50 protein-coding genes and 1 riboswitch (2 of these 51 cut by a window edge) are annotated in these 57,671 nt (G+C 38.4%); of the genes, 5 read left to right on the top strand and 45 right to left on the bottom strand.

Features of this window, described 5'->3' with window-relative positions:
• A protein-coding gene (locus FYJ25_RS03630) for a type II toxin-antitoxin system HicB family antitoxin (RefSeq protein ID WP_021907506.1) crosses the window boundary here: on the top strand, positions 1–345 show its 3' portion. Its footprint begins 75 nt before the window's first position; 345 of the gene's 420 nt are visible here — the last part of the coding sequence; its start codon lies off the left edge, out of view; it ends in the stop codon at positions 343–345.
• A gap of 237 nt (positions 346–582) precedes the next feature.
• Here the strand turns inward: FYJ25_RS03630 and FYJ25_RS03625 are convergent, their stop codons facing one another.
• From FYJ25_RS03625 to FYJ25_RS03605, 5 genes are all read right to left on the bottom strand, one after another.
• On the bottom strand, positions 583–1,995 hold the full coding sequence (locus FYJ25_RS03625; protein WP_154580555.1) for an oxaloacetate decarboxylase subunit alpha: 1,413 nt from the start codon (positions 1,993–1,995) through the stop codon (positions 583–585).
• Positions 1,996–2,067: 72 nt separating this feature from the next.
• Positions 2,068–3,192, bottom strand: coding sequence for a sodium ion-translocating decarboxylase subunit beta (locus tag FYJ25_RS03620; protein ID WP_154580554.1), 1,125 nt, complete (start codon positions 3,190–3,192; stop codon positions 2,068–2,070).
• Positions 3,193–3,278: 86 nt separating this feature from the next.
• Positions 3,279–3,647 (bottom strand): biotin/lipoyl-containing protein, encoded by a 369-nt coding sequence (locus FYJ25_RS03615; protein WP_154580553.1) that lies wholly within the window; start codon positions 3,645–3,647, stop codon positions 3,279–3,281.
• A gap of 104 nt (positions 3,648–3,751) precedes the next feature.
• Positions 3,752–4,096, bottom strand: coding sequence for an OadG family protein (locus tag FYJ25_RS03610; RefSeq protein WP_154580552.1), 345 nt, complete (start codon positions 4,094–4,096; stop codon positions 3,752–3,754).
• Positions 4,097–4,108: 12 nt separating this feature from the next.
• Positions 4,109–5,533, bottom strand: coding sequence for an acyl-CoA carboxylase subunit beta (locus FYJ25_RS03605; RefSeq protein WP_154580551.1), 1,425 nt, complete (start codon positions 5,531–5,533; stop codon positions 4,109–4,111).
• 717 nt (positions 5,534–6,250) lie between these two features.
• Here FYJ25_RS03605 and FYJ25_RS03600 point away from each other — a divergent pair.
• Positions 6,251–6,892 (top strand): orotate phosphoribosyltransferase, encoded by a 642-nt coding sequence (locus FYJ25_RS03600; RefSeq protein WP_154580550.1) that lies wholly within the window; start codon positions 6,251–6,253, stop codon positions 6,890–6,892.
• A gap of 883 nt (positions 6,893–7,775) precedes the next feature.
• Here the strand turns inward: FYJ25_RS03600 and FYJ25_RS03595 are convergent.
• The 10 genes from FYJ25_RS03595 to FYJ25_RS03550 all read right to left on the bottom strand — a co-directional run bounded on the left by FYJ25_RS03595 (position 7,776) and on the right by FYJ25_RS03550 (position 24,913).
• Positions 7,776–8,789, bottom strand: a complete 1,014-nt coding sequence (locus FYJ25_RS03595; protein WP_154580549.1) for a TIM barrel protein — start codon at positions 8,787–8,789, stop codon at positions 7,776–7,778.
• Positions 8,790–8,925: 136 nt separating this feature from the next.
• A complete protein-coding gene (locus FYJ25_RS03590; protein ID WP_154580548.1) occupies positions 8,926–9,900 on the bottom strand; it encodes an ECF transporter S component in 975 nt (324 codons plus the stop codon).
• Between the two features lie 3 nt (positions 9,901–9,903).
• Complete coding sequence (locus FYJ25_RS03585; protein ID WP_330578247.1) at positions 9,904–11,685, bottom strand: ABC transporter ATP-binding protein; 1,782 nt, start codon at positions 11,683–11,685, stop codon at positions 9,904–9,906.
• A 41-nt stretch (positions 11,686–11,726) separates the two neighbouring features.
• Positions 11,727–12,668, bottom strand: coding sequence for an energy-coupling factor transporter transmembrane component T (locus tag FYJ25_RS03580; RefSeq protein WP_154580547.1), 942 nt, complete (start codon positions 12,666–12,668; stop codon positions 11,727–11,729).
• A 76-nt stretch (positions 12,669–12,744) separates the two neighbouring features.
• Positions 12,745–14,085 (bottom strand): DUF4430 domain-containing protein, encoded by a 1,341-nt coding sequence (locus tag FYJ25_RS14580; protein ID WP_243145675.1) that lies wholly within the window; start codon positions 14,083–14,085, stop codon positions 12,745–12,747.
• 43 nt (positions 14,086–14,128) lie between these two features.
• A complete protein-coding gene (locus tag FYJ25_RS03570; protein WP_167513766.1) occupies positions 14,129–16,366 on the bottom strand; it encodes an Ig-like domain-containing protein in 2,238 nt (745 codons plus the stop codon).
• Positions 16,367–16,680: 314 nt separating this feature from the next.
• A complete protein-coding gene (locus tag FYJ25_RS03565) occupies positions 16,681–17,832 on the bottom strand; it encodes a DUF4430 domain-containing protein (RefSeq protein ID WP_154580545.1) in 1,152 nt (383 codons plus the stop codon).
• A gap of 12 nt (positions 17,833–17,844) precedes the next feature.
• Entirely contained in the window at positions 17,845–21,492 is a 3,648-nt protein-coding gene (locus FYJ25_RS03560) for a hypothetical protein (RefSeq protein ID WP_154580544.1), read from the bottom strand.
• A 112-nt stretch (positions 21,493–21,604) separates the two neighbouring features.
• The gene (locus FYJ25_RS03555; protein ID WP_154580543.1) at positions 21,605–22,186 is read right to left on the bottom strand and encodes a hypothetical protein; all 582 of its coding nucleotides are present in this window, start codon (positions 22,184–22,186) and stop codon (positions 21,605–21,607) included.
• A gap of 436 nt (positions 22,187–22,622) precedes the next feature.
• A riboswitch (cobalamin riboswitch) is annotated at positions 22,623–22,784 on the bottom strand.
• Positions 22,785–22,984: 200 nt separating this feature from the next.
• Positions 22,985–24,913 carry a helix-turn-helix domain-containing protein gene (locus tag FYJ25_RS03550; protein WP_154580542.1) on the bottom strand — a complete coding sequence of 643 codons (1,929 nt, stop codon included), beginning with the start codon at positions 24,911–24,913 and terminating at the stop codon, positions 22,985–22,987.
• 486 nt (positions 24,914–25,399) lie between these two features.
• Between FYJ25_RS03550 and FYJ25_RS03545 the strand changes: the two genes are divergently transcribed.
• The 3 genes from FYJ25_RS03545 (at position 25,400) to FYJ25_RS03535 (ending at position 30,267) form a co-directional block, all read left to right on the top strand.
• Positions 25,400–26,221 carry an AraC family transcriptional regulator gene (locus tag FYJ25_RS03545; RefSeq protein ID WP_096240730.1) on the top strand — a complete coding sequence of 274 codons (822 nt, stop codon included), beginning with the start codon at positions 25,400–25,402 and terminating at the stop codon, positions 26,219–26,221.
• 566 nt (positions 26,222–26,787) lie between these two features.
• A complete protein-coding gene (locus FYJ25_RS03540) occupies positions 26,788–28,347 on the top strand; it encodes an AAA family ATPase (protein ID WP_096240731.1) in 1,560 nt (519 codons plus the stop codon).
• Between the two features lie 360 nt (positions 28,348–28,707).
• Positions 28,708–30,267: an AAA family ATPase gene (locus FYJ25_RS03535; protein ID WP_096240732.1), complete on the top strand. Its 1,560-nt coding sequence runs from the start codon at positions 28,708–28,710 to the stop codon at positions 30,265–30,267.
• Between the two features lie 379 nt (positions 30,268–30,646).
• Here the strand turns inward: FYJ25_RS03535 and FYJ25_RS03530 are convergent, their stop codons facing one another.
• The 30 genes from FYJ25_RS03530 to FYJ25_RS03390 all read right to left on the bottom strand — a co-directional run.
• Positions 30,647–30,964, bottom strand: coding sequence for an AzlD domain-containing protein (locus tag FYJ25_RS03530; protein WP_021907096.1), 318 nt, complete (start codon positions 30,962–30,964; stop codon positions 30,647–30,649).
• Entirely contained in the window at positions 30,954–31,655 is a 702-nt protein-coding gene (locus FYJ25_RS03525; RefSeq protein WP_021907097.1) for an AzlC family ABC transporter permease, read from the bottom strand. Before FYJ25_RS03525 ends, FYJ25_RS03530 begins: the two co-directional genes overlap by 11 nt.
• 122 nt (positions 31,656–31,777) lie before the next feature.
• Positions 31,778–33,055: a phosphoribosylamine--glycine ligase gene (purD, locus tag FYJ25_RS03520; RefSeq protein WP_154580541.1), complete on the bottom strand. Its 1,278-nt coding sequence runs from the start codon at positions 33,053–33,055 to the stop codon at positions 31,778–31,780.
• Positions 33,056–33,144: 89 nt separating this feature from the next.
• Positions 33,145–33,771 carry a phosphoribosylglycinamide formyltransferase gene (gene purN, locus FYJ25_RS03515; protein ID WP_021907099.1) on the bottom strand — a complete coding sequence of 209 codons (627 nt, stop codon included), beginning with the start codon at positions 33,769–33,771 and terminating at the stop codon, positions 33,145–33,147.
• The gene (purM, locus tag FYJ25_RS03510; RefSeq protein WP_147607384.1) at positions 33,765–34,790 is read right to left on the bottom strand and encodes a phosphoribosylformylglycinamidine cyclo-ligase; all 1,026 of its coding nucleotides are present in this window, start codon (positions 34,788–34,790) and stop codon (positions 33,765–33,767) included. The genes purN and purM overlap by 7 nt, the downstream gene beginning before the upstream one ends.
• 166 nt (positions 34,791–34,956) lie before the next feature.
• Entirely contained in the window at positions 34,957–35,469 is a 513-nt protein-coding gene (gene purE, locus FYJ25_RS03505) for a 5-(carboxyamino)imidazole ribonucleotide mutase (protein WP_096240735.1), read from the bottom strand.
• Positions 35,470–35,569: 100 nt separating this feature from the next.
• A complete protein-coding gene (gene pyrF / locus FYJ25_RS03500) occupies positions 35,570–36,496 on the bottom strand; it encodes an orotidine-5'-phosphate decarboxylase (RefSeq protein ID WP_021907102.1) in 927 nt (308 codons plus the stop codon).
• A 95-nt stretch (positions 36,497–36,591) separates the two neighbouring features.
• Positions 36,592–37,860 carry a dihydroorotase gene (locus FYJ25_RS03495; protein ID WP_154580540.1) on the bottom strand — a complete coding sequence of 423 codons (1,269 nt, stop codon included), beginning with the start codon at positions 37,858–37,860 and terminating at the stop codon, positions 36,592–36,594.
• Between the two features lie 22 nt (positions 37,861–37,882).
• On the bottom strand, positions 37,883–40,000 hold the full coding sequence (locus FYJ25_RS03490; RefSeq protein WP_154580539.1) for an aminopeptidase: 2,118 nt from the start codon (positions 39,998–40,000) through the stop codon (positions 37,883–37,885).
• Between the two features lie 107 nt (positions 40,001–40,107).
• Positions 40,108–40,413, bottom strand: coding sequence for a hypothetical protein (locus FYJ25_RS03485; protein WP_021907105.1), 306 nt, complete (start codon positions 40,411–40,413; stop codon positions 40,108–40,110).
• Positions 40,410–40,907, bottom strand: coding sequence for a VanZ family protein (locus tag FYJ25_RS03480; RefSeq protein WP_147607381.1), 498 nt, complete (start codon positions 40,905–40,907; stop codon positions 40,410–40,412). The genes FYJ25_RS03485 and FYJ25_RS03480 overlap by 4 nt, the downstream gene beginning before the upstream one ends.
• Positions 40,908–40,989: 82 nt before the next feature.
• Positions 40,990–41,142 (bottom strand): hypothetical protein, encoded by a 153-nt coding sequence (locus FYJ25_RS14375; RefSeq protein ID WP_021907107.1) that lies wholly within the window; start codon positions 41,140–41,142, stop codon positions 40,990–40,992.
• A gap of 20 nt (positions 41,143–41,162) precedes the next feature.
• On the bottom strand, positions 41,163–41,837 hold the full coding sequence (gene pyrE, locus FYJ25_RS03475; RefSeq protein ID WP_021907108.1) for an orotate phosphoribosyltransferase: 675 nt from the start codon (positions 41,835–41,837) through the stop codon (positions 41,163–41,165).
• Positions 41,838–42,040: 203 nt separating this feature from the next.
• A complete protein-coding gene (locus tag FYJ25_RS03470) occupies positions 42,041–42,943 on the bottom strand; it encodes a dihydroorotate dehydrogenase (RefSeq protein ID WP_096240738.1) in 903 nt (300 codons plus the stop codon).
• Entirely contained in the window at positions 42,940–43,707 is a 768-nt protein-coding gene (locus tag FYJ25_RS03465; protein WP_205677377.1) for a dihydroorotate dehydrogenase electron transfer subunit, read from the bottom strand. Before FYJ25_RS03465 ends, FYJ25_RS03470 begins: the two co-directional genes overlap by 4 nt.
• A 91-nt stretch (positions 43,708–43,798) precedes the next feature.
• A complete protein-coding gene (locus FYJ25_RS03460; protein ID WP_154580538.1) occupies positions 43,799–44,374 on the bottom strand; it encodes a tRNA 5-(aminomethyl)-2-thiouridylate-methyltransferase MnmM in 576 nt (191 codons plus the stop codon).
• A 62-nt stretch (positions 44,375–44,436) separates the two neighbouring features.
• A complete protein-coding gene (locus FYJ25_RS03455) occupies positions 44,437–45,255 on the bottom strand; it encodes an undecaprenyl-diphosphate phosphatase (RefSeq protein ID WP_154580537.1) in 819 nt (272 codons plus the stop codon).
• A 117-nt stretch (positions 45,256–45,372) separates the two neighbouring features.
• Positions 45,373–47,376, bottom strand: a complete 2,004-nt coding sequence (locus FYJ25_RS03450) for an ATP-dependent helicase (RefSeq protein WP_330578244.1) — start codon at positions 47,374–47,376, stop codon at positions 45,373–45,375.
• Between the two features lie 139 nt (positions 47,377–47,515).
• Positions 47,516–49,225, bottom strand: a complete 1,710-nt coding sequence (gene ptsP, locus FYJ25_RS03445; protein WP_147607377.1) for a phosphoenolpyruvate--protein phosphotransferase — start codon at positions 49,223–49,225, stop codon at positions 47,516–47,518.
• Positions 49,226–49,253: 28 nt separating this feature from the next.
• Entirely contained in the window at positions 49,254–49,517 is a 264-nt protein-coding gene (locus FYJ25_RS03440; RefSeq protein ID WP_021907115.1) for an HPr family phosphocarrier protein, read from the bottom strand.
• Positions 49,518–49,744: 227 nt separating this feature from the next.
• Positions 49,745–50,401, bottom strand: a complete 657-nt coding sequence (locus FYJ25_RS03435) for a tetratricopeptide repeat protein (RefSeq protein WP_157908581.1) — start codon at positions 50,399–50,401, stop codon at positions 49,745–49,747.
• Positions 50,402–50,509: 108 nt separating this feature from the next.
• The gene (rpsO, locus tag FYJ25_RS03430) at positions 50,510–50,776 is read right to left on the bottom strand and encodes a 30S ribosomal protein S15 (RefSeq protein ID WP_021907117.1); all 267 of its coding nucleotides are present in this window, start codon (positions 50,774–50,776) and stop codon (positions 50,510–50,512) included.
• A 129-nt stretch (positions 50,777–50,905) separates the two neighbouring features.
• Positions 50,906–51,865: an RluA family pseudouridine synthase gene (locus FYJ25_RS03425; RefSeq protein WP_021907118.1), complete on the bottom strand. Its 960-nt coding sequence runs from the start codon at positions 51,863–51,865 to the stop codon at positions 50,906–50,908.
• Between the two features lie 2 nt (positions 51,866–51,867).
• Positions 51,868–52,383 carry a signal peptidase II gene (gene lspA / locus FYJ25_RS03420; RefSeq protein WP_021907119.1) on the bottom strand — a complete coding sequence of 172 codons (516 nt, stop codon included), beginning with the start codon at positions 52,381–52,383 and terminating at the stop codon, positions 51,868–51,870.
• Positions 52,383–53,474 carry a 3-dehydroquinate synthase gene (gene aroB / locus FYJ25_RS03415; protein ID WP_154580536.1) on the bottom strand — a complete coding sequence of 364 codons (1,092 nt, stop codon included), beginning with the start codon at positions 53,472–53,474 and terminating at the stop codon, positions 52,383–52,385. The genes lspA and aroB overlap by 1 nt, the downstream gene beginning before the upstream one ends.
• 145 nt (positions 53,475–53,619) lie before the next feature.
• A complete protein-coding gene (locus tag FYJ25_RS03410) occupies positions 53,620–54,165 on the bottom strand; it encodes a cell division protein SepF (RefSeq protein ID WP_242970718.1) in 546 nt (181 codons plus the stop codon).
• Positions 54,166–54,180: 15 nt separating this feature from the next.
• Complete coding sequence (locus FYJ25_RS03405; RefSeq protein ID WP_096240745.1) at positions 54,181–54,873, bottom strand: YggS family pyridoxal phosphate-dependent enzyme; 693 nt, start codon at positions 54,871–54,873, stop codon at positions 54,181–54,183.
• Positions 54,873–56,258 carry a biotin/lipoyl attachment domain-containing protein gene (locus FYJ25_RS03400; RefSeq protein ID WP_154580535.1) on the bottom strand — a complete coding sequence of 462 codons (1,386 nt, stop codon included), beginning with the start codon at positions 56,256–56,258 and terminating at the stop codon, positions 54,873–54,875. The genes FYJ25_RS03405 and FYJ25_RS03400 overlap by 1 nt, the downstream gene beginning before the upstream one ends.
• A gap of 1 nt (position 56,259) precedes the next feature.
• Positions 56,260–57,207: a tRNA modification radical SAM protein MnmL/YtqA gene (locus FYJ25_RS03395; RefSeq protein WP_096240747.1), complete on the bottom strand. Its 948-nt coding sequence runs from the start codon at positions 57,205–57,207 to the stop codon at positions 56,260–56,262.
• A 132-nt stretch (positions 57,208–57,339) separates the two neighbouring features.
• Positions 57,340–57,671, bottom strand: partial view of a hypothetical protein gene (locus tag FYJ25_RS03390; protein ID WP_021907125.1) — the 3' portion only. Its footprint extends 85 nt past the window's final position; the window shows 332 of its 417 coding nt (coding positions 86–417); the start codon falls outside the window, past its right edge; its stop codon occupies positions 57,340–57,342.

Here is a 57,671-nt window from a genome sequence, read left to right as displayed (position 1 = left end):
GCTACATGTGGGGATACGCTTGATGATGCTTTTTCTATGGCAGTTGACTGTCTGGCAGGTTTTTTATATTCTGCTAACCTTGATGGTGAACATATTTCTCCTGCATCCTCACTTAACGATATCAATATTGACAAAGTCATGCAGGAACTTGACGTAACTTCTGACGAAGCCTTTGTAAATATCGTTACTGTAGATGTCGCCGAATACGCCAAATCTCACTTTACAAAGTCTGTCCGTAAGAATCTCACAATTCCTTCCTGGCTCAATGACGCTGCCATAAAACAGAACATTAACTTCTCCCAGGTTCTCCAGGAAGCCCTTTTAAGTAAAATCCAATCTCACTGAACAATCCCTTTTCATTTTCTATACAACACATCATCTCTGAAACAAGCGATCATCCTCACATCTCCACCATCAATTTATCCAAAAACAGACCCCCGAAAGGGAAAGTAATAGCAGATGTGATGTCGGAGCAAGTAAAAGTTACATCTCCTTACGAGATGTAGCTTTCTACGCCGCGATTATCTTCACATCTGCTATTACTTTCCCTTTCGGGGGTTGTTTCTTTAATAAATGAAACCTTTATACCGGATATGCTCCATTCTTTACATCGGCTTTTGCAGGATCTATCTTATTCTCCTGTGCCGCTCTGTATTTAAAGAATTCGGTTGCTACCTGTGGGAACAATGCATAAGTAAGTATATCTTCGTCCTGTTTTTTCCACTGGCTCATCTCTGCCTCGATCTTAGATAATTCCGGTTCAAGAAGGTCGGCTGGACGGCAGGTAATTGGCTTTTCATCGCCGATTGCCTTTTTCTGTACTTCTTTATTCATTGGTTTTACGGTCTGGCCGTATTCTCCACGAAGAAGGGCTTTTGACTCGTTTGTAATCATTTTATAACGCTCTCCGGTAAGTACATTTAATACAGCCTGTGTTCCGACAATCTGACTGGATGGTGTAACTAATGGTGGTTCACCGAAGTCTTTACGTACTTTTGGCACTTCCTCCAATACCTCATAGAACTTATCGGATGCTCCCTGCTGCTCTAACTGAGATACAAGGTTAGAAAGCATTCCACCCGGTACCTGATACATTAACGTCTTGATATTTACGCCAAGTACCTTGGGACTCATTAAACCATTTGCCAGATATTTCTCACGTATTGGGCGGAAATAGTCTGCAATCTCGCCTAAAAGCTTCTGGTCAAATCCTGTATCAAATTCTGTACCGCGGAATGTTTCAGCCATAACTTCTGTTGCCGGCTGGCTTGTTCCCATTGCAAATGGAGACATGGCTGTATCAATGATATCGACTCCTGCTTCTACTGCTTTTAAGTAAGTCATTCCACCGACACCACTTGTGTAATGTGTATGAAGTTCGATAGGAATGTTTGTTGCCTGCTTTAATGCAGTTACAAGGTGAGTTGCTTCATTCGGCACTAAAAGTCCTGCCATATCTTTGATACAAAGGGAATCTGCACCCATTTCTTCGATATTTTTCGCTGTCTTTTTCCAATAATCTAATGTATAGGCATCACCAATTGTATAAGAAAGGGCAATCTGTGCGTGTCCTCCCTCTTTCTTTGTTGCATTTACCGCTGTCTGTAAGTTTCTAAGGTCATTTAAACAGTCAAAGATACGAATGACATCAATTCCGTTTGCGATAGACTTCTGTACGAAATATTCTACAACATCATCCGGATATGGCTTATATCCTAAAATGTTTTGTCCGCGGAATAACATCTGTAACTTTGTATTTTTGAAGCCGTCTCTTAATTTACGAAGTCTCTCCCATGGGTCTTCCTTTAAGAAACGCAGGCAGGCATCAAATGTTGCGCCTCCCCAGCATTCTACTGCATGATAACCAACCTGATCCATCTTATCTACGATTGGCAGCATCTCCTCTGTTGTCATTCTTGTAGCAATCAGAGACTGATGTGCGTCACGGAGAACAGTTTCAACGATTTTAACTGGTTTTTTCTTAATTTCAGCCATAATTTCTCCTCTTTTATTTCAAATCACGTAATGAATTACTCTTATAAACTCATCATCAAATCTAACGATTCTTTATACACCAAAAATTGCCATAAAAGTTCCGGCTGCTACAGCCGTACCGATAACTCCGGCAACATTTGGTCCCATCGCATGCATCAGCAGGAAGTTCGATGGATCGGCATCCGCTCCAACCTTCTGGGATACACGAGCTGCCATAGGAACGGCAGATACTCCGGCAGAACCGATCAGTGGATTTACCTTTCCTCCGGTAACCTTACACATAAGCTTTCCGAAAATAACACCGGCTGCTGTACCAACTGCAAAAGCTACAAGACCTAATACTACGATTTTGATCGTGTTGACATTTAAAAACGCTTCTGCACTTGTTGTCGCACCAACGGATGTACCAAGAATAATAACTACAATATACATAAGAGCGTTAGATGCTGTCTCTGAAAGCTGTTTTACTACACCGGATTCTCTGAAAAGATTACCAAGCATCAGCATACCAACTAATGGTGCTGTTGTAGGAAGGATTAGACATACAACAACTGTTACGACGATCGGGAACATAATCTTCTCTGTCTTTGTGACCGTTCTTAACTGTTCCATCTTGATCTGACGTTCTTTTTCTGTTGTAAGAAGCTTCATGATCGGTGGCTGAATAATCGGAACAAGTGACATATAAGAATATGCCGCTACTGCGATCGGACCCATTAAGTCTGTCTGTCCAAGCTTTCCGGCAAGGAAGATAGAGGTCGGACCATCCGCTCCACCGATAATGGAAATTGCTGCTGCTGCCTTTCCGTTAAATCCCATAAGCATTGCGAGGAAATACGCACTGTAAATACCAAACTGTGCCGCCGCACCAAGCAGAAAACTTGCCGGGTTGGCAATCAGCGGGCCAAAGTCTGTCAGGGCACCAACTCCTAAGAAAATCAATGAAGGGAGAATACTCCATTCATCTAATAAGTAAAAATAATGTAATAATCCGCCTTCTTCCATAATGGACGGATATAAGTTAACTAGCAGCATACCAAAAGAAATCGGCACTAACAAAAGTGGCTCATATCCTTTGGCGATGGCCAGATATAAGAAGACTAAAGCAATCAGTATCATAATGAAGTTACCTGGCTTTAAGAATGCAAATCCGGTCTGTGCTGCGAGATTCGTCATTGTCTCTACAACATAACTCATAAATCTTCCTCCGTTTTATTTTTCAAATATGCTTTAGAGCATGTTTAAAAAATGCTTTCTACAAGATGTACGTTACAAAACACGCTCTAGTTCATTGTAGCCAGTACATCTCCGCCTTCTACCATATCTCCAACTGCTGCTTCCACACTTGCGATAACACCATCCTGTGCTGCACAGATCTCATTCTCCATCTTCATAGCCTCTAATACAAGAACAGCGTCGCCCTTCTTTACAGAAGCACCTGCCTGTGCTTTTACTGCTACGATCTTACCTGGCATTGGTGCTGTGATTTTTACGGCACCGGCACTTCCGGAAGTCTTTGGGGCAGCTTTCTTAGCTGGAGCCGGAGCGGCTGCTGGTGCACTTGCCGGCGCTGCACTTGCTTCTCCTGCACCTAATTCTTCTACTGCTACATCATAAGCAACACCATTAACTGTAATTCTATAATTTTTCATTGTAAATCCTCCTGAATGATTTTATGTACTTTTAAAATCTTTCTATATCTGACTTTTTAAAACTTTTTAAGGCTTTATAAAAAGATTCCAAGAATACATTTTTGCTATCTTCTCTTCACTCTCTTGATTGAACGGACAACCAGCTTATCTGCACTTACCGCTGTACCACTACTTGCTGCCATAATGGCTGCGGTAATCACTGCGACAAGTTCACCGTCATCTACAAGTTCCTCTTCTTCTGCTGCTTCTTCAATAATCGGACGCTTTGGAGCTGGTCTTTCCTCCTGCACAGCCCTTTTCTCTTTCCTGGAAGAACGGTTCTTCAACGCTCTTTCAATGGATGGGATATATACAAAAAGAGAAATCAGTAAAGAAATGAAAATCAGTACTGCAAATACAGTTCCCATACCCATCAAAGTATTTAATAAGGCTTGTTCAAATACGTTCATACTCTCACCTCACTATACTGCCGTATGCTTCTTTGTCACTGGAGTTACTTTCTTTCCGTAAAGCATTTCATAAGCAGCAATCAGACGCTTTCTTGTTGCGTCCGGCTCGATGATGTCATCTATATATCCTCTCTTTGCAGCTGCTAATGCACTGCTCTGTCCCTCTGCATATTCCGCAGTTTTCTCTGCAATCAGTGCCATCTTATCATCATCTGCATCAATTTCCTCTGCATACATGATACGGACTGCCTGTTCTGCATCCATCATTCCTACAGATGCCTGTGGCCATGCCAGAACAAAGTCAGCACCGATAGCTTTGGAATTCATTACTTCCGCAGCAGTTCCATAAGCCGCACCTGCAATGAGATTAACACGAGGTACACTAACCTGTGCAAGTGTTGTCGTAAACTTCGCTAATGCGAGTGCCTGCTTTCTCTCCTCATGTGCGTTGGCACGAAGCCCTGTCACATTCGTCACTGTAAGAAGTGGAATCGCAAATGCATCACAGAACTTAATAAATCTTTCTGCTTTTTCAAGACCATTCCTTGTTAAAACAGCCTCTCCGTCTACCGGCTGGTTTGCAACGGCACCTACCGTCTCGCCGTTCAAACGGATAAATGCGGTTACCATCTCTTTTGCATACATTGCCTTTGTCTCTATATACATACCGCTATCAGAAACAGACTTTAAAATAGCAGCCGCATCATAAGCTGCATCATTCAACTCAGGAATAATTCTGTTTAAATCATCATCGTTATCAAAGTATGCATCTTCCGCTTCATAATCAGAAGGAAGTACATCAACAAGAATTCGAAGCTGTTCAAGAAGATCTTCCTCTGTTTCACAGACAAAATCTACATTGCCAGCCTGCTCAGACTGGAACTGCGCTCCCGCTGTATTCTGACGGGATTCTTCATTCCCTGCTAATGCATTCGGACTGTTGATAAAGAGACTGCCGTTCTCCTTCTCCATCAATGTAAAATCAGACATAGCGGACATTACGGCACTTCCTCCTCCACACATTCCAAATACTGCAGAAATCTGTGGAATCATTCCGGATGCCTGTGCCTGTTTATTAAAAATAGTTCCGAAAGCATGAAGTGCATCTGTCGCTTCCTGTAACCGAAGTCCTGCACAGTCAAGCATTCCAATAATCGGTGCCCCTGTCTTCATCGCCAAATCATAAAGGGAAGAAATCTTCTTCGCATGCATCTCACCGACAGAACCGCCCAGTGCAGAAACATCCTGACTGTAAACATAAACCATACGGTCATTAATTACTCCATAGCCAGTGATAACACCATCACCTTCCACCTTGTTCGCACCGAGATTATAATCGGTATTACGAGCAGAAACATATCCGCCAACTTCCACAAAACTGTGGTCATCAAACAGATAGTCAATACGCTCTCTGGCATTCATCTTTGAATTACCCATATTCTTTCCTCCATAAAAAATACTATATTGTATACGTTGTTACTCTTTCATTCTATGTAATAATAACAAATTATTATCATAATAGCAACTATTTTCTGTTAGTTATTTAACATTTATTTTATTTCACACCATCTACTAAACAAACTAAAGATTATGCCTAGTTGCAATTTTTTTAACAATTCTTTCGATTTTCTTTCCTATTCTTATATTTTTTTCAAACAAACTTTCATTCTCTTCTCTTTAACTGTAAAAAAATCCATAATTACTGTTTTTATCTATTTTTATATTGTTATTTTGTTAACATTAATTAACATCTCATTACCATCCTACCCCGTCCACTTTTTTCGTCATTTTACACAAAATAGTTTCAGTATCAAAACATACTTCCGTCTTTCTATATAATTCCATTTGTAATTCAATCTTTTCAAACAAACGAACATCAAGATTTTATACACCATATTAAATCAAAGATTTAGTATCCAAAATCAATTTTGAACTATTTTTGTCAAACTTTTTTCATAAACCAATAATGCTTCCTTTCGTTTTATGCAACTGTATATGCTACCACGAAGTATTTTTCTAAAAAAAATCAGAAAAAAAATTATAAACCGCAAGAAAAACCTGTGATTTTGCACAATCAGTTCTTTATTTTTTCATCATAAACAGGTATAATATACAAAACAAAGTTTTTCTATTACATGTAAAGGGGGATATTCCATGGAAAACCGTAAAATTGAATTTCGTTCAAAAACCTGTAACCTGCACATCTCTGCCTATCCGGGACATTTTGCAACAAAACACTCCCACGTTAACTACTTCTTAGATATGACAACGTTAAAAATACGTCAGTCTAACGCAGAAGAAGCAGCAAAAGCTTTAGTTCCACTTTACAAACATAACACTGTCGTCGATACGATCGTATGTCTTGACGGAACAGAAGTAATCGGAGCCTTCCTTGCAGAAAAGCTGACAGAGAGTGGATTCTTCTCCTATAACCAGCATAAGTCTATCTATATCGTTACTCCTGAAATTGATACGGATGGACAGATGTTCTTCCGCAAAAATATCCAGCCAATGATCAAAGACAGAAATATTATCATTTTAATGGCCTCCATCACAACCGGTATCACAATCAACCGAAGCTGGGAATGTATTGAATATTATGGCGGTAAACTGCAGGGAATCTCTGCGATTTTCAGTGCCATCTCTGAATACGGCAACCTTCCTGTAAATGCATTGTTTACTACGAATGATATTCCTTCCTATCACACATATAGCAAACATGACTGCCCATATTGCAATAATGGACAAAAAATCGATGCGCTTGTAAACGGACATGGGTATTCCGAATTATTATAACTACTAATTTTGTAGATTTCGTATAGACGAAAAAAGAAATACTGGCATATCCCATCTGCTCTATAGTCGCTGTGTTTAAAATGCTCGTTCGCATCTTAAACACGCTCCGAAGCCGCATCTGGGATATGCCAGTATTTCTTTTTTCTGACTATACTAAATCCACAGTTGGTGAGAATGGGGGATTGCCCAGAAGGCTATGATTTTTAATCAAAGAACTATTCCGCATAAGAAAATAGCAATAGAGGTCAAAGCCTTCCGATTTACTATTTCATTCATTTAGAAGGAGACAGACGAAAATAAAAAGAATAGACCATAGGAAATGTAAAGATATCACTGCGTAGAAAATGCCTGTTCGGCATTTTTACTTGCTCTCACATTACATTTCCTATGGTCTATTCTTTTTATTTTCTGCTTGCTTGCTCCAGAAGGAAGAAATTCAATAGTCTTTGGGAAGGAAAGGGGGGAGCGGTCAGAAGATTGTGACTTATTCTGATTTCATCTCCACTATTCTGAACCTTTTTTCAAGTTTCACTAATGATAAGATGATACCGCATGCTATCACTGTACATGATAAATTTATCATTATAAAAGAAAATAATCTTCTGAACATTCAAGAATGCCCCGGCATTCTTGCTACGAGAGGTGGGAGTCATCTCACATCTGATATACCTTTCGAGCAAGCAGGAGTTTCCTGACTTCTCCCCCTTCCCTCCCCAAAGGCGATTACATTCATCCCTTCTGGAGCCAAAACACAGAAAAAAGGAACCATGCCATATCCCAGATGCGGCTTCGGAGCGGGTTTAAGATGCGGATGAGCATCTTAAACACAGCGACTACAGAGCAGATGGGATATGGCATGGTTCCTTTTTTCGTCTGTTTTCCCCTAATGAATCGTAATCCATTTCAAAATTTTGCTTTGGGCTTCTACGAATTGTTCATATTCTTCCCGGCTGTTTTGCTGATATTCCAGTGTGACATACTTTGGTGCTACGCGCTCTACAAATTCCCGGACACCTTCTCCGATAAAAGGCTGATGCAGATCAATATGACAGGCATGGTCATATGCAAGGCGAAATAGTTCATAAAATGGAATCTTATCAAAGTCTATCGGATGTTCTCTCCATTCTTTTCGCTGTTTTCTTACATAATCCCCTCCAAGTGACAGCTGCAGGTGCATTCCTTTAAACCAGTGGAGCATCTGTGCTTTTTCGTATTTGTCTATCATTTTATTCAGATATGCTACGGCATCTTCCGGAGTCTTTAGCTGTGTTGTTGTATTCATATAATGCCCGGTATCGAGCATGATTCCCTTTTTTTGTGTATGCATTCCTTCTATAAGCCGGCGGGTGAGGCGGACATTTTTCAAGGTAAGACCGCTCCACCAGAGATTCTCTACAAGAAAGTCGAATGGATATTCTTTTTCATCAAGGAGGGGATTGATGACCTCTAAGCTTGCATCAATCACTTCTTTATCTGTATAGCGGTATTTATAAATATAGCTCTCCCGAAGTGTCACTTCTGAAACATGGAAAACTACATACTTTGCTCCAACTTGTTCTGCATAGGCAAGATCGTCCCGCAAACTGTTCAGATAAGATTCCCTGCTCATTCCTCCAAAGTATTCCAGCCACTGCTCTCTTGAATCAAATTCCTGATCTAGGCGTTCATAATTCCCTTTCCACCAGTCCATCCAGAAAATATGAAAATACAGATGTACCCCGTTCACCATATCCGGCAGAATCTTTCCTTCATCTGGCTCGCCTGCCCGAATCACTTCCAGTCCATTTAATCCTCGTGACTCATAAGACTTTCTGATATCTTCACTATCTTTATAACGATTTAGCATCCCTTCATAAATTGAAAAATTCATGGAACGACATTCTGGTATTTTTTGCATAGTTTCCCCCTTCAATCTCGTATACTCTCAGAATCTTTCTAAGAATACATTTTATCTATACTTATCATCTATACTTATTTCAAAAATACCCCTGCATTCTGGCAATCTTTCTGAAATTCAAAAATGCCCCAGCTATTCATCTCATCAGATCATATTTTATTTTTATCCGCTGCAGCTTTTCCAACAATGGCTTTGCTCCAATCCACAGAAAAATAAATGTAGAACTGGCATGAACAAGATCTACCGGAATACCTGAAATATAGATTGCAAGCAGTCCTTCCCATGTAAAATCATACACACTCATAAAGAGAGCCGCTGGATTCATGATTCCTCCATAAATGAACACCGTCACAAGGAATCCATATATACAAAGGCTGAACCGTTTGGTCGGAAGCAGTCCTATCCGATAAAGGATTCCTGACAAAAATCCGATAAAACCCATCGCAAACATCTGCCATGGGGTCCATGGTCCCTGCCCAAATAAGAAGTTGCTGACTACCATCGTCATGGCACCAACTAAGAATCCTGCTTCGCCACCAAATGCGATTGCACTGATGATCACGATTGCTATAATCGGCTTAAAGCTCGGTATCATAAAAAATGCTGCCCGGCCGGCGGTTGCCAGTGCGACCATTGTTGCAAGAACAACTAGCTCTCTCACCTGAGGTTTTCGTCCCTCAAATACCATAAAAAACGGTAATAACGAGTATATAATGATTACCAGGCTAATAAAATAATACTTTCTTGGACCAAAAATCTTTTCAAATATTGTGCCAACGGCGGCAACATCCATAACATAAAATCCGACAGCAATTGTGAGGGGAATCGCTACAAGCAAGAGAAAGAGACTTACTCTGGTACGAACAGAAAGCCTGCGTTTTTCCTGCTTTTTCCAGATTTCGGTATCCATCTCAAACATATCATTATCTAAAATGACATCTCCCGCCCTGCCTTCTCCTGACAAATCTCCTGCTAATTCTTTTAAAGCAGAAACTTTCCTGCTTTTTGGTAAAAAGATACGCTTTATCTTTGCAGGAATCGTATCTTCATTCACAATCGGAGAAGCGTAAAATTCTTTCAGGAACTCCTGACTTGATTTCCAGTCTGCCATTGTTCACACTCCTTTTTTAAGACATTCCACAACGTCCTCCTCGGTAACCGCCATGGGAAAATACCTTCTAGCCATTCGGTTTGCCGCTGTTGTATAAAAATTATTTCCGGCAAAGAATTCTCCCGGAGTTCCACATGCCACAATATTTCCATCAAAAAATAAACCACATCGGTCTGCATAAGAAGCGCAGAACTCAATATCATGAGAAATCATAAAAACAGTTACGCCCTGCTCTTTGAGTAATGCCAGTATTCCGGCAAATTCTTTTTTAAAATAGCTGTCAAGTCCTTTGGTCGGTTCATCCATTAACAAAAGCTTTGGCCGCAATAACAAAATCTTAGCCAGGGCAAGCCTCTGCTGCTCTCCCCCGCTTAAGTCATACGGATGACGATGCAGTAATTCTTCCAAATGTGTTACCTTAATGATTCCTTCCACCGCATCCTTTTTATCCATGGCAAGCTGATATTCTTCATCCTTTTTCTCTTTTACACCGCCTACCATTTCAAACAGTTCTAATTCCACACTTTTCTTTACAAAAAGAGACTGTGGGTTTTGCGGCAGTACTCCAAGGAAATTGCGGAACAGTTCTTTATCGTTGTAACGACGGATATCCTTACCTTCTAAAAGTACTTTTCCACGATATGGCTTTCTCAAACGGCTCAAAAGTGAAAGTGTTGTTGACTTCCCGGTTCCATTTCCTCCAAGCAACGCAAAGAATTCTCCTCTCTTTAAGGAAAAGCTTAGTCCCTTTACGACATCCGGCAGTTCTTTATCATAGCGGAACCACAGATCATCACACGCTAAGATGATATCTTCTTTTTTCTCTTTAAACTTTTCTGTAATCTTAGAAAAAGAAGATTTTCCTTTTTGGGAATCACTCTCTTTTCTATATGAAGAAGATGCATTTGCTGGTGAAATGCCTTTTTTCTTACAAACTATGTCCAGCCACTTTCGCCCGTCACGAACAGTAATCGGGCAGGGCTGCTCTGACTCTACTTTGGCATAAACCTGCATCGGTACCGGCATAGCTAAAAACATCTCATGATTGCGCTTCTTTAATTCTTCTCCGATTTCCGACGGTGTGCCAACACATAAAATCTGCCCTTCATCCATGACCACTACCCTGTCAGCAGAAGGAAATACTTCCTCTAAACGATGTTCCGTAAGAATAATTGTCGTTCCAAGATCACGATTAATCTTCTTTACTGTTTCCAAAAAATCAGAAGCTGCAATCGGATCAAGCTGAGAGGTCGGCTCATCAAGAATCAGCATATCCGGATGCATGGCCATGATAGATGCCAGATTCAAAAGCTGTTTCTGTCCTCCAGAAAGTTCCGATACATTTTTATAAAACCAGTCCTGAATCCCAAAATAACTTGCCATTTCCGCTACCCGGATACGGATATCTGCGTTACTGTATCCAAGGCTTTCCAAACCAAATGCCAGCTCATGCCACACTTTATCTGTCACGATCTGATTATCCGGATTCTGTAATACATAGCCAATCCTCTGACTCTGCTCCCGGTTACTCATCTCCCCGATTGGTACTCCCTGAAAAAAAATCTCTCCTTTTCGCTTTCCATGCGGCGTTAGGGGAGTCTTTAAATGTGTCAGAAGTGTACTCTTTCCACATCCACTCTTTCCGCAAAGAACAAGGAATTCCCCGTCCTCCACATGCAAAGAAACATGATTTAGCGCCCTCTTTTTTTCTTCTGGATAAGCAAAACACAAATCATTGATTTCTAATATACTATTTTTCTTTTCTGACAAACCATTCGCTGTCACCCTGCACCTCCAAACTTGCTTTTTATCTCCTGTATATACGGCTATTCAACTTCCCACAAACGGTACCCAGCCGGTGCTGCACTTTCTACCTGTCCTCTTCTCGCCTTCCACATCCTTCGGTCTAAAATCTCCATCGCTGCTGGCATGATACTAAACAATAAAAAAGCGGCAAAGACAATCAGGCTGCCTGCTGTAAAGGGTACTCCCTTTACAACGATCCGAGGATTATAAGAACAAAATGCATACCCCTTTGAAAAGCCCCACATCGCTGCTCCGAATGTAATGATCATAAAAATAAGGCACAAAAAATCCCTTTTATCGAAATGATATAAGGAAAAGGCGGTTCTGCCCTTCTCTCCATATCCCCGGCACTTCATTGAATCCGATGTTTCAATCGCATTCTCCAAAGACCAGGTAACCAGAATCGAAAAAATCGTAATCCCATGCTTTGCTCTCTTAATAAGGCTCCCATTCTCTACACTTCGTCCGACACACTTTTGCCCATCAGAAATAACAGATGCTTCTTTGATAAACTTCGGTACAAAGCGAAGGCACATGGAAAGTACTAAAGAAAGCGCCGGGATGATCCTTCCAAAAAGATAAATAAACTTATCTGATGTCATAACAACTGTGTAGCAGGAAAACCATACAAGAGTACATACCAGCATCACTGCCATCACAAGACCGTACACACAACTTTCTAATGTAAACGGATTTCCATTATGAAGATATCCTATAATCGTTACTCCATAATGATTAAACATCGGATTGATCAGGGCAACAATAATCATCATCGGTAATGAGAAGAGCAGATTAAACTTTACCGTCTTTTTCCATCCTTTTAAAACAACGGAATACGCAACGGCGCATATAAATGAAATTGCCAGAATCACAGGGTGAACGACAAACATCGTCACCCCGATCGTCCCACAAAAATACAGCATATTTAAAACAGGATGATATGTAGAAAATGTATCTTTCATCTAAATCAAATCTCCATTACATCAAATTTCTATTATATTAAATCTTTATTATATCAAATCTTTATTTCATACATCCTTAATACATCGAATTATCTCCAACATCTTTACCAAGATTACATGTATAAACCCAGTTGATCACATCGCCGTCCTGTACCGTATACTTACTGCATCCGTAGTTAGGAAACCAGCCATTCACGTTATACATCCATCCGGAAAGCTGTCCGCAGTCGAATTCATACAGATTATTAATTCCTTCCACATAAGCTGAATTATAAGCCGGTGTAAAAGAAGACTCCATCTGGATTCCTGCATCCTTACATACACGCTGTAATACGTCATGTACAGACTCTCCTTCCGTAAATTCTACCTCGGAAGCCGCCAGAATCCATCCATCAGAAGGAACAAATTCTTCCTTGCCACTTTTTAAATCACTCATGTTATTAAGAATCGTCGCGCAGCTGATTGAAATCGTACACGTATGGGAAGAACCTGAAACTTCTTCATCGTTTGCAACATCCTGCTTACCTGAAGAACCAGAGGAAGAAGCGCCTCCATCAGAAACATCTCCACTTCCTGAACTGCCTTCTTCATTATAGGAATTCTCTCCTGAATTCTCCGATTCATCACTTCCTTCCGATTCACTGTTCGTTGTTCCGTTTTCCGCCTTATTCGCCGATGCCGCACCTTTATTCTGCTGCTCCGTAATTCCTCCAATAATATAACAATCTCCATCCAGTGAAGTAACACTCATTTTTAAAGAGGTCGTTCCTTCTTTTGGCTTCGTATCTTTCTTTGCCTGTGTTGTACTTTCTGCGGTTTTGTCCGAAGAATCTTCCTCTTCTGTCTCTGTATCCTGCGTCTTTTTATCCTGTTTCTTTGCATTCTCTTCCTTCACCTGTGCTGTTACCACAACATCGCTCATCCTTGCAAGCTTTCCAGACTGCTCTTTTACAAGATATGCAGAATTGGACTGCCACGCTTCCGGAAGCTGTACCTCTAAATCTGGTACACAGATCAGCCCTTTCCCATACATCGTCATCTTCAATGCATCATTGGCATTGTTTGCCTGCTTCTTTAAATCATCAAGATCTTTCTCTGAAAAATCAATCTTTAAATTCTGATCTGCCGGATTCTGAATCTTTGAACAGTCATACGTCCAGATATATGTAATTCCATCATCTGTTGTCCCCTTAAACTGTACCTTTTTATTTTCTCCGGCAACCGTCTTAAACTGTTCCTTTGTAATAACCCCATCTTCCGGAATGGTATTCACATCTGCAAGTGTCTCTGTCTTATCCGTCTTTTTATCAGAAGAACTGTCTCCACTCCCGGACTTTCCACAGCCCGTTGAAACAATCAGCAGCATACTCATAAGTAATGCCAGAATAACATGTACCAGTCCTCTTTTTCTTTTCATAGTAACACCTTCCTTTTTCTTTTTCTGTACTCTGCAAAAGTCTCTACTCTGCTTTTCCACCTTTCATCACTTTCTTTAATAATCCTGCAATACCACGACGCTTTTTATATAAAACAAATCCCAACGCTTCCACTGCCACAAGTCCCGCAGCACCTCCGGCTACAGGTAATGCCACCGAACGGATTCCATCTGCTTTAGAACGATCTCCCTCATCAGACACCCCTGTATCTTCCTGCGCTGTATCCGTCTCGCTTTCTGCACTATTCGTTTCCGGCACATAATTATCTCCACTAAAACTCCAGCCACCCGTTGTTGCCTCCGCTGCAGTATTCTTTTTCTTTGCGGTAGTAGTTTCACTGCTTCCTGAAGAAAGCTTCTTCGTCGTTCCCGATGTGGCAGGAACAGAAGTACGGGAACTTCCTGTACTTGAAGCTGCCGGTGTCGTGATCTGCCTTGTCTGGCTTGTTGCCGCCGTTGATGCTATTGTAGTCTTTTTATCTGTTGTTTCCGGAGCTGTTACGACAACCTTGCAGACTGCCTTCTTTCCGCTTCCATCCGTCGCCTTTACAGTAATCGTCACAGTCCCTGCTTTCTTTCCTGTCACCTTTCCCTTTGCATTTACCGTTGCAATCTTTTTATTAGAAGAAGACCATTTCACTGACTTCTTCGTGGCATTTGACGGAGAAACCGTCGCTTTTAACGTCTTGCTCTTTCCTTTTGTAAGATAAATCGTACTATAATTTAACCCCACTTTTATTACCTTTACTTTAGAAGCTGCCGGTTTTGTTTCTGTCTTTTTTGCTGTCGTTGAAGAAGAATTCCCTCCACTATTACTCCCCGTATCAATCGTCGGACTGACTACCGGCTTCGTTCCTGCCGAAATAGCCACATCACTCATATCATAAAGAAATGTCTCTCCATCCAAAAATCTACGGTAAGCAACTGTTGCATACAATCCCTGTTCCGTTGCCATTCCATCGATAATGCCACCGGCACCGCCACCATTATTCCCGGCATCAGCAGCTACATGCATAAATCCCCCTTCTGATTCCCCTTCTGGCATATAATACTGGAATAATCCTGTCATCGGCCATTTCCCATTCTTAATAAAACGGGCATCTTCCCCACAATCTATTCCCACGCCACAAAGAGCTGTGATAATCTGTGCCACACTTTCCGAAGTTTCTGTATTCATCGTACCAAAACCACCACTGGAAAGCTGATTCTTTTCTATCCACGCAAGACCCTTGTTAATTGCCGCTGTAACATCCTCATATCCATCTTTATTATAATAAGAAGCCAGTGCCTGCATCGCCATTCCCGTCATATCAGAATCTCCGGTTGGCCCCATCATCGTCCAGCCACCATCCTGACACTGCATCCCTACAACCTTCTTAACAAGTAACTCCTCTGAGTTTTGCTGCACTGCAGAAGGGTCTTTTGGAATCTCATATGCCGGATTACTCTTTAATGCGATCAAAGCCCAAATCGTGCCGTTATTCCCCTGTCTGCTTACATTCTCATAATCTGACAGATACGCTAACAGATTATGTCCCATCACATCTCTTGCATCAACACCAATCGCTGTTAATGCAAGAATAAGCTTTGAATAATCCGAATACTTTGCTCTTGTAATCTGCCAGTCCTTGCTCTCACAGTATGCGATCACATTGCTGTAAAAAAGATTTATATAAGATTCCGGCACATACAGCCCACTCCTTTTTAAACCAATAACATTCCATATGCTACTGTAATCCGGCTTCGTATCTTTACTTAAGATATAGCTTCTTACCTTAGATAAAACCGTATCAATATCCGGGCTTAAGACTTCCGCCTCTGCTTCCGTCTGCACTGCCACTCCTGATTCATCAGACTGTCCCTGTGCCGCATCTTCCTCTGCACCCCAAGCATAAAAACCATAACTTCTTCCAAGCTGCAAATTCTTACGGACAATCTTTCTCTCTTTTTTTGTTAATGTCTGCTCTTGTGTACTTTCCTGTACATCTGCCTCTGTACTTGCTGATGCATCTGCATCTTCCCTGGTCTGCTGCTCCTCCTCTTCCGAAGACTCCGTCTCCTCCCTTTCTGATGTCTCACTTTCTGACGTCTCACTTTCTGACATAGAAAAATCGCCTGTACTCTCTGCAGCAGAAGCTGCCGCGGCCGGTTCTGCCCCATTATCTGCCGCATATGCATAGTATGGAACTATAAATGCCACAAGCAGAGCAAAAAGTACAAGCGATATACATTTTCTTTTTAACCTTTGATACATCTTGTTCATTCTACCCTCTCCTTCACTCATTTTACAAAATATCCAAGAGAAATTGAGAGTTTTCCGTAGAAAAGAAAGGCCCATGCATTAGGTGCACAGGCCAAATACTTTTATAAAACTGTTACATTCTCCAGCCCAGATATTTGTTTTCATTCTAAAATCAAATGGCTGGCAATTCAGAATGAAAATAAGGAGCGTTCCCTAAGTGAGCCTGAGAAGCAAGCCATGTACATATTATAACATAGACTTTTAAAAAAATATGCCAACCAGACGGGTGTATTTGCTTCATTTTAGGAAATTAAGCGGGTAAAATTGTCCTGCAATTATTTCACCTTCATTTTCTTTACATTTGAGTAATTACCGTAATAAGTTGTTCCTCCTGCTTTACGATAAGTACGGATCTTGAAGTAATAAGTTTTCTTTTTCTTTAGCTTTCCAACTTTATAAGTCACTGTCTTATTCTTGGTAATTGTCTTCACTTTCTTATAGCCGCTGTTTTTCTTCATGGACTGGTATACTTCGTAGCCAGTTGCATTTTTTACTTTCTTCCATGTAAGCTTCGCCTGATTCTTTTTCAGCTTCTTAATGGATTTTATAGATGTTTTAGATGGGGTGTATTTCTTTTTCAGAGCTTCCTGCTGAGCTTTCTTTTTCGCGGCTTCTTCGGCTGCTTTCTTTTTCGCTTCTTCTGCCTTTTTCTTTGCCTCATCCTGGGTTTTCTCAGCGTTATAATCATCGACCCAATTTGACACCAAACTTTCAGCCTGTGAGAAGCTTTCTTGTGTACTGTCTAAATCAGAGACAATTTTTACCGCTTTTTGATATATCCTTTCTCCATCTGCATCTTTCTTTTCATTTAATGCCTGTCTCATAAGTGCCAGATTTTTGGTAATATTATCCTTATTAGGAAGTTGTAAAGCATTAGGACATGTTGTATCCCCTAAATCTCCACCTAATCCATAAAGTGTGAATTGATATCTCACAACATCTCCATCCTGCACTTTTGTATTTCCCATCCCGATTCCTGGATTTTTTCCGTTTATAAAATAATACCATCCAGCCTGTTCAGAATAGGAAAATTGATATAGACCTTTCGTGTCTGCGTTCGGATTATCCTTATGATTTACATTTGTCGGTGGATTTCCAGACATATTCTGAATACATTGTGGAATATTTAATATTCCTGTATCTGCATTATCTATCCCTTCAAGATAAAAACCATACATTGAATGTATCGTTGCACTATAAGTATATCCCTTTTCCTTTAACAACTTACATATAATATCAGAATAATAATCACCTTTTTTAAAATGTACTACCTCTGGCTCTATTAAATATCCCTGTCCTACAGTAAATCTTTCCACTGATACGTAGATTGTTCCTCCATCGGATGCCATTACATTCTTATCAGCAAAAAGGAATATTCCAAAGAAAAATATTACTGACCATAGTATTGTTATCTTTTTTTTATTCAAATAGTCATCTCCTTACTTTATTCTAATAACTTTAGGCTTAGAGTATTTTCCATAAACTTTTACATTTTTTATGGTTTTATACGCTCTAATTTTAAAGAAATATTTACCATTTTTCAGCTTCTTTGTAGTGAAACTTATCTTATTTACTCCATTTATTTTTTTCTCAAGTATATATTTCCCTTTTGGAGATGATTTCACCCAAATTTGATAACCATTACTTCCTTTTATCTTATTCCAGCGTAGTCTTACCCTCTTTCCTGCAACTGTGGTTGTTTTACGCAAAACAACTTTTTCTGGCGCAGTTGAAGCAATAATTTTTTCTGATTTTATAGTAACTTTCTTCTTAGATTGAACAACGTATGCTTTCACCATAACACGATACTTTGTTGCACTGGAAAGTTTCTTATTTCTAAAAGATTTTATCGTGTATGATGTTTTACCTTTTGAAACATTTGCTATTACTTTATATTTTTTTGTCTTTGTATTATACAGGGATACCTGATATCCATTTGCTTTAGAAATAGCATTCCATGTTAATTTTATTTGTTTGGTAGTTGATTTAAATTTAACTTCCAATTTGTTTACATTAATATTTTTATCAGGAACAGGCTGTACATCTTCATTGCTATTTTCTAATTCTTTAATTGCCTTTTCTGCATTTGCTAAAACATCTATGTTTTTTACAAGTTTCTTTTGTTCTTCATCCAAAGAATTATATGCTTTTCTTATACTTTCTATCTCTTTTTTATCCTTAATAGTTATCTCTTTCTTGAGATTATTAATTCTGTCACAAATATCATCTACCTGTAATTTTTTAATCTCTTCCGATGCTTTTACAAGTTTATCGGCATCTGTAACATAAAAACGATATTCTTCTTTAATAGATTCATATTTTTTCTTTAAATCAAAAATCTTATCCGCATCCTTTAAAGCAACTTTATCACCTAAATTATTAATTTCCTCATTAACTTCATCAATTGCTTTTCCTGTATCATAAGAATCACAGAATTTAAGATGCTCATTATATTCTTCACTAACATTTGCCATTGCTTTATAAAGAACAAAATACTCGTTTCCAAAACCACTTTCCTTATCCTGTACTTCTTTTGCTGCATTAATTGCTTTATTTAATTCTTCCTTTTCCTCTGCTGTTGCATTAGAAGTATCAAGCCTTTCTGCGTTTGCAATTAAAGCTTTTAATTTTTCCTGCGTTAATCTATAAGATGCCCAGACACTTCTCTGATTTACTATATCTCCAAGACCTATGATTGCATCCTTACAATAACGGTCATTATATGTAGTGCTTCCATTAAATTGGAACATTCCGTTACTGTCCATATATAATTTTTTAAATTGATCAAGGAAGCTACCTTTATCTGTACTATAATATTCCAGATTAACTCCTGTTGAAGCAATCGCTGTTGCGTAGCATCCATTTGTATAGGCATTACCCCAAACTCCATTTTCTGTCTGTGTTTCTTTCAATGAGAGCGCAATAGGTAAAAATTCTTCAAACGGAATTTCATCTGATACAGCCGAAACACACCATGCTCTAATATCATCACCCTGACTATTAGCCTTCGCACTTTGAAGAACACTTTTAAGTAAAGAATCCTCAATCGGCTCTCCACAAGCTTTAAATGCCATTAATGCCCAACAATTGCTTGCAAATGGACCATAATTTCCATTCGCATCTTTACATTTTTTAAGTCCTTCCACATAATTTACTCCTTTGTAATTATATGGATTCTCTCCTGCCATAACAAGCTCTAAAATACAAGCTCCCCAATCTGTACCCTGAGTAAAGGAATGTGTACTTATATCATATACTGTAGCGCCTCTCATATCCGAATTGGTTGCTCTTGACATATACACTTCCCAATAGCCTCTATGTACAAGGTTTTTCTTCTCATCTACAGTACGTTTATCGTTCCATGCAGTAAGCATTTCTTTTGCTTTGGATATCTCTGTTTCGCTCTTCGCAAAAAGTGGAACTGTACCATCTTCATTTTCTTTAATAAAATAATATTTATTATTAGTAATTCCATCTGCCGCAACTACTTTCACAATATTAACCATCTCTGTGGTATCCATTGAATAATTGCCCTCTGCATCTGGTGTAACAAGTTTATCATTCACATAAACTTTAGTACCTTCTGCAGAAACTATGTTCATGCTTACATTGCCACTTGGAATATACTGATAAATTTTCTTATCCGATGTAAATGAAGTATCTTCTCCCGCTTCTTCTTTTCCATTACAGGTTTTTAATGATGCATTTTTAAAAGTAATCTTATTAACAGAAGCATCACTAGATGTTTGAAGAAGATGCATCTTATAATCTTTTTTGGTTCCATCAGATGCTGTGACTCTAACTTTAATAGAATCTTTTACTGAACCGTCCGCATTTGTAACCTTAGCTGCATGATACATACCAATCCAATCACCGCATGCTGTATAATTAGTAGCATCATCATCTAAAATTTCAACTGTTGCGCCGCCATCTGTAGGAATTAAACCAAGAATAATCTTATTATAAACTGTAGTTCCTGATTTTGGAAGCTGTAATGGCAATGCAATCGTATATTCATCGTTTTCTTGTTTAACTGGATATGAAGCCATAGCAATCCGAGAATCTCCTAATTGCGTTACTTCCACATATTTTAAAGAAGTCTCTGAATTTATTGATGGATTCCCTGTTTCTCCACCATCTCGATAAATAATATATGAATAATTTAAATATTTAGTATTAAATTCTTTTCCTGATAAAGTCAAACCTTCTTTAATTAAATTTGCATCTAATCCTGCTGTATTTCTAATATATCCTGAGTTCGCTCTTTCTACAGAAACATCTACAATGTTTAACCCAGCTTTTAATGGAATATTCTGAGACCAATTTTCTCCTAATCTGTCACCTGATGCATTTACTCTAGTATATTTTCCTCCATTCACTCTTACATAAGTCAAACCATCACTAAGCCAGCCCATTAATACACTTTTTTCATTGCTTAACACTCCTGATGCTTTGGAACTTTCTCTTAAACATTCGACAGAAACCTCTTTAGTATCCGCTCCGACTTTTACTACCTGTACTGTTTTAGACTCATTCTGAACAATCTGTCCATTATCTAAAACATAGTTATTAGTATAATCTTTTAATAAAATATTATTTTTTGCTGTTGTTTTTGCAACAAAAGCAAACATATATTCATATTCGTTTCCTTCATATTCCGCATTTACTCTTATAATACAAGAATTAATTCCTGTTTTTTTATCTCCCATTTTATAGGATATTTCGTATTCATTCCCATTTTGATTGACGGTTGGTTTATTTCCCACAACCTGCTCTATATCTCCAACTGTAAGATTCGTATCTGCTGTTAATTTAACATTTTCATTACATACTTTTCCCTTAAATACCAGCTCTTTTATTGCACCTATTCCATAATTATATTGAATAAAATATAATCTATTATCTCCATATGGCTTTGTTATTTCAATGCCCTTACTTGTATCATACCCCTCTACGGTATCTAACTGTAAAATATTATTTCTATTTACTTCTTCTGCATAAATATTTTGCTTACTACAAAATGCAAAGAAAAACAATACACTTATTAGAATAAAAAAATATTTTTGTCTTTTATCAATCTTCTCCATAGCTCTTTCCTTTTCTAAAAAGGGGCTGTCACAGTTACAATTATCAAAATATTACTGCGACACCCCTTTATTTTTATTTTAAATTAAGTGTTTTTTCTCATTTAATTATTACTTACCAAGACATAGAATCATAACAATATTGCATTGTAATCTTAGTTACAGTACATGTAATTGGAAATGTTGTTGTATCATATTCATTAGTAAATTCATGCTCAACACCTAACGGAATTTTATTAGCATATACCGGAGAATCAAAAATAACTTCATTTCCTTCTTCATCTAAACCTGTTACAATAATCTTCCAGTAATATCCTTCCCATGTATTTTTTCCATTCTCATCTGTTCCATAATTATTAATAGTTGGAAGCGTAAAGATACTATCAATATAGGTATCACCATCTTTATTTATTCCTGTTACAGCTCCTGCTTCAGGACTTAACTGCTTAGCTGTTTCTTCAATAGCATCTTTAGCTGTCTTATTTTCTGCTTTATTAAACACATAAGTTTTTTTCCATTCAGCAGCCGTAGGTAACTTAGACTGCTGATACTTACTTGAGTCTGGATATTTCTGAACTTCATACACTACAGATACACTTGAATCATAAACATTTTCCCTTGCCATTGATGTTACACCAAGTCCCATCATCATAACTACTGCGAGCATCACTGCGAGCATTCTTTTTAAAGTCTTCATAAATCTTCCTCCTTTAGAAACTCCGCTATTTAGATAGCATTCTTTGGTTTTGTCTACATGTTACTAAGGGGTCGCGACTCCCATTGCCAACGGATAGCTCCTTTAGCAATATATTGATTTAAAACAACTTCTATACGATTTATCTGCTTATATGCTTTCTCTACTGAACCTTTTTTTATTGTGGTCTCAACTACTCTCACATTATTATCTGCATATGAAATAACTGTATATTGTTGTTTTACCTCCTTTGATATTACCCGTTTGAAAATTACAGATATTTATAATTTCCAAACGCTGTGTCAGGATTTTATGTGTGGGACTTTCGGATAGAAATAATTGGATAAAAACAAATAAACTGAGACTTGCTTTTTGACTTCTGTAAAGTTTTCTCTAAACATATCGAATGAATGTACTCAGCACTCCCACCCAAAGTCCTGTTCATTAGAATTCTATTTTAAATATCCTGACTTAAGCTTCTTCTGCCTTTTCACACCTTCCCGGAAGATCCAGTGGTAATTTGTGAGGGCATCCGCTTTCACAGTAGGGGTAAGCCTGTGTGGTTTGTACCAACTTTCTTAAAATAGAATGTATTTTTTTGTACATTTATTATAACATGGCTTTTCTAAAAAGTATTCCAACCAGACGGATGTCTTTTCGTCATTTTGGAACCTTTTTTAGATTTTTTTAAAAAAGGCTTGACATTTTTTGCAGAAAAAAATCCCGTCAGACTAAATAATCTGACGGGGCATTTTTCTTTTTTGGCTTATTATAGATAACACAACTTTTGTTTTATCTTCATTATTTTACGCTTATCGGAACATATATGTATACTTTTTTATTGATATATCTTTCAAAAGTAAAGTTCTGTAAAGAGACCATATCGCGGTGTTCTTTTATCCAGCCATAAAAAACACATCGGGAAAACATACGGATGGTATCTGCGAGATTATCCACATCGCTTTCGCGGTCTGTTTCAAATACAGCAAATCGTCCGGCGGCTATCTCTATTTTCACAGCATCGTCCGGCACATTCGTGAAGTTGTTTACAACCGGTCCAAGTACATATTGAATATTGATACATTCCGGGTCATGATACCACATGGCAATCTTATCATTCCCATTCGCACTTCCGGCTACAGAGTTCATTTTCTTGAAGTACGGTGAATCCTCATCGAGCCAGAATGCTACCTGTGCCGGTATATCTACTTCCCGTCCACGATTTGGGATAATCGTCCAGCCAATCATTTTGATATCATCAATGTCCATAAAGGATACTTTCATTTTATCTTTATATTCTGAGTAAAACTGATTTAAGTCAACAACTTCTGTGTTTGCTTTAGCATATTTGGAAGGACTGGTACAAAAGGCTTTGCGGAAGGCTTTATCAAATCCATTTCTCGACTTAAAACCATATTTTTTTGCTAAACTGGCCACCTTGACACCCTGACGTAATTCTCTGGCTGCTTTTTGTATTTTCCTCTGACTGATATACGCACTAAGTCCCATTCCAAAATCATCCTGAAAGGCTTTGCGAAAATAGTCTCTGGAATAGTTAAAATGTTCCGCCATCATCTCTGGTGTGATATCTTCTGTAATATGCTCATCAATGTAATTGATCCATGCAATATTCTGAAATTCCATTCGGTAATACTTTGCCGGAACAACGCCGTATTCTTTGCGAAATGCATTAGAAAAAACGCTATAACTTGCAAATTGATATTTGGCACATACTTTTTCCGGATTCTTTCCTTCTTTTAATTCTTCTGCAGCAAAGTACAGCTTTCTCTGTTTTATGTAATCGGTGATTCTCGTTTCATAATAAAGCTGGAAAATATTTTTTAAATGTTTCTCGGAATAATGAAACAGCTTTGCAAGGCCTTTTGCTGTTAAATTCTCCGTAATATGCTCATCAATATAACTAATCCACTCGTCAACTCCATAAATCTTTTTCTCCTCTTTTTTATTTTTCATTACATAATCCGAATGCATTCTTTTTTCAAGAGGAAGATATACTGAGTACAGTCCGTTTTCAAAAGAAATAAAATACATTTTCCGATTGTCATAGTGCATTTCACTTTGCTTTATCCAGTCACATAACGCATATTTTATCAACATTTTTATCATATCCGGTGCCTGTTTATCCCAATATTGCTCTTTTAACGTAAAAACTGCATAATCCGATGCCCCAATATCAATTCTCTTCTTTTCACTTTCCCTTCCGGCATCTTTTGGAACTTCCTGCCCGATCATATAAAAGAAATGGTATGAATCATCATGCCACCAAAACTGCATATACTCTCCGGCACGCTCCCTCTCCTTCCACTTTTCCTTTACATCCTTCTCGATATATTCCATTCCGTTTTGAAAAACATCACCTTCTAAAGGCAGCATATCTGCCTCTACTGTCTGTGCCATTCTTCTCACAACTTTATATTCTATCATAGAACTATCAGGAATCCGTTCAAATGGAAGGACTTGATTTGTATAATCCTCTTCAATATTTAATCCCTGCACCTGTTCCCTGATTGCATCAAGAGAATTGTCAAAGAAAATGTCAGCCAGATAAAGGAATTCCTGCGTAGAGTATGCCAGTCTGCTTGCCAGATCTTTTACCGAAATGCTGTTATCTGTCTGAAGGCACAAAAGAGTGTCTCTCATACGTTCCCATAAAGCTGATTCTTCCTCCGGAAGTGAGGAAAATGTTTTTGTCTCATTCACTGTGTTCATTTTCTCTATCCTTCTATTATTTCTATTTCTTTTTCTTTCATTTTCTCTGTTATTTTATCTCAGTCGAGAAGACTCCCACCTCCTTCAGGTGGTGAGTGACAGCAAATTTGTCTCAGTGGGAGTCCAATCTCCGACTGAGATAAACGCTCCGCGAGGATGCGCAGTGATTCTGTAAAGAATATGTCAGCTTATGCTGACCAGAATCACGCGCCAAGTCTCGCAGTTGCTCGACTTGAATATTATTTTTTTAATATCCAAATGTTTTTTAGTTATATTGTAAATCACCACTAACATTCTGTCAATTTACAACTCCCACTACGGACAATCTCTCTTCTTCAAATAAACTTCGCAACTCTGGAAAAGTCTTTTTTCTTTTCTCTGGTACAATATTTATAAAACATAACCTGTGTATTGGTGTATGATATTTATATTCAAGTCGAGCAGTCGCACCGACTGCACTCATAGAAACTGCGGAAAGGAGAGATCGTGAATAAAAATAATTCTTTAGAAGTAATAAAAGATTGTACCACATACATAGAAAATCACCTTCAAGACACATTAACAGCAGAATCTCTGGCTTCCCGCTATGGTTACTCTCTTTATCATTTCTGCCACATTTTTAAAATCTGCTGTGATATGTCACCGGGAAAATACATACGCCTTCTCCGTTTGGAAAAAGCAAAAAAGGATATTTTATCTGGAATGAGTATCACACAGGCCGGATTTGATAATGGCTTTGAAACCAGTTCCGGTTTTTCTAAAGCATTTCGCAAAGAATATGGTATTAGCGCACGAGAATATTTAAAACAAAATAAAGAAAGTGAGGTTCTTATTATGCTACACGTTGAAATTAAAACATTGCAGTCACAGACAGCACTTGGGTACGAGATTCCCGGCGAATATGACAGTGATTACAGCAAATCCGGTGCTTACTGGAATCACATTAATTTTAAAGAATACCCTGCCTATCCAGAAGGAATCCATGATTATGGCGAAGTTGGACTATGGACCCATCCCGACCATATCAGCGGTGAATTACACTATTTCTTTGGCTTTTTAACTGACTCTACAGAAATTCCGGAAGGTTTCCATAAGGTGGAGATTCCTGCCGGACGATACGCAGTTTTTACAATTAAATCACAGGAAACTCCTGAAAAAATGGCGGATGCTGTACGGGATGGCTGGCGTTACGTCTTTACCGAATGGCTCTGTACGCAAAAAGAGTATAAAATATCACATCAGGGGATGTGTTTTGAATGCTATCAGGGAGAAGAAGCATATCTTTATCTACCAGTGATTGATTTGTAGATTTGGTATAGACGAAAAAAGAAAAAATAATATATCCCATCTGCTCTGTAGTCGCTGTGTTTATGATGCTCGTCCGCATCTTAAACACGCTCCCAAGCCGCATCTGGGATATATTATTTTTTCTTTTTTCTGACTATTCTAAATCCACAGTTTGGTGAGAAGGGAGCTCCAGAAAGTTAGGGCTTTCCGGGAAAATTAAATTCTCTTTTCCTTAGAAATCTCAATGCAATTCTGCAGAAAGATACTCACTTTCGGGGGAACCCCTTATTTTTCCCACACAAAATCCTGACTTCATCTGGCGCCAAAGAACAATTATATTCAAGTCGAGCCGCCGCGAGACTTGGCGTGTGATTCTGGTCAGCGTAAGCTGACATATTCTTTACAAAATCACTGTGCATCCTCGCGGAGCGTTTATCTCAGTTGGAGATTGGATTCCCACTGAGACAAATTTGCTGTCACTCACCACCTGAAAGAGGTGGGAGTCTTCTCGACTGAGATAAAACATAACAAATAGTTAAAAATATGATATACTACCAATATAAATGTTCATAGGGAGGAGGAACAACATGGGGATTTATTTTAATCCAGGAAATGGAAGTTTTACAGAAGATAAGAATAGCCAAATTTATGTTGATAAAACGGAGCTCTTGAAATTTTTAAATAAAAGACTGAAAACAAATGGTAAATGTATCGCTGTCAGTCATGCCAGACGTTTTGGTAAGTCCCATGCTGCCGGAATGATTGATGCTTACTATAGTCTTGGCAGTGATTCCTCAAAACTGTTTGAAGATACCAAGATTTCATCTGACCCTGATTATGAAAAATACCGAAACAAGTACAATGTTATCCATTTAGATATTTCATCTTTTTTTGATGATTACAAAGACAATCTGATAGAAAAGATTGTGGAATATATTTATGATGATATCACAGACGAACTGGGAAACATTCTGGATTATAAAAAGAAGTTAAGTTATGTATTAATGAAAATTTATGAAAAGACGGAAATTCCTTTTGTTATTATTATTGATGAATGGGATTGTGTTATCCGAAACAGTAACGACCAGGCTTTAGTGCATAAATATTTGCAGTTCTTGCATTCACTTTTTAAATCAGAAGAATCGAAATCGTTTTTGGCTCTGGGGTATATCACAGGCATTTTACCAATTAAGAAGATAAAAGATGAGTCTGCTTTAAATAATTTTCAAGAATATACTATGCTGGATTCCTATCCAATCACAGAATACTATGGCTTTACCGAAAAAGAAGTGAAAGATTTATGCGAAGATCAGGCTATGGATTTTGAGACAATAAAGGCATGGTATAACGGATATTTGATCGATGGTATGCATATGTATAATCCGAATTCTGTATCGAGGGCATTAGAAAGACATAAAGTAGATTCTTATTGGCGAAACACTTCTGCCTTTGGTACGATCAATACCTTTATTTCAATGAATTATGCCGGACTAAAGGAAGATGTGCTTGCCATGTTAGCTGGCGAAAAAGTGATGGTTGACACTGAATGTTTCCAGAACGATTTTACAGAAATCCACTCAAAAGACGATGCTCTGACTGCCTTGATCCATCTTGGTTATCTTGGTTACGATAAAGACATGTTAAGTGCCTATATTCCAAATTATGAAGTGTCTAAGGCATTTCAGTCGGCTTTAAAATCAGGTTCCTGGAAGGAGATCGCCGCATCTATTTCCAGATGTGATGAGCTACTCATCGCCACGATAAATAAAAATGCGGAAAAGGTAGCTGAACTCATTGAGCTTGCTCATGAAACCTACACTTCTGTATTAAAATATAACGATGAAAATTCCCTAAGCTGTGTACTTACCATGGCTTACTTTACAGCACCGGCTTATTATAATATCATCCGGGAGATGCCTTCCGGAAAGGGATTTGCTGATTTTGTTTTTCTCCCAAGAGCAAATGCTGGCAATCGCCCTGCAATGATCGTGGAACTAAAACACAACAAGACAGCAGATGCAGCAATCACGCAAATCAAAGAGAAGAGATACCAGGGTGCTTTGTCTGGATATAAAGGAAAGATTTTACTAGTTGGAATTAATTACGATACAGAAAAACATCATACATGTGTAATCGAAGAATACTGATTTGTAGATTTCATATAGACGAAAAAAGAAAAAATAATCCATCCCATCTGCTCTGTAGTCGCTGTATTTAAGATGCTCATCCGCATCTTAAACACGCTCCCAAGCCGCATCTGGGATGGATTATTTTTTCTTTTTTCTGACTATCTAAATCTACAGTTAGTGAAAATGAAATTCTCCAGAAAGTTATGGATTTCCGGGAAATTAAAGTCTAAAGGATTGACGCATTTTTCTAGATTTTTCGTTTTTTGAGGCAAAATCCTGACTTCATCTGACGTCAAAGAACAATTATAATAAAACATAACAAATAGTTAAAAATATGATATACTATCAATATAAATGTTCATAGGAAGGAGGAACAACATGGGAATCTATTTTAATCCGAAAAATAGAAGTTTTTCTAAAGATAGAAATTATGAAATATATGTAGATAAAACAGGTCTGTTAAGTTTTTTGAATAAAGCAATTGATACTCCTAAAAACTGTATTGCTGTCAGTCATGCCCGACGTTTTGGTAAATCTCATGCTGCCGGAATGATTGATGCTTACTACAGCCTTGGCAGTGATTCCTCAAAACTGTTTGCAGATACCAAGATTGCGTCTGACCCTGATTATGAAAAATACCGAAACAAGTATAATGTTATTCATTTAGATATTTCATCTTTTTGGGATGATTACAAAGTCAATCTGATAGAAAAGATTGTGGAATATATTTATGATGATATACAAGAAGAACTGGGAAATATTCTGGATTATAAAAAGAAGTTAAGTTATGTACTAATGAAAATTTATGAAAAGACGGGAATTCCTTTTGTTATTATCATTGATGAATGGGATTGTGTTATCCGAAACAGTAACGACCAGGCTTTAGTGCATAAATATTTGCAGTTCTTGCATTCACTTTTTAAATCAGAAGAATCGAAATCATTTTTGGCTCTGGGGTATATCACAGGAATTTTACCGATTAAGAAGATAAAAGATGAGTCTGCTTTAAATAATTTTCAAGAATATACTATGTTAAAATCAAGACCTATTACAGAATACTATGGATTCACAGAAGATGAAGTTAAGGAACTATGCCAAAAGTATGATATGGATTTTGAGACAATGAAGGCATGGTATAACGGATATTTGATTGACGGAATGCATATGTATAATCCGAATTCTGTATCAATGGCTATAAACTACCAGGATTTTGATTCTTATTGGAGGAATACTTCTGCCTTTGGTACGATCAATACTTTTATTACAATGAATTATGCTGGATTAAAAGAAGATGTGCTTGCTATGTTAGCTGGCGAAAAAGTGATGGTAAATACAAATACTTTTCAGAATGATTTTTCTATGATAGCTTCAAAAAGCGATGTCTTAACTGCTTTAATTCATCTTGGATATCTTGGATACGATGCAGACATGAAAAGTGCATATATTCCTAATTATGAAGTAGCAACTGCATTTGAATCTGCTTTACAGACAGGCTCTTGGAAGGAAATCGCCGCATCCATTTCCAGATGTGATGAACTTCTTATAGCCACGACAAATAAAAATGCGGAAAAGGTAGCTGAACTCATTGAGCTTGCTCATGAAACCTACACTTCTGTATTAAAATATAACGATGAAAATTCCCTAAGCTGTGTACTTACCATGGCTTACTTTACAGCACCGGCTTATTATAATATCATTCGGGAGATGCCTTCCGGAAAGGGCTTTGCTGATTTTGTTTTCCTTCCAAGAGCAAATGCGGGCAATCGCCCTGCGATGATCGTGGAATTAAAACACAACAAGACAGCAGATGCAGCAATCACTCAAATCAAAGAGAAAAGATACCAGGGTGCTTTGTCTGGATATAAAGGAAAGATTTTATTGGTTGGAATTAATTACGATACAGAAAAACATCATACATGTGTAATCGAAGAATACTGATCTGTAGATTTAATATAGACGAAAAAAGAAAAAAAGAATCCATCCCATCCGCTCTGTAGTCGCTGTAATAAAACTTCTTGCTGAATTGCAAGGAAACTACAGTAATGAAAAGAGAATTTTTATAAGTATTGCATTTTGTGACTTTGCGCTGCGGAATTTTGACTCTGAAAACTTCGGACTCGCTTTTCCGAAGTTTTTGTTTTTTGAGACAAAATGAAGCGTTTAGCGCAACCAAGCAAAATCAAACTTATAAAAATTCTCTTTTCTTTAGAAACCTTAATGCAATTCAGCAGTAGAATAAAATATGCCGCGACTATCTTCACATTTTATGCTATATCAAGTTTCTGATTTTCGTTTCTTTATTCCATCAGATCAGGATTTACATTAAGGTTATGATTCCTTCTATAATAAACACTGCTGCACAGGCTCCAATCGCTACCACGATCAGGCTTTTTCTCTGGTAAGCGAGTATAACAGCGACTACGAGTCCTGCAATAGCAGAAATCAAGCTTCCTGTTGCTGTAAAGATTGCCGGGATCGTCATGGCTGCTAATACGGTATATGGAATATAATATAAAAAGGAATTAAAAAATTTGTTTTTTATTTTGTGTTTTACAAGTACGAGTGGAATGGCTCTGATTAAATAGGTTACGATTGCCATTACGAAAAGATAGGGTAAAAATATTTTAAAGCTCATCTTCGTTTACCTCCACTGGGAATAATATTGCCGCAATAAGTGATGCGGCTACGGTACAGATGATGATTGCGAAACCGCCGGAGAGATTCGCAAATACTGGAGTGTATTTCAGTACTGTACTGATCGCGATTGCGATACATACCGCAATGAAGACATGGCTGTCTTCTCTTGCCTTTGGTACGACAACGGCGATAAACATTCCATAAAGAGCGACACCTAAAGCGTTTGTGATAATGGCCGGTAAAATATTTCCCATCAAAGCGCCGCCTAAGGTTCCTATCGTCCACCCAATAATCGGAACTATCGTAAGTCCCGCAAAGTAATTTCGTTTAATTTTTCCTGGATTCTGGATTGCTACAGCAAAGATTTCATCGGTAATAGCAAAGCCGAGTATCCATCTCCAGATTCCTGAAAAATCATCATCCACTTTCTGGGAAAGTGAAATTGCCATCAGCATATATCTTAAGTTGATGATGAACTGGGAAAGTGCCATCTCAACTAATGTTCCAAGTTCTGCAATAATCGTAAGTCCTGCAAACTGCCCTGCAGATGTTAAGTTTGTGAATGAAATAAGTACTGCCTCACTGACAGTTAAATCTTTATCTACCGCGAGAATCCCAAAGGCAAAGGAAACGGCAGCATAACCGAGTCCGATGGGGATTCCATCTCTGATTCCCTGTTTAAAGTTCATGTTTCCCCCAACAATGACAGAGACTGCCAGCTTTATTCACTTGCAGTCTCTGTTCCTACTGTATCTTTTTATTGTTCTATGATCATCAGTTACTTTTTACGCTGCTACATTGTTAATGACTTTTATGCTTCTACATCATCAATTGCTTTTCCGATATCATGACGCATATATTTATTTTCAAAAGTTACCCATTCTGTTGCTGCGTAGGCGTTCTTTCTTGCCTCTTTTAGGTTTGTTCCCTTGGCAGTTACACCAAGTACACGTCCGCCATTTGTAACGATTCCTTTATCTGTGCGCTTTGTTCCGGCGTGGAAGCAATAATAGCCATCGTGTTTCTTAAATTCTTCAAGGCCATTAATCACATAACCTTTTTCGTAAGAAACTGGATAACCGTCAGAAGCAAGGACAACGCAAACGGCTGCATTATCTTCAAACTGCAGATCGATTTCATCTAAACGTCCGTCGATACAAGCTTCCATAACATCAATAATGTCGTTCTTCATACGAGGAAGTACTACCTGTGCTTCCGGATCTCCGAAACGGGCATTGTATTCGAGAACTTTTGGTCCATCTTCCGTCAGCATCAGACCGGTAAAGAGGATACCGACAAACGGTCTTCCTTCTGCTGCCATAGCATCCATAGTAGGCTGATAAACGTATTTTTCACAGAATTCTTCTACTTCTTTTGTGTAGAATGGACTTGGGGAGAATGTTCCCATTCCACCGGTATTTAAGCCCTGGTCCCCATCTTTGGCACGTTTGTGATCCTGTGCACTTGTCATACATTTGATTGTCTTTCCATCACAGAATGCAAGAACAGAAACTTCACGACCAGTCATAAATTCTTCGATTACCATACGATTTCCGGCATCTCCGAACTTCTTATCTTCCATGATCGTCTTTACGCCTTCTTTAGCTTCTTCTAAAGTATTGCAGATTAATACACCTTTTCCAAGTGCCAGTCCGTCTGCTTTTAATACGATTGGGAACTTTGCAGTTTCAAGGTAAGCGAGTGCTTCCTCATCAGAATCAAAGTTCTCATATCCAGCTGTTGGAATGTTATATTTCTTCATTAAATCTTTGGAAAATGCTTTGGAACCTTCAATGATCGCTGCATTCTTTCTTGGACCGAATACACGAAGACCTTCTGCCTCAAATGCATCTACAACACCACCTACCAGTGGGTCGTCCATACCAATAATGGTAAGGTCAATTTCTTTTTCTTTTGCAAAAGCAACCAGTTTATCAAATTCCATTGCACCGATGTTCACGCACTCTGCATATTCTTCGATTCCTGCATTTCCCGGTGCACAGTAAATTTTATCTGCCTTTGCACTTTGAGAAACGGCCCATGCGATCGCGTGTTCTCTTCCGCCACTGCCTACGATTAATACTTTCATCGGAATTCCTCCATTTTATAACTAATATGCTCCCGGAATCTTCCCGCAAAGCATAAAGCCAGTGCAGGAATAATTCCAGAAATGCATAACTATTTATCAATTGTAACAACTCTGCCGTCTACATGAACCTTTCCATTCGCAATCAGATTGATTGTTTCCGGTAAAATCTTCCATTCTGCCTGTTCCATGATACGGCGCTGTAAAACTTCCGGTGTATCTCCCTGTTCCACCATAACCGGCTTCTGCATAATGATCGGGCCGGTATCGGTTCCTTCATCGACAAAATGAACCGTCGCTCCGGAAACTTTTACGCCTCTTTCCAGTGCCTTTTCGTGAACATGAAGGCCATAACAGCCTTTTCCACAAAAAGATGGAATCAAAGACGGGTGAATGTTAATGATCCGGTTCTCATATTCCTGAATAACACATGGAGGCACAACAACAAGGTAGCCTGCAAGAACAACAAGATCGATTTCTCTTTCTTTTAAAGCTTCTAAAAGCTTCTGGTTAAATTCTTCTCTTGTCTCAAAGCTCTTTGGCGAAAGAAGTAAACCTTCTGTTCCATAATTCTTTGCACGTTCTAATGCGTAAGCACCTTCATTGTTACTGATTACGACACGAATTTCTGTATTGGTAATCTTTCCGCTGTCTATCGCATCAAGAATCGCCTGCAGATTCGTACCGCCGCCGGATACTAAAACTGCAACTTTTAGCATAATGTTACTCCCTTTTCTCCTGCTTCGATGGAACCAACAACATATGCTTCCTCACCAACAGCTTTTAATGCTTCGATTGCTTTTTCTGCATCCTTTGGATCAAGGGCGAGCATCATACCGATTCCCATGTTGTATGTATTGTACATCATCTCTTCGGCAATATCTCCTTCTTTTGCAAGAAGACGGAAGATAGCTGGTACTTCGTAACTGTCTTTCTTTACGACAGCGCGAGCGCCATCTGGGAGCATTCTTGGAATATTCTCATAGAATCCGCCACCAGTGATATGGCTACAGCCTTTGATCGTAATGCCGGCTTCTTTTACTGCCTTTAATGCTTTTACATAAATCTTTGTAGGAGTAAGGAGTGCTTCTCCTAATGTCTTTCCGAGTTCTTCTCTGTATTCGTTTAATGCTTCTTTTTCCATAGGGAATACTTTACGAACAAGAGAATATCCATTACTGTGAATTCCGGAGGAGGCAATTCCTATGAGGACGTCCCCTGCCTTAATGTCTTTTCCTGTAATCAGGTCTTTTTCATCAACGATTCCAACTGCGAAGCCAGCCAGATCGTACTCATCTTCCGGATAAAATCCTGGCATTTCTGCTGTCTCTCCACCGATGAGAGCAGCCTCAGACTGCTTACATCCATCTGCAACGCCGCTTACGATAGAAGCGATCTTTTCTGGGAAGTTCTTGCCACATGCAATATAATCGAGGAAGAATAATGGCTCTCCACCTGCACATGCAATATCATTCACACACATGGCAACACAGTCGATACCTACGGTATCATGCTTATCCATAAGGAACGCAACTTTTAACTTTGTTCCAACACCGTCTGTACCTGAAACCAGTGTAGGGTTCTCCATTGTCATAAACTTCTTTAATGAAAATGCACCTGAAAATCCACCAAGGTTTGTAAGTACCTCAGGTCTCATTGTTCCCTGTACATATTTCTTCATTAATTCTACTGATTTGTATCCAGCTTCAATATCAACTCCGGCTTTCTTATAGTCCATGACAGACTCCTTTCTCTTATCATGTACTCTCGGAGTCTTTCTTGCACTTGTTTTTGTGATTAAGCACAAAAAGATTCCGAGAATACATTATCTTGTTATAAATACTTAATTATAGTTTCCCCTTTTACAAATTTACAAACCTTCTTATCACCTTTGAGCTATGTCATTACATTTGTTTTAAGTACGCTTCGTACCCAATCTCATCAAGCTTGTCTGCCTTGGCTACTACCTGATTCTTTAACTTTTCAGAGTAAGCTTTTAATCTTTCTAACAGTGCAGGGTCGGATGTTGCAAGCATCTTTGCTGCAAGAATTCCGGCGTTGGCTGCACCGTTGATCGCTACTGTCGCTACAGGAATACCTGTTGGCATCTGCACGATAGAGTACAGGGAATCTACTCCTCCAAGATCTGATGTCTTCATTGGAATACCGATAACCGGCATTGGGAAAATAGCTGCGCACATTCCCGGAAGATGTGCTGCCTTACCGGCTCCTGCGATAATCACTTTATAACCTTTTTCTTCTGCACCTTTTGCGTAAGCGAAAAATTCTTCCGGCTCTCTGTGTGCAGAGATGATCGTCATATCAAAGTCAATTCCAAGTTCCTTGAGTACATCTGCAGCTTTTGCCATGATTGGCATATCTGAATCGCTGCCCATTACAATACCTACTTTAGCCATTGTCTGCTCCTTTTTTTCATTACATATACTCTAAAATTCCAAGAGTATATTTTTATGGTGAAATGTTTATAACTAACTTATAAAATTATAACAAAATGCTTTATTTTACAAAAGCGTTCTTTAAATCTTCCTTCATATCAAGGACTGCCTGGCGGCTGGCATCCGCATAGTCTACAGAACTAAACTTCTCTTTATACGGGTCTTTCTGATAAGCACAGATAATTCCACGACTGGAGTTTACGATAGCACCAAGTCCATCCTCGTTAAAGAACGGTGCTAAATCTTTACCTGTTCCACCCTGTGCACCATATCCCGGTACAAGAATATAGTTTTTAGGCATGATCTTTCGAAGTGCTGCTCCCATCTCCGGATAAGTAGCTCCTACAACGGCTCCAACATAGCTGTAGTCTTCGCCCATAACATCTTCGCCCCACTCAGCTACCTTTTCAGCAACGATCTCATAAAGTGGCTTTCCATCAATCTGACGATCCTGGAATTCTCCACTGGATGGATTGGATGTTTTTACAAGAATAAATACACCCTTATCTGTGTCTTTGCACACTTTTAAGAAAGGCTTTACACCATCAGAACCAAGATATGGGTTCACCGTTACAAAGTCTTCTGTAAATGGAGAATATACATGTTCACCAATCTTTACTGTTCCAAGGTGTCCGATCGCATATGCTTCGGATGTAGAGCCAATATCGCCTCTCTTGATATCTCCGATGATAACAAGTCCTTTGCTCTTTGCGTAATCGCATGTCTTTTTGAAAGCTTTCAATCCCTCAACACCAAATTGCTCATACATGGCAACCTGTGGCTTTACTGCCGGAATAAGATCATAAGTTGCATCGATAATGCCCTTATTAAACTGCCAGATTGCTTCACATGCACCTTCTAATGTCTCTCCGTATGCAGCAAAAGCATCTTTTACAAGATGTTTTGGTACATAAGAAAGCATCGGGTCAAGACCAACAACGATAGGCGCATCTTTTTCTTTGATTCCTTTTACTAACTGATTAATCATAACTTCCTCCAGAATTCTACTGATATCCTTTTCATTCTAGCATAAATTTTTTCAGATGTACACTCACGATATGCCAAAAAACGACACGATTATTCTTAGCCGCGATATACAACTTTACCATCACAAATCGTATATTTTACTTTTCCATATAACTGTGCACCAAGAAACGGAGAATTTTCCGCTTTTGACTCGAAAGATTCTACTGTTCGGACTTCATCCGGTGCAAAAATAACGATATCTGCAGCCGCTCCTTCTTTCAATGTTCCACAGTCAAAATTATAAAGCTTTGCCGGATTAACCGTCATTTTTTCAAGAAGCTGCATCATCGTAAGATAGCCTCTTTTTACAAGACTTGTAATACCAAGAGATAATGATGTTTCAAGTCCAATGATTCCACTTGGCGCTTTTGTAAATTCTCTCTCTTTTTCTTCTATAGAATGAGGGGCATGATCGGTCGCGATCATATCAATCGTTCCATCTGCTAATCCTTCGATAATCTTTGTTCGATCCCATTCTGTACGGAGTGGCGGATTCATCTTTGCCATCGTTTCATAATTAAGTACATCTTCTTCTGTTAATGTAAAATGATGTGGTGTAGCCTCCGCAAAAACCTTTGCTCCTCGTTTTTTCGCATAACGAACCAAATCTACAGAACGACCAGAAGATATATGCTGAATGTCTACCTTTGCTCCAGTATCAAGTGCCAGCATGACATCTCTTGCCACCATCACATCTTCTGAAATTGCCGGTGCTCCGCCAATCCCCATCTTTTTAGAAATCACACCCTTGTTCACTCCGTTTACTTCGTTAAGTGCTGGATCTTCCTCATGCAATGAGATTGGCATATCCATTTTCGCTGCCTCTTCCATTGCTTTTTTAATAAATCCGGCATCTGTTAACGGGATTCCGTCATCTGTAAATCCACAGGCACCAGCATCTACCATCGCCTGGAAATCCACTAACTCTTTTCCCTCAAATCCTTTGGAAACCGCAGACACCTGCTTTACGTGAATCGGTAAGTTCTCTGCTCTTTTTAAAATATCCTGAATTACTTCTGGAGTATCAACGATTGGTTTTGTATTTGCCATACAGACAACCGTTGTGAATCCTCCTGCTGCTGCTGCATGACTTCCAGTTTCCAGATCTTCTTTATACGTAAAACCCGGATCACGAAAATGTACATGCACATCAACAAGTCCCGGTGCCGCAATACAGCCGTCCGCATTCAGTTTTTCAGCATCTTCTTCCCATTCCGGATGTTCTCCAAATCCGATGATCCGCTTATCTTCCACCCAGATATCTGTAACTTCATCTCTTCCAGATGCCGGATCCATCACATGTCCATTTTTAATTACTAACTTCATCTTTGTATCTCCTCACTTTATTTTAACCTTCAAATGCTTCATTTAACTTTAATGTACCTTCCAGCACAAATCTTCCATCTAAAAGAATCGGAATCTCTACCCGTTCCTCTGCCAGATCATGCATGACCTCTGATTCCACAACCCGCACAGTTACGGCTGTAATTCTTGAAAGCTCTTCATACGGAATCGTAATATCTGTATGGCAGTTAAAATAGGCTTTCTTTGGATCCTCTTTTCGAAGTACAGAACATTCATTTTCCTTTGCTACGATTTCTTTCCCATCCGGATTATATACACGAACATCTTCGCAATAAGAATAACAGGTATCTCCGATTGCGATATGCGGTCCCATTTTTTCTGCAATAAGGATAGGCAGTTTAGACATAATACCATACTTTTCAGCCATCACATAGGCAGTTGTATTTGTTCCGATCGCACACTCTCCAATCGGAAGTGTTTCTCTGTTATATAAAAGATTCTCCTTAATGAACTTCTGTCCGTCCTCTTCATCCGGGAAATTTGCACATGAATACTCTTCGATCATACCATCTTTAAAAGTAATCTTTAAATCTTTATAGTAAAGACCATTCAAATAGACTTCTGTCACATGTAAAAGACCATTTGTACCTTTTAGCTTAGGTGAAGTAAATACTTCCCCTACCGGAATATTGACATCGGCAAGACAGTTTTCAAACTTCGTTTCTTTGCTGGCATCTTTCAGATCGCATAGAGCAACCGTAAGATTCGTCATATTTCTTCCACGTCCCATGATATGCACCGCTTCTGACTGATCAAGCACATCAATCATATTTTGCTGAATCTTTTTGTACACTTCGTTATCTAACGTATTTACTTTACGAATCTCCTCAAAAATTTCCGGGAAATTCTCTCCGATCGAAGGAACTGGGTACGCAATAATCGTAAAACTCCTTTCCTCCTGATTGATAAATTCATTCAAAAGTTCGTTAGATAAAGAGGAATACTCTGTGGAAAGAATCTGCTGCCGCTCACTTAAATGATAGCTTTCCGGCTTATTTACCGGTTCAAACGGTTCTTCTCCAAAGACTTCAAAGCATGCCGGACCTGCAAATCCTGCCGCCTCCTGTTCATATTCTTCGTATGCCTTTCTCATACAGCTAAGCTTCCGGTCAATCATGCGCTTATCAAGGTAAATAGCATTATCAAAACGATGGTCATAGCCATACTGTGGATTTGGATCTGTTGAAATATATCCGATACGGAGATTCTGGCGTTTATTTAATGTATTAAGCGCCTCTCTGTAAATAACCGGTTTCAATCCCATGTCGGCAAACTGGCGGATTGCTGCGCGGATCACTCTCTCAAAGCCAATCGGATAACGGATATTCACTGTATCTTTCTTTGAAACATCTACCCCTTTTAGCTCAAATCCTCTTCGATATCCTTCTGTAAATGTTTCCGCTATCTGTGAAATTTCTTCTTCCGTAAGGCTGTTTAAAAACTTTGCCGTTTCAATTTCCACTTCTGAAATATAGTCCCCATAAGAATACAGATACGTCAGATCCGAAAGGTCAGAGTCCATGATAATCGATGTTGCAAAATCAAGTGCCGGGTCCACCAGTTCTCGTACTCTGTAGCCTGCCCAGTCATCTGCATAATCATAGAGGAACCAGTAGATCGTATCTTTAATCTGTTTATATGTTACATCCCCTTCTTCAAACATACAGTATATTTCCAGAAAAAGTTCATTTAAAATCGTGATTTTTTCAAGGTTCTGTTCAAAAACAAACGCTCTTTCCGAACGTAATTCCGTATATAAAAAACTCAGAATCCGACCAAACTCTTCTCCTAATTCCTGCACTGCAAATGCCGGATCTGCAAAAGAATGTCTGTAATTCTGAGGTAAGATATCCTGATAAAATAATGCATTCTCACTCTTTAACTGCTCAAAAGAACGGGACTTCCACACATCAGAAGAAATACATACAAAATCCTCTGCACATTTCTTTAGAAGCTGTGCTGTCTTCTTAAAATAATTCTGAATCTTTTCGTTCATGCCGTTGTTCTCCCCGGCAGCGATTTCTTCGATTCTTTCTCTTGTCAGTAAAAAGCGTTCTTCCACTTCTTTATTGCTTTCTTTAAACAACTCTCTATAATCCATATAAAATATATCACTCTCTTTCTGTTATTCCCAAATTCAAGAATGTCCCGTCATTCTTGCTGCAAGATGCGCGTCATGCAAGGCATGACATACTTCTTATCGTATTCCTACATCATGATAAAAGTAATCCCTATAAAAATAGCCACAATATTAATACATATTCCAGATATCTTATACTTCTGGTTGGTCTTAGCATCATCATAACTCATCACGCCCCAAAGGACACAAAAGAATGCCAGTACAACAAAAATACATCCAAGCAGACCTCCGACAACATTCAATCTTCCTTCTGTCACAATAGACAACACTGTCAAAATAGCAAATCCAATCAGTATGCCTATTCCCATAACCAGAGTAAGCACTGCATTTTTTGAAACTTTTTTCTCAGAAAAAGAAATATTTCCTGTATTCATATCTCTGCCTTTCCTTTCTCTTCTTTCTTTTTATGATCGGCCTTCCATTTATGATAAATAAAACGGATGATACAATAGCTGATCCATCCGAGCAGCCCTCCAAAAGTATTCATCATCAGATCATCCACATCAAACACTCCTACTTTTGTAACAAGCTGCAATGTTTCTATGCAAAGGCTAAATAAAAACGTATATATAATAATCCGGATACATCCGGTTTTCTCCAATCTCCATATCGGAACTAAAAAACCTATTGGGAAAAATACAAGAAGATTACCAAATAAGTTTAATAAAAATGCTTCGATAGAAACATAATTCCTGTATATAATAAAACGACGGATTTCCTCAAAAGGAACCAGATTATAGCGATAAGTACTATATCCATCTACCCGTCCCAGTCGGTCACTGAATAATACAAAATATATTACAACACAGCCATATAAAATCAATATTAAACGGCTCAGAGACCCCAGTCTCTTTCTGCTTTCATTCATTCTTTTTCCAGCCTTTTCTTATAATTATTATTCTCCTATAATACATTTTAAGGAACCGGCATAAAGCCGGTTCCCGTCATTTTTAAATCATTATTTTCCCTTTTAACTTGAGGGCACGCGCTCCACTTACAATAGAAATCACTCCTGCTGTAATTCCGACAATTGTTGTGATAATTCCTACTATAATTCCTGCAGCACCAATCTGTCCCAATGTTTTAAAAATCTTTTCGTTCATACAAATCTCCTGTCAGAATACTACTTTACTCCATACTGGTCATAATATGCATCAATTGCTTTTTTCAATTCATCATCAATAATGACTTTTCCTTTGTATGGTTTGTTGTAAAGATGCTCTACAACTTCTGCCATTGTAACGATAGCAGTTGTCTTCATTCCGTATTTCTCGCTGATTTCTGTAAGCGCACTCTTTTCTCCCTGACCTCTTTCCATACGGTCAACAGAAACAACTAAACCACCAACTTCTACATCTCCCTGTGCCTTAATGATCGGGAGTGTCTCCTGAATAGACGTACCTGCTGTAGTAACATCTTCAATAATGATAACCTTATCTCCGTCCTGAATCGGGCTTCCAAGGAGAATTCCTTTATCACCATGATCTTTTACTTCTTTACGGTTACTGCAGTAACGGATATCTTTATCATACTTTTCTGAAATGGCGATCGTTGCCGCTACGCTTAATGGAATTCCTTTATAAGCAGGACCAAACAGTACATCAAAATCAAAACCGAAATGATCATGAATTGCCTGTGCGTAATACTCACCTAATCTCTTTAACTGAGAGCCTGTACGGTAGAATCCGGTATTAACAAAAAATGGAGTCTTTCTTCCACTTTTTGTTACGAAGTCCCCAAACTTCAGTACATTGCAGTCAATCATAAATTCTATAAACTCTTTTTTGTATTGTTCCATAACAGCCTCCGATTTATCCTTTTGATTTATCTCAGTCGAGAAGACTCCACCTCTTTCATGTGGTGAGTGACAGATGCTCGACTTGAAATGTTCTCTTGAAATCTTCCTCGTACTTAAGATTCCAAAAGTACATCTGTTGTTTTGATTCTAACACAGTTTATTTGTATTTTCAACTTAGATAAAATATGTATAGACAGATTCTTTTAATCAATACATCCGATAATCTCGTTAATATCTTCAATATGATATCTTTCCATGTAAGCTTTTATTCCATCTAACACATCCATTGTGGCACGTGGATTGTGGAAATTCGCAGTTCCTACAGAAACCATTGTGGCACCTGCCATCATCATCTCAATGGCATCTTCTCCCGTAAGGATTCCTCCCATACCGATGATCGGCAGCTTGCAGGCATGGCTTACCTGATATACCATGCGGACGGCAACTGGTTTAATGGCAGGACCTGACATACCGCCTGTCTTATTCGCAAGAACGAACTTTCGTCTGTGAATATCAATCTTCATTCCGGTAAGTGTATTGATAAGAGAAAGGGCATCACTTCCTCCTGCTTCGGCTGCTCGTGCCATCTCCGTAATATCTGTGACATTCGGGCTTAACTTCATTACGATTGGCTGTTTTGCCTTTGCCTTGATTGCTTTTGTAATCTCATATAATGCATCCGGATTCTGTCCAAAAGCGATACCACCTTCTTTTACATTCGGACAGGATACATTAATCTCTAATAAATCTACCGGCTCATCTGCTAATCGTTCTACAACTTCTACATAGTCCGATGTACTTCTTCCACATACGTTGACAATAATAGATGCTCCTTTTTCTTTTAAATGGGGAATATCTCTTTTACAGAATAAGTCGATTCCCGGATTCTGGAGTCCAACCGCATTAAGCATTCCACCATATGTTTCTGCTACACGAGGAGTCGGATTTCCCTCCCAAGGTACATTTGCCACGCCTTTTGTTGTTACCGCTCCAAGTGCTGCAAGATCAACAAACTGTTCATATTCTGCACCAGAACCAAACGTTCCTGAGGCAGTTGTCACAGGATTCTTAAACTTCTTTCCAGCCAGTGTTACTTCTAAATTCATGAGAATACTACCTCCTTTGCATCAAATACCGGACCGTCTTTGCAGATTCGTGTATTGTTTACGTTTGTGTGATGATCTTTTGTCTTTGACTTACAGATGCAGCCAAGACAAGCTCCGATTCCACATGCCATTCTTTCTTCTAAGGAAATCTGTGCTTCCATTCCATGTTCTTCTGCATACGCTGCAAGCGCTTTTAACATTGGCATCGGTCCACAGGCATAGATGACCTTTCCTTCTACACCATACTTTTTAATTGCATCAATTACTGTACCCTTAACACCCTGGCTTCCATCTTCAGTTGCAATCTTTACATCGCACACTTCTTCAAATTCTTCTTTTAAGAAAGTGGATGTTCTGTATCCAAGTACAACTGTCTTCTCGGCATCTAACTGTTTTGCAAGCTCCAGCATCGGAGGAATTCCAATACCTCCACCGATAATAATTGCCTTTTCATTTTTCATTGTAAATCCGTTGCCAAGAGGTCCCATAACTTCTAATGTATCTCCTGCTTTCATTTCTGAAAACTCTTTTGTTCCTTCTCCTGCAACACGATAAACAACCCGCAATGTTCCTTCTGTTGGATTAATCCCGCAAATACTGATCGGACGAGGTAAAAGCTTACTCTTGTCATTACAGTACATTGCAATGAACTGTCCTGGTTTTGCTAAGGCAGCTCCCTTTGGAAAGGATAATTCCATATCAAATATTCCTTCATCGATCTGCTGCTGACGAACAACTTTCGCTGTTTCTTTTATCATCTCCATATATATGCCTCCTTTTTATAAATCAAATGATCCTTTATCTTATACACTTGTCTATACATACTGCTGCTTTTCATTGCAGCTGTCATCTGATCTAAACTGTCTCATTCTTTATAATATACACTGGTAACGGCGGATGATTCGGCTTATTATAAAATGCTTCTACGAGTACGGTATATTGATCATCCGGCAATTCTTTAAGCCATTGCAGCACCTGTTCCTTTTCGTCAAAACCACTGTCTCCCCCGCTGTAGATCAACAAAGATATCATACCACCCTCACAAAGTAAGGTAAGTCCCTTTTTCAGCGCTTCTATTGTTGTCTCTGCCTTTGTCGCAAGATGATGATCTCCCCCTGGAAGATATCCGAGATTAAACATAATCAAAGAAACACTTCCTTCATCGGCATATACATCCATATGTACATGCGTATCTAAAACAACTTCTGCCCTGTCCAAAAGATGTTCTTTGATAAGGCGGTTTCTTGTCTGTTCCACCGCCGTTTCCTGAATATCCATGGCAATAACCCTGCCATTGGCACCTGCGAGAGACGCTAGAAAAACCGTATCTTTCCCTGTTCCTGCTGTTGCGTCAATACACAAGGACGGATTCTTTATAAGCTGGCGGATTCTCTCATGACAATACTGTGTAATAGGTGTTCTTCTTTTCATTATAATCTATACTCTCCGATTTTTAAATAGAATTATTATCGTTATCCCGTCTGATCATCCTATTACTTTATGAAAAAGTACACAGCAACAATGATACCTAAAATAATACGATAGACACCAAAGGCTTTAAAGTCATTGTTCTTAATATAACCTAACAGGAACTTGATTGCTAAAATAGAAACGATAAATGCTACAACCATACCTACTACAAGAATAGCAACTTCATTCCCTGTATAATGAAAACCATATTTTACAAGTTTTAAGAAACTTGCCCCGAACATAACCGGTATGGACAAAAAGAAAGAATACTCTGCTGCTACAAAACGAGAGGTTCCAAGAAGCATTGCTCCGATGATTGTTGCTCCAGAACGGGAAGTTCCTGGAATAAGAGCAAGTACCTGAAAACATCCGATGATCAACGCAATCTTATAGGTTAGATCTGATAACCCTTTTACCTGTGATTCTTTATTCTTATTATGATTTTCAACAACAATAAATAAAATACCGTAAAGAATTAATGTAAAAGCTACTGTCTGCGCATTATAAAAAAGTGCATCGATCTTATCGTTAAATGCAAGACCGATTACCGCTGCCGGAAGACATCCTACGATTACCTTGCCCCATATATCAAATGTTTCCCTTTTCTCTCTGGCTGACTTTTTGGGACTAAATGGATTGAGTTTATGAAAATAAATCACACAGACCGCAAGAATTGCTCCAAGCTGAATTACTACAAGAAACATTTCCATAAATGCTTTCGATACATTAAGTTTAATGAATTCATCTACAAGGATCATATGCCCGGTAGAACTGATTGGAAGCCATTCCGTAATTCCTTCCACAATTCCAAGCAGAATTACTTTTAACATTTCAATTAACATTTTCTATAATTACCTCCTGTAATATTTTATCGCTTCATTCTATCACAGATTCCTGTATTTGTCCCCTTTATTGCATACTAAAAAGAAAAAAGTCTTTCCGTACTTTTTACAGGAAACTTATTTTTCAAGTTCTAAAAGTCCCTGTTCCATCAGATACTTTATGGAAAACAGCCGCGGTTTTTTGCTGTTATCAAACTTTATTTTAATTTTATCTTCTTTTAATTCAAGTACCGTTCCCTTACCAATATTTTTATGGATCACTCTTTTTCCTTTTTGAAATTCTTTCTTGTCATAACGAAGTTCTCCTATATAGCGGGAAATCTGTGCATCCTTTTGATAAAGTTCCTTTACCGAATAGAGAAACAAATATGTTTTTGCCCTTGTAACTGCTACATAAAACAGCCGTCTCTCTTCTTCGAGGTCCGCCTCTTTTACTGCTTTTTTATGTGGTGTTACTCCTTCATTTATATCCATGACAAATACAACTTCATATTCTAATCCTTTTGAACTATGCATCGTTGTAAGTGTCACACCGCTTTTTTGCTGCCTTCCGGCTTCCATCTGTTTTCTAAGTTCCTCTCCATAAGATTCTATGTAAGCAAACCATTCTTCAAAACTGTGATATTCCTTTGCACTTTCCTGAATCTGATTCAAGACTTCTTCAAGGTCATCCGGGTTCATTCTTCGAAACTGTGCATACTCGTTCATATAATCTTCATAACCAATCCCGTTACGTATATATTGAATCGCAGCATATGGCTCCATCTTCCTTAGAAGATACAGATCCATTTCTAATTTATCAATCTTCTCATAAAGCCACTTTTTCCCAAAGGTCTGCTGCTTTAGTTTTTTTAAATCTACCTGCGGTTCTGTGATCATACTTCTTGATATATATCGTTTCGGCCGGTTCATTACCTGTAAAAACAGCTTTCGGTCTCTGTTTCCCATAGCAAGCTTTATATACGTTAATATATTCCTTGCTATCCAGTGATCAAATATATTTGGGATAACATCCCGCATCTGAAATGGAATATTATATTCCATTAACCGTCCAACAAGTAATCTCGGCTGCGTATTGGTGCGGAAAATAACCGCCATATCTTCTAGTGGAATTCCTTTTTTATAATAAAAACGTATTCCTTTTAAAATATCTGTACACTCTTCTCCCGCATCTTTTAGATTTCGAAATGTAATAGGGACTTTACTTCCTCGAGCTGCCTGCATATTCTTTGGAAAACGCTTTGTATTATGACTAATCAGATGTTCTGCACCCTCTACAATTTCTTCACTGCATCGATAGTTCGTATTTAAAATCACCTTTTTTGCCTCTGGATAATCCTTCTCAAATCCAAGCATAATTTCCGGTCTTGCTCCCCGAAAGCGATAAATAGACTGGTCATCATCACCAACAATAAACAGATGATCTCCCTTACCTGCCAGCATTCGTATGATCTCATACTGCACTTTATTAATATCCTGAAACTCATCAATTAAAATATGCTGAAACTTATTCTGCCATAAAGTCCGGATATCTTCTCTCTCTTTTAACAGTTCATAACAAAAAACCAGCATATCATCAAAATCTATGAGATTCTCTTCCCGCAGTCTTTTCTCATACCCTTCATAAATCTGAGCAAACAATTCGTCTGAACAGTTATTACTGTGATAGTAGGAAAGGGACATCATCTCTCCTTTTACGTAACTGATCTCATTGATAATTCCGGAAAGAAATTCATTCTCATCTTCTATCTCAAGTTCCATATTCTCCGTCATTTCTTTTATGTATCGCCGCTTTACATCTTCTCTGATAATATTTGCAACAGTATAACGGTACGCATAACGAAGAATCATAAAGAAAATAGAATGAAAAGTACCAAAGGTTACCGGAGCATTTTCCATTCCGTCAAACATAAAAAATCGTTTTTTCATTTCCTCCGCCGCTGCTCTGGTAAATGTAATTACTAAAATATTAGACGGATGAACTCCTGCATTTTCTATAAGCCACTTTACACGATAAGTAATTACCAGTGTCTTTCCTGACCCAGGTCCTGCTAAAACCATCAGCGGACCACCTTTATGTGTAATAGCCTCTTCCTGCTCTCTATTAAATGTACCTGGCACGTTTCTTCCTCCTTTCCCCTGACATATATTCTCTAATCACTGAAATCCTTGCAAAATAAAAGGGTGTCTCTCAACACCCTTTTATCATTCACGCAGTTAAATCTCCATTCGAGGATACTCTTTCTGCTATTCTTTGCTATTAATGTTTTGCAACAGTTTTAAGATATGCCTCAACTTCTGCTTCTGTTGTCATAGACATAGCCTTTGCTGCAACGGCATCTGCTTCTTCTTTTGTCCAAAGGGAGATTCCCTTTCTTGTAGCTAAAATAGAAGTAGCACTTACACTAAATTCACTTAAACCAAAGGAAATTAATAATGGAGCAAGTAATGGATCTGCAGCTGCTTCACCACACATACCAACCATGATTCCCTCTGCTCTTCCGGCCTTGATCACACGCTCGATAGAACGAAGTACTGCCGGGTTATACGCAGAGTAAAGATATGCAACTTCTGCATTACCTCTGTCTACTGCCATAGTGTAACCTGTAAGATCGTTTGTTCCGATACTGAAAAAGTCTGCTTCTTTTGCAAAAACATCTGCCATTAAACTTGCTGCAGGTGTCTCTATCATGATACCAACCTTGATATCTTCATTATATGCAACACCTTCTGCTTTAAGCTCTTCCTTAATTTCTGCTACCATATCTTTTACTGCACGAAGCTCATCTAAACAGGTAACCATAGGAATCATAATACGAATATCGCCATATGCGCTGGCACGAAGCAATGCTTTTAACTGAGGACGATATAAGTCTTCTCTCTTTAAGCATAAACGAATCGCGCGGAAACCAAGGAAAGGATTCTCTTCTTTTTCAAGAGCAAGATATGGAATCTCTTTGTCTCCTCCAACATCCAATGTACGAATAATAACCGGCTTACCTTCTAAAGTCTCAGCTACTTTTCTGTAAGCAGCAAACTGCTCTTCTTCTGTAGGAATCTGTGGACGATCCATGAAAAGGAATTCTGTACGGAATAAACCGATTCCTTCACCGTCACATTCTACTACTTTCAATGCATCTTCCGGTTTACCGATATTAGCGCAAAGTTCAACTTTAACACCATCTGCTGTTACGGTCTCTTTGCCAATAAACTGAGCAAGCGCTGCCTTCTCTTCAAGATATGCAGCTCGTTTCTGCTCATATTCTGCCTGAAGTGCTTCATCAGGATTAACATATACCTGTCCTTCTGAGCCGTCTAATACTACATTATCGCCATTAGAAATCTCTTCTGTGATTCCCGGTATACTGAGTACCGCCGGAATTTCAAGCGCACGTGCAAGAATTGCTGAATGAGAAGTCTTGCCTCCAACTTCTGTAAGAATACCTGTTACGTTCTTTGGATTAATTCCTGCTGTCATAGAAGGAGTTAAATCTTCTGCCACTAAAACAGTTCCTTCCGGCACACTTGCTAAATCGACATCTTCGACATCAAGAAGTATCTTCAATAATCTTGTCTTTATATCACATACATCTGTTGCGCGTTGCTGAAACATCTCATCGTCAATACCTGCGAACATCTGCATATAATAATCACAAATCTTCTCTACGGCAGCTTCTGCGCACATCTTGTCATCTGCGATGCTTGATTCCATCTGGCCGGTCATCTCCGGATCCATAAGAAGAAGGACATGTCCTTCCAGAATCTCTGCTTCTTTCTCCCCTACTCTTTCTTTCATGTCATCTGCCATTGCCTGTGTCTTTGCGATACATTTGTCAAGGGCATCTGTTAATCTTTGCTTTTCAGCATCAACATCACTGACTGCTTTATTATCGTATGCAAGGGAAGGTTCTTTTACAATAACAGCGGAACCGATACCGATTCCTGCTGATGCACCAATACCAGTATACATTATCTTCACCTCAAATTTTGAATTACAATTATTCTCCTAAACCGGATTCGATCATCTCGATAGCAGTCTTTAATGCGTCTTCTTCATCAGGTCCGTCACACTGGATCTCTACTTCAGAACCACACTTAATACAAGCACCGATAATGTTAAGAAGGCTCTTACCATTCGTTGCTTTTCCGTTGAAATTGATTGTAACATCGCTATCAAACTTAGCCATTCCTTTAGCGAATACTCCTGCCGGTCTCATGTGAAGTCCCTGTGGGTTGTTGATTGTAACTTTCTGTGATACCATAGTTATTTCTCCTTTTCTTAAATAGGGTAATATAAAAATAAATAATAGCTAAAGAAAACAGGATATTGTGCTGCTGGCTGATGCATTCGGTTAGTATTATACCCTGCGATCATACCTCCCCTTATTCCTTTAGTATTCATTATTTTACCATTTTTTATATACACTGTCAATATAACAGCGTCCCGACTCCGGTAAAATCATCTGTAACTTTCTTTCAGAAATGTAATTTAAATCCTTGTCGATAAAAACGTATACTCTTTCTTCCCAGCTTCATCATCTGGATAAAGCTCTACATATTTTTTCGCTGCCTCGTATGCCTTATCATACGCCTCTGCTTTTTCATAGATGACAATCTTTCCATACATAAAATCTGCCTTCGTTTCACCACCCTGTTCAATCCCCTTCTGAACATACTTCAGTGCTTTATCATAATTCTGTTTTTCTACGTATATTTCACAGATTTTTTCCAGAAAATCAGTATCCTGTGTATGATTCCAGCCTTGTTCATACACTTTTACGGCTCCTTGTGCATCACCGGACTTTGCGACACACTCGCCCTTCAACATATAATATTGTGCATTTTTACTGTCATTATTAATAAGTTTATTGTATATTTTTTCCGCTTTATCATATTCTTTTAGCTGATAATGACTCTCTGCCAGATAACAGGTCATATCCAGATCAATCTCTCTGGCAAACACAGACTTCCGCTTTAACGCTTCTTCCAGGTATGAGATTGTTTTAGAATAATCTTCTTCCTTAAAATAAAGCAATGCCTCTTTTCGGTATTCGATCTTCTGCTGATAATTATGCCACTGAAAAATACCTGTTCCGGCTAATAAAATCACAACGACAATTGCACCACGAATGATAATTTTACGCATAGAAAACCTCATTTCTCTTAAATGATGCACTTTTGAAATCAAGTGCAAAAGCTTTGGGAATACTTGAACGAAAGAAAGGATGCCGCAGCATCCTTTCCTCAAAAATTATTATTTTCTTAAACCTAACTGTTCGATTAAGGTTCTGTAACGTTCAATATCTTTACCTTTTAAGTATGCAAGAAGGTTTCTTCTCTGACCAACCATCTTTAAAAGACCACGTCTTGAATGATGATCCTTAGGGTTTGCCTTAAAATGATTCTGAAGATCATTAATTCTTGCTGTAAGAAGTGCTACCTGTACTTCAGGTGAACCTGTATCTCCTTCTGTTCTTGCATATTTTGTCATAATTTCCTGTTTCATTTCCTTTGTAATCATGTTACAATTCCTCCTATTATTATAATCACCTTTACGAAGATAAGGTCGGAGACTCCATACCCTGGCAAAGGTTCTAGCTAAAAGCATCTTTCATAGATTAGCATACTATTCTTTTTTTGTAAAGTTTTTTTAAGAATATTTTTCAAGAAGTTTCTGGAAATATTCAGGAAGCGGTGCCTCAAATTCTACATACTCTCCTGTCCTTGGATGAACAAATCCAAGCACTCTGGCATGGAGGCACTGTCCGGTAAGTCCCATATCATTCTTTGGACCATAAATCGTATCTCCTAATAAAGGATGGCGTATGCTTGCCATATGCACACGAATCTGATGCGTTCTTCCTGTTTCTAACTGACACTCAATATGATTCACCTGATGATTTAAATGACTGAGTACTTTGTAATGTGTTACTGCCCGCTTTCCGTTTTTAGGTTCGACAGCCATCTTCTTTCTGTCAACCGGACTTCTTCCGATCGGTGCGTCAACAGTTCCTTCTTCCTGCGTAAAGTTATTATATACGATTGCTTCGTATTTTCTTGTGATCGAATGTTCTTTTAATTGTTCTGCCAGGCTTTTGTGCGCCATGTCATTCTTGCATACAACAAGAACTCCTGTTGTATCTTTATCGATTCTATGAACGATTCCCGGCCGTAAAACACCGTTAATTCCCGAAAGATTATCTTTACAATGATAAAGAAGTCCATTTACAAGTGTTCCTTTATAACGTCCCGGACAAGGATGAACAACCATATCTTTTTGTTTATTAATCAAAATAACATCTTCATCCTCATAAAGAATGTCCAGATCCATTTGTTCCGGAAGAACTTCTAATTCCTTTAATGGAGGGACACAGATCACAACGGCATCGTCCACACGAAGACGGTATCCTGGTTTTTGTTTTTTCTCTCCTACCTGAACCTGCCCTTCTTTGATCAGCTTTTGAATATAAGAACGGGAATGTTCTTTTAACTCTGCTGCGAGAAATTGATCTAAACGCATCCCCTCCTGTTCTTCCATAACCGTATAATAATATCTTTGTTCCTGCTTACTTTCCTGATTTACTTTCTCTTGCTTTGCCGTTTCTGTCATAGTTACAACTCCCGCCTGCCCTCTTTTGTTTTTTTAGGAAATATCCTGTCAAAATCTTCTTCCTGATAGAAGAATAAAATTAAAATAACAAGCATAACCGCCGCCACTGTCACATAAATATCTGCCACATTAAATACTGGAAAGTTAATGAGGCTGAAATAAACAAAATCCACAACGTACTTCCTGAAAATACGGTCTATCATATTCCCTACAGCTCCTGCTCCCACGAAATACAGGCATATCTTTAGCGGAGTAAAATGTCTTTCCTCCGGTATCTTTCCCGAAATCCATATAAGACCCGCCAGTACCGCCAGAGTAATGATCAAAAAGAACCATTGCTTATTCTGCATGATTCCAAATGCTGCTCCCCGGTTTTCCACATAATAAATCTCAAGTACATTCCGGATAACAGGAATACTTCCTATTGGCTTTAATACCTTTACTGCCCATAATTTTGTAAGCTGGTCTGCTAACAGAAGTATAATAAAAATAACTGCTGCTTTTAATTTTTTCCCCATTATACTTCTCCCTGTTCTATAACGGCAAACATTTCTTCCGGAGTGACATCCTGATAAATTGCTGCCTTTCCAATCTGGTCTAATAAAATGAACTTAATCTTTCCATGTTCCATTTTTTTATCGTGTTTTGTTTCTTTCACAACTTCTTTTGCCTTAAGTTCTTTCGGCAATGCTGGAAAATCAAAATATGCATAAATGTTTTTGATTTCTTTGTTTTCCTGTTCACTAATATATCCTCTTTTACTTGATATATCCGCTGCTAACAATGAACCAATTGCCACACATTCTCCATGTGTCAGTGAGAAATTCATTAACTTTTCTATAGAATGTCCTAACGTATGCCCGAAATTAAGCAGGGCGCGGACACCATGTTCCTTTGGGTCTTCCTCAACCACCGCTCTTTTAATAAGGCAGCTTCCCTCTACCATATGTGCGAGTGCTTCGTCTTTTCTTTCTGCAATGGCTTCTTTATTCGCTTTTATCCATTCAAAATATGCTCTATCACGAATAAGTCCATGTTTGATGACCTCTCCAAGTCCACTGTGATACTGTCGCTCAGAAAGTGTCTTTATCGTATTTACATTAATGTATACCAGTTTTGGCATATAAAAAGCACCTACCATATTTTTATATGCATGATAATCTACTCCTGTTTTTCCTCCGATACTGCTGTCCACCTGTGCGAGCAGACTTGTAGGAATCTGTACGAAGTCGATTCCCCGCAGATAAGTAGCAGCAGCAAATCCTGTCAGATCTCCGGTAACTCCGCCGCCAAGTGCAAGGAGCATATCTTTTCTGTCAAATTCATGTGTAATCAGAAAGTGATACAGATTATCTACTGTGGATAAATTTTTACTTGCCTCCCCTTCCTGAAAAATATATACTTCTACCTTTGCACATCTGCCTTCTAAAATACTTTTAACTTCTTCCAGATAATAGGAAGCCACCCTTCGTTCTGTAACAATACATAACTTTCGTTCCTGAATATCAAGAGCAGAAAGTTCTTTTACCAGGTTTGAAAAACTATTTTCAATTACAATATCATATACTTTTTTTCCTTCTGCACTTACTTCGAGTCTTTTTTCTAACATTGTCTGTCCTCCTGAAATAAACGAAGCAGAGAGGATCTATGGACGGCCTCCACTCCATCCATAAATCCACTCTGCCTTTTGTTTCTCGTCCAACTATTCTCTCTGTTATTCTTCTATGTATATCCGGTATGTATATCCGGGTGTACTAAAAGTTTGAAAGCTCCGGTGACAGCATATCTTCACTGACAAGCTCTTCCCTGAGATCTCCTGTTACTTCAATATTTCCTGGAGCTACGATAAAAATGTTATTAGAAATTGCCTTTAAGGAACCATCTACTGCAAAGCATGCACCTCCGATAAAATCAATGATACGCTGTGCCTTTCCAATCTCGATTCCCTCAAGATTCACCACGATCGTCTTCCCTTCCTTTAAGAATTCTGCTACGATCTGTGCTTCATTAAATGTCTGCGCTCTGATTACTTTCACACTTTCACCTTCTTCTTTTCCATGAAACTGAATTACTCTTCCCTGATTACCATCGAACTCTTCTGAATCGGATACTTCCTTCTTCTTCCGTCTCAGAGAAAGAATTGGTTTATGAGGCTCATCATCTTCTTCCTCATCTTCCTCTTCCTCATCACTGTCATATCCTTCTTCTGTCACTTCGTTGTATTCTTCATCAAATGGTTCGGTTTCGTCATCTGCATCGCTTAACTTCATCATGTTTAAAAACTTTTCCGCAAACTTCACCCCATGTACCTCCTGTTATTTATTGTAATTCCGCGCCCCAAAGATTCCGGTACCGACACGTACCATCGTCGAACCTTCTTCTATGGCCACTTCGTAATCGTTGGTCATCCCCATAGATAAAATGTCCATAGATACATTATCAATGTTTTTCTCTCTAATGTCAATAAATAATTGATGTAATTTTTTAAAATAACAGCGATTTTCTTCTGGATCGTCCACAAAAGGAGCGCTTGTCATCAATCCCCTTACATGAACATGCGGCAACTTACTGATTTCTTCTACCAGTGCGATCACTTCCGGTCCATCGATTCCAAACTTGGTATCTTCCTGTGCGATGTTTACCTGTACAAGAATCTGCGCTTCTACATTCTTCTTTACCGCTTCTTTTTCAATCTGCTTTGCCAGATGGAAGGAATCTACGGAGTGAATTAATTCTACTTTATCAATAATATACTTTACTTTATTCGTCTGAAGATGTCCAATCATATGCCAGTGTACTGGTTTGGAAATATTCTCATACTTCTCACACAGCTCCTGCACATAGTTTTCACCATATTCCATCTGTCCCGTCTCAAGAAGCTCTTCAATATCAGAAAGAGGTTTCATCTTACTTACTGCCACTAACGTAACTTCTTCCGGTTTTCTTCCTGCTCTTTCACATGCGCTTTTAATATTTGTCTGTACTTTTTTTAAATTATCTTTAAGCATTAATAAATCACCTGGTCTTCCTTTACTGTATCACTATTTAAAATAATTCGGTCATAAAGTTCTATTCCGCTGTTTTTTGCAGATACAATACAATAGTCTTCATTTCTCTCTACCATCTCGATCTGTTTAAAAACAGTATAACCTCTGTTTACAATATAAACGCCCTGTATCTGACTCTTATTCTTTAATGTATAGATCTTTTCTTTATTGGTTTCCGATAGAACTGTACCTTTTGTCAGATTCGCAGAATAAACATAGACATAATCTTCATCCGATTTATAAACATTCACAGCTGCCTGTGTCAAAACCTTTTCTCCCTTTTTGTTTGTCTTCATTATGTTGACCTGCTCTTTTTTCGAAGAGTTGCCGCCATTTACAAGAAAACTTTTTGGAATTTTATATACTTCCTTTTTTACAAGAGAACTTGACGGAATTTTTAATCCCTTGGTTTCTGATAAAGTAAGTGACACATAAAGATATCTCTGATTCAAATATCTTTGTATATAATTATCAAAACTCAGAATAACATAATAACTGTCATTCTGTTTTAAACAATGATATTGTGCTGCTGCCACAAAATTATCTTTATGGAATGTCACCTGAATCGTCTGTCTGTCTTCTTCCCTCTTCTTTAAACGATCATAATCATTCTTATTAACAGGAATCATTAGCTGCCAGTCCTGTCCCTCTACAAGACGATATACCGGTTTTCCCGCTTTTTGTTTTTTATCTGTGCGAAGATCCTTCATCTTCACTTTATTGACAAAAATATTTTTTGAAACTTTTGCCTGTTCTAGCTTTTCCATTCCATCAGATAAAAAAGAAACCAAGCCTTCTTTAGGCGATGCGGCTGTAATATATGCACTCTGTCCGTATTTCTGTGCAAGCTCTTCTTTATTCTGAGCAAGCATTGTATCTGTATATGCTAAAAGCGTACTACTGATATCATTCTGTGTTTCATACAGAAGAGAAAAATTATTATCTGTATAACCTTCACTGAATACTTTTAATTTCTCTACTACCTGTTCTTTTTCATCCTGACTGACGGAATTCTTTTTCTCAAGCATCTGTTTCAAATACTTTCGTACTTTTCCTGTAGTATCTACCGTATAGACTGTACCATTTTGACGAATCATTGAACCTTCCTGAACATAATAATTAATATATCCACTTTGTTCTGTATGCACCAGAGTTTCTTTTCGAAGAATCACTCCCGTTCCATCGATACTGTCTACGATATCACTTGCGCTCACCTCATAGATTGCCAGTTTGCTTTTTCCAAGATAACTCAATATGTATGCCATCAGATAGATCACAATAATGAGAAATATCAAAGTTCCGAGATTCATATGCAAATGTACACTTTTCTTTTTTTGTTTTGCCATATTATATCTCCCATCTATTTAAAGCTGCCCCGTTGAGATAATTGTACTTTGTTCCCTGAACATACCCTTTCTCTTCCATGAGCGCCTTCCATTCATCTGTTAATTTCCACCAGCTGTTTCCCCAATTTGAAAAAGCGGAATCTTTTTCAGGGATACGGCTAAACAATCTTTCCACTGTAATGTCCGGTCTTAATAATGCAATAAACTCTGTTAATCTGTTTAAATATTCTTCTTTGGGGCAAATTTCGATTTCTCCACGAATATACTTATCATATAATTCGCACTGCTTAGGAATGTATAAAGAATGCAGCTTCACCATGGAAATCGGCAATGTAGACAGGATTCTTGCAGATTCCTCCGCATCATCCATCGTATCCCCCGGAAGGTTCAGAATCATATGTACGCAAACAGGAAAATGATACGGCGCAATTCTTAAAACCGCATCAATAAATTCTGCGAGTCCATGACCTCGGTTCATCTCCATTAATGTATGATAATTCACTGTCTGTAATCCAAGTTCTATAGATACTTCTATTCCTGTCCGGCTACTGAATTCATAAAATGCTTCCAGGTAATCCTGTCTGATGCAATCCGGTCTTGTCGAAATTGAAATCTCAACAATATCCTCTACTTTTGATGCTTCTTCCATATAGCCAAGTAATCTGTCTAAAGGAAGAAATGTATTGGTATAATTCTGAAAGTAAGCAATAAACTTATGTGCATGATAACGTTTTTCTACTTTTGTCCTTGATGCTGCTAACTGTTCAAAAACAGAAACTGAACTGTCACTTGCTTCAAATCCTGTCCCTGCTTCCGCGCAGAAAAGACAGCCCTTTCCATCTTTTTTATTTGGGCAGGTTACGGGAAGATTCACAGGAAGCTTATATACTTTCTCTCCGTATTTATCTTTTAAATATTGTGAATATGCATAATAATATTGTTTTTCCATTTTAGCTTAAACCATAAAAAGGCAGCCTCATAATAATATGAGGCGCCTTAACCTTTTCGTATCTTATTCAAATTCCAGATATCCGCCATGTATGTAATATTATCGGACGGTTCTGCATCAGATAATAACGAATTATAATGCGTGAGAAACGTATTTCTGTACAGATTCCGGCATATTTTCTTTATCTACGGAAGCGCTGATTACAAAATCAACCCCAAACTTGTCAGATAAAGCACCAAGTTTTTCAACTGCGTAATCAAGATTATCATCAATACATGCTGTAGTAAGGAAACTATCAAGATAAATCTTATCTAAGTCATGGTCCTGAGAAATAATTCCTGCAATAAAGCCAAGGAACATATCTGTATCTGTTACATTAAATTCAGGAACTACAATAAGACGAATCTGATTGCTTAATTCATACATATGCTTATTGTTCTTATCAAGGTAAACGATTGTGCCTT

The sequence above is a fragment of the Anaerobutyricum soehngenii genome (assembly GCF_009697165.1).
Taxonomy (GTDB): Bacteria; Bacillota; Clostridia; order Lachnospirales; family Lachnospiraceae; genus Anaerobutyricum; species Anaerobutyricum soehngenii.
The sequence above is the reverse complement of the archived record's forward strand: the minus strand, read 5'-3'. Positions and strand labels throughout refer to the sequence as shown.

Bases quoted from the DNA above. Each gene is read 5' to 3' on its own strand.
- FYJ25_RS03400 (WP_154580535.1), bottom strand. From the start codon at position 56,258: ATGGCAAAACAAAAAAAGAAAAGTGTACATTTGCATATGAATCTCGGA.
- FYJ25_RS03470 (WP_096240738.1), bottom strand. From the start codon at position 42,943: ATGAATTTAGAAGTAACACTGGCTGGAAAGAAGTTTAAGAATCCTGTG.
- FYJ25_RS03550 (WP_154580542.1), bottom strand. From the start codon at position 24,913: ATGAACACAGTGAATGAGACAAAAACATTTTCCTCACTTCCGGAGGAA.
- FYJ25_RS03535 (WP_096240732.1), top strand. From the start codon at position 28,708: ATGGGAATCTATTTTAATCCGAAAAATAGAAGTTTTTCTAAAGATAGA.
- FYJ25_RS03485 (WP_021907105.1), bottom strand. From the start codon at position 40,413: ATGAATACAGGAAATATTTCTTTTTCTGAGAAAAAAGTTTCAAAAAAT.
- FYJ25_RS03455 (WP_154580537.1), bottom strand. From the start codon at position 45,255: ATGTTAATTGAAATGTTAAAAGTAATTCTGCTTGGAATTGTGGAAGGA.
- FYJ25_RS03605 (WP_154580551.1), bottom strand. From the start codon at position 5,533: ATGGGTAATTCAAAGATGAATGCCAGAGAGCGTATTGACTATCTGTTT.
- FYJ25_RS03395 (WP_096240747.1), bottom strand. From the start codon at position 57,207: ATGGAAAAACAATATTATTATGCATATTCACAATATTTAAAAGATAAA.
- FYJ25_RS03560 (WP_154580544.1), bottom strand. From the start codon at position 21,492: ATGGAGAAGATTGATAAAAGACAAAAATATTTTTTTATTCTAATAAGT.
- FYJ25_RS03465 (WP_205677377.1), bottom strand. From the start codon at position 43,707: ATGGAGATGATAAAAGAAACAGCGAAAGTTGTTCGTCAGCAGCAGATC.
- purM (WP_147607384.1), bottom strand. From the start codon at position 34,790: ATGGACTATAAGAAAGCCGGAGTTGATATTGAAGCTGGATACAAATCA.
- FYJ25_RS03590 (WP_154580548.1), bottom strand. From the start codon at position 9,900: ATGGCAGACTGGAAATCAAGTCAGGAGTTCCTGAAAGAATTTTACGCT.
- FYJ25_RS03615 (WP_154580553.1), bottom strand. From the start codon at position 3,647: ATGAAAAATTATAGAATTACAGTTAATGGTGTTGCTTATGATGTAGCA.
- rpsO (WP_021907117.1), bottom strand. From the start codon at position 50,776: ATGATTACAAAGGAAATGAAACAGGAAATTATGACAAAATATGCAAGA.
- FYJ25_RS03610 (WP_154580552.1), bottom strand. From the start codon at position 4,096: ATGAACGTATTTGAACAAGCCTTATTAAATACTTTGATGGGTATGGGA.
- FYJ25_RS03555 (WP_154580543.1), bottom strand. From the start codon at position 22,186: ATGAAGACTTTAAAAAGAATGCTCGCAGTGATGCTCGCAGTAGTTATG.
- FYJ25_RS03570 (WP_167513766.1), bottom strand. From the start codon at position 16,366: ATGAACAAGATGTATCAAAGGTTAAAAAGAAAATGTATATCGCTTGTA.
- ptsP (WP_147607377.1), bottom strand. From the start codon at position 49,225: ATGTATACTGGTATTGGTGCATCAGCAGGAATCGGTATCGGTTCCGCT.
- FYJ25_RS03530 (WP_021907096.1), bottom strand. From the start codon at position 30,964: ATGAGCTTTAAAATATTTTTACCCTATCTTTTCGTAATGGCAATCGTA.
- FYJ25_RS03490 (WP_154580539.1), bottom strand. From the start codon at position 40,000: ATGGATTATAGAGAGTTGTTTAAAGAAAGCAATAAAGAAGTGGAAGAA.
- purN (WP_021907099.1), bottom strand. From the start codon at position 33,771: ATGCTAAAAGTTGCAGTTTTAGTATCCGGCGGCGGTACGAATCTGCAG.
- purE (WP_096240735.1), bottom strand. From the start codon at position 35,469: ATGGCTAAAGTAGGTATTGTAATGGGCAGCGATTCAGATATGCCAATC.
- FYJ25_RS03425 (WP_021907118.1), bottom strand. From the start codon at position 51,865: ATGACAGAAACGGCAAAGCAAGAGAAAGTAAATCAGGAAAGTAAGCAG.
- FYJ25_RS03600 (WP_154580550.1), top strand. From the start codon at position 6,251: ATGGAAAACCGTAAAATTGAATTTCGTTCAAAAACCTGTAACCTGCAC.
- FYJ25_RS03525 (WP_021907097.1), bottom strand. From the start codon at position 31,655: ATGAACTTTAAACAGGGAATCAGAGATGGAATCCCCATCGGACTCGGT.
- FYJ25_RS03540 (WP_096240731.1), top strand. From the start codon at position 26,788: ATGGGGATTTATTTTAATCCAGGAAATGGAAGTTTTACAGAAGATAAG.
- FYJ25_RS03625 (WP_154580555.1), bottom strand. From the start codon at position 1,995: ATGGCTGAAATTAAGAAAAAACCAGTTAAAATCGTTGAAACTGTTCTC.
- FYJ25_RS03595 (WP_154580549.1), bottom strand. From the start codon at position 8,789: ATGCAAAAAATACCAGAATGTCGTTCCATGAATTTTTCAATTTATGAA.
- FYJ25_RS03480 (WP_147607381.1), bottom strand. From the start codon at position 40,907: ATGAATGAAAGCAGAAAGAGACTGGGGTCTCTGAGCCGTTTAATATTG.
- FYJ25_RS03440 (WP_021907115.1), bottom strand. From the start codon at position 49,517: ATGGTATCACAGAAAGTTACAATCAACAACCCACAGGGACTTCACATG.
- FYJ25_RS14375 (WP_021907107.1), bottom strand. From the start codon at position 41,142: ATGAACGAAAAGATTTTTAAAACATTGGGACAGATTGGTGCTGCAGGA.
- FYJ25_RS03435 (WP_157908581.1), bottom strand. From the start codon at position 50,401: ATGCGTAAAATTATCATTCGTGGTGCAATTGTCGTTGTGATTTTATTA.
- FYJ25_RS14580 (WP_243145675.1), bottom strand. From the start codon at position 14,085: ATGAAAAGAAAAAGAGGACTGGTACATGTTATTCTGGCATTACTTATG.
- FYJ25_RS03495 (WP_154580540.1), bottom strand. From the start codon at position 37,860: ATGAAGTTAGTAATTAAAAATGGACATGTGATGGATCCGGCATCTGGA.
- pyrF (WP_021907102.1), bottom strand. From the start codon at position 36,496: ATGATTAATCAGTTAGTAAAAGGAATCAAAGAAAAAGATGCGCCTATC.
- FYJ25_RS03580 (WP_154580547.1), bottom strand. From the start codon at position 12,668: ATGAAAGATACATTTTCTACATATCATCCTGTTTTAAATATGCTGTAT.
- purD (WP_154580541.1), bottom strand. From the start codon at position 33,055: ATGAAAGTATTAATCGTAGGCAGTGGCGGAAGAGAACACGCGATCGCA.
- pyrE (WP_021907108.1), bottom strand. From the start codon at position 41,837: ATGGAACAATACAAAAAAGAGTTTATAGAATTTATGATTGACTGCAAT.
- aroB (WP_154580536.1), bottom strand. From the start codon at position 53,474: ATGTTAGAAAAAAGACTCGAAGTAAGTGCAGAAGGAAAAAAAGTATAT.
- FYJ25_RS03620 (WP_154580554.1), bottom strand. From the start codon at position 3,192: ATGAGTTATGTTGTAGAGACAATGACGAATCTCGCAGCACAGACCGGA.
- FYJ25_RS03460 (WP_154580538.1), bottom strand. From the start codon at position 44,374: ATGAAAAGAAGAACACCTATTACACAGTATTGTCATGAGAGAATCCGC.
- lspA (WP_021907119.1), bottom strand. From the start codon at position 52,383: ATGGGGAAAAAATTAAAAGCAGCAGTTATTTTTATTATACTTCTGTTA.
- FYJ25_RS03405 (WP_096240745.1), bottom strand. From the start codon at position 54,873: ATGCTTAAAGATAATTTAAAAAAAGTACAGACAAATATTAAAAGCGCA.